The following is a 57,671-nucleotide window of genomic DNA, read 5'->3' on the forward strand; positions in this document are numbered from 1 at the left end:
ATCAAAAGAAGATTTAAATTTAATTTACCCACAGAATCCTAAAGACGCAATACTTTATGTTGTAATTACAAGTGATTTAGGATTAGCTGGTTCGTACAATAGTGATATTTATAAATTAGTAAAATCATTATTAAAACCGGATGATAAAGTTATCATTTTAGGTTCAAAAGGCATTAATCATTTTTCATATTTAAACGAGAAAATATTAGCTCATTATGCTAATTGACCAGATTTTGTTAGATATGAAAATATAGAGCCTACAATTGAAATAATTTTTGAACATTACTACAAAGGTGAATTTAAGCAAGTCAATGTAATTTATACAAAATTTGTCAATGTTGTAACTACTGAAAAAGTTAATTTACAACTGCTGCCAATTCTAGTTAATGATTTTAAAAATACAGCCGAAAGAGTTCAAATGAAAGCTGATATTGAATTTGAACCAAATCCAGAAACTATTTTTAAAAGCGCTATGCCTCTTTACATTGGTTCAAGATTATATGGACTAATTGCTGAATCTAAAGTTTCTGAAATGGCTAATAGAAGAGTAGCTATGGAAAATTCAACTAGAAATGCTGGTGAATTAATAGGCAATTTAAAAATCGAATTCAACCGCCGCCGCCAAGCAGCTATAACACAAGAAATAGCTGAAATAGTTGGTGGATCAGTAGAATCATAAGGAAAAGTATGGAAAAAAATATTGGAAAAATTGTTAAAATTGTTGGCCCGGTAGTCGATGTAATATTCCCAAGCGGTCAATTACCAGCTTTAAATAATAAATTAGAATTAGAAAAAGATGGTCAATGATTCTACTTTGAAGTAGCTCAACATATTGGTGATGACATTGTTAGAACAATTGCAATGGTTGAAACCAAAGGACTTTCAAGAGGGCTTAAAGTAACTGATACAGGTAAAGCAATTTTAGCTCCAGTTGGTAAACCAATTCTATCAAGAATGTTTAACGTTATGGGTGATCCTATTGATAATATGCCGCAAGTTGAACCTGAAGATTGAATATCAATTCATCAACCTGCACCTACATATGAAGATCAAAAAACTTCTAGTGAAATTTTAGAAACTGGAATTAAAGTTGTTGATTTACTAGTTCCATATGCAAAAGGTGGAAAAATTGGTCTTTTTGGTGGAGCAGGTGTAGGTAAAACTGTTTTAGTGCAAGAATTAATTAATAATATTGCTACTCAACATGGTGGATTATCTGTTTTTGCCGGAGTTGGTGAAAGAACTAGAGAAGGAAATGATCTTTACTATGAAATGAAAGAAGCGGGCGTTTTAGATAAAACAGTTTTAGTTTTTGGACAAATGAATGAACCTCCAGGTGCTAGAATGCGTGTAGCCTTAACAGCTTTAACAATGGCAGAATATTTTAGAGATAAATACAACCAAGATGTTTTGCTTTTTATCGATAATATTTTCAGATTTACACAAGCTGGTTCTGAAGTTTCTGCTCTTTTAGGACGAATGCCTTCAGCTGTTGGTTATCAACCAACTTTAGCAACAGAAATGGGTCAGTTACAAGAAAGAATTACTTCAACTAGAACCGGTTCTATTACGTCAGTTCAAGCAGTTTATGTGCCAGCTGATGATTTGACTGATCCTGCACCTGCTACAACTTTTACCCACTTAGATGCTAAAACTGTTTTAGATAGAAATATTGCTGCATTAGGAATTTATCCTGCCGTAGATCCACTTGGAAGTAGTTCAAGATTACTAGATCCTTTAGTTGTTGGTGAAGAACATTATAAAGTGGCAACAGGTGTTCAAAACATACTTCAACGTTTTAAAGAACTTCAAGATATTATTGCTATTTTAGGAGTTGGAGAACTTTCTGAAGAAGATAAAAAAGTTGTTTCAAGAGCTAGAAAAATTAGAAACTTCTTATCACAACCATTTTTTGTAGCAGAAAAATTTTCTGGTAAAAATGGAGTATATGTTAAAGCTAAAGATACAGTTAGAAGTTTTAAAGAAATACTTGAAGGTATACACGATGATTTGCCTGAAGATGCATTTTTATATGTTGGCACAATTGAAGAAGCAATTGAAAAATCTAAAGGTAATTAATGGCTAAAAATGTAAACTTAACTATTACAACACCACAAGGAATCTATTTTAATGACATGGTAGATATTGTAACAGTTAAAACTCCAGAAGGTTATGTTGGATTTATGGCTAATCATCAACCTACTCTATCAACAATTATGATCTCAACTCTTTATGTTAATAGTTCTTCATCAGGAAAACAAAGATTAGCAGCTATTGACACTGGCTTAATTTATGTTGATAAAGAGCAAATAACTATTGTTACGAGTGCATGTGAATTTGCTGAAGATATTGATGTAACTAGAGCAAGAAAAGCTAAAGAAAAAGCAGAAGAAGCAATTAAGCTAACAACAAATATAACTAAAATTACAGAAGAAGAAAGACGCCTTTCAAGATCATTAAACAGACTTAAAGTTGCCGATCAAAAGTAATTTGATAACGTTCCATTTATGAGAACGTTTTTTTATTTTCTTTGAATTGAAGATTGTAAAAAACATGTCCAAAAATTCAAGTATGTTCTACAAAAATAGTTTATATTTCTATATTATCAGCTCAACCATTTTTTTAATTTTAAAAAATAAATTCAATAATACAAAAAAATAATTTGCGTTTTTTCGTTTAAGGAGATTTTTTTACATTTAATAATGTGAAAAAGAATTTTAAGATAATTTTACTAATAATAGCAATAGCAATAAGCATTGTTTCATTTTCAATTTATCATTTTTATTCAATTCCAAAGCAACAAGTGCAACAAAAGCGAAACGAAATAAGAATTTTGGTTCAAGGATGAATTGAATTTCCAGGCTGACATATATATCCAGAAGGAACAAAATTTTCTCATGTTTTACAGGATCTAAAAGTTAAAACAGGAGCTGATTTAAAAAATATTGATATTGAAGAAATATTGATCAATGATAAAGAGTATTACATCCCAAAAATTAACTTAGACAAATTAACATGATCTAAATTAGAAATTACAGATTTAAAAGAAATTGGGATTAATCAAAATATTAGTCAGGAAATAATAAATTTAAAAAATAAGAAAATAAAACCAACATGAGAATTAATTGACAAAATATCTGGAATCGGACCAATAACTATTGAAAAATTAAAAAACAAATTAGACCTGAATCGATAATTAGTTTACATGCGATTTGTTTAATAATATTTTGCTTTTTATATAACAATAATAATTATTGAATAGTTCCTATATTAATGCTATTTACTATCAATTTTTATTGTTATACAATTCAAAAAGATAAATTAGGTATCTATATGCTTTGCTTTAGCATATTGTTTATTATTTTTTATGTCACAAATATTGAAATAAGAAATAAAGAATATACAAATGGTTCTAACTATATAATTTATTCTAAGAAAAATAATTATTATGTAGTTGAACAAAATTGACAATATTTTTCTCTTAACTATAATGGTAATTTAAATGTTGGAGATGTAATTGAAATTGAAAATATTCATGTTGAGAAATTGACAGATGAATATTCAAAATATTTAAATTCAAACGATGTATATTACAAAATAGATTTTCATGATGTGAGAGTAGTAGGCAAAAAATTTAACTTACATCAAATTGTAAAATCATATTTTCAAAATAGCCCGCAATATTATAAAAATTATATGACTTTATTTTATTTGGGAAATTTAGATTCTGAAACAGCGGATATAGCAAAAAAAATAAAATCTTTAGGAGTGTATCATTTAGCTGTTATTTCTGGATTTCATTTAAACTTTTTTACCATTTGCATTTCTAAAATTTTAACTAAATTGAAAATAAATAATTCATGACAAAATATAATGATAATTAATTTATTCATATTTATTTTTATAGTTTCAAATTATAGTATTCCAATATATAGAGTTGTTTCAGTTTTTATTATCAATATATTTATTAAAAAAATTTGAAAGTCAAAAATGTCTGTTACATCATTGCTCATGTCTTCTCTTTTATATTTAATTTTTAGACCTGGAGCAATTAATTCTATCTCTTTTCAATTAAGTTATTTGATATCGTTTTATATATTACTTTTTTCAAAAATTAAATTTAAATCAAAATTGTTAAAACTAATTTTGATCCCGGTAGTAGCGAATTCAGTTTCACTATTAGTTACAACACAAATTAATAATCTAATATATCCTTTTGCAATATTGAATAACTTACTGTACACACCTATATTTGGATTTATTTATTTAGTAAGTGTTTTGTTGTTTTATATCAAACCATATGTAGATTTTATTTTTAAAGTATTCGATATTCATTTTGGTTTTGTTAAATTATTGACGTTCAATATAGAAAATACAAATTTTTCAATAATGTGATTCATTGTAAATTTTCTAATTTTGAACATTTATCTGATTACAAAAAGTGATAAAAAATTATTTATGGAAACTCAGCAAATCAAATACAAAACAACATTATTTAAAATATTGAATTATTAACCGCCAGACATTATCGAAAGATATTTATTTTCAAATATGTATAATTATTTTATGGACTTAATAATCGGAAAAGATGAATATTTATCTGAAATTGAAATTGATAAACTATTAAATAATAATTATAAAAATTATCTACCTTCTAAATACAGTTATGATTTTAATATTAATATATTTTTAGATGACATATTACAAAGAGATTTATTCAATGATAAGAAAGTATTTATTGTAAAAGATTGAAATATTTTAGAATCTAGCGAAATGAAAAAAAGTGATTTTGATAATATTTCACTACATTTAAGACTTACAAATTATCCTATTATTTTTGTTGTTAATAAAAATATCAAAAAGCAAAATCAATTATTGAAATATATTTTTCAAAATTCTAATATCATCGAAATTCCAGAATTGCAAAATTATGAAATAGCAGATTTTATTAGAAAATATATTAGTGATAAAAATTATAACTTTGATTATAAAGCCGTAAGTCATCTATTAGATGTTTTACCTGATGATTTAAAAATAATTACACAAGAAATTGAAAAATTATCAATGCTAGCAAAAGAAATAACTATTGATGATATTGATGAATCAATTTCATTTTACGATAAAGAAATTGATTATCAATTACTCGATGCTATTGCAAGTAATAAACCATCTGTAATTTTAAAAGTATTTCACGAAACAATAGAATCAGGTGTTGATCCGATATTGATTATGGGTCAACTTGCATCTTTATTTATTCTTGCAAGTGAAGTACATAATCTCATGGAAATAGGTAATTCTGTTTTTACGATAAATGAAAAATTAGGTGTGCATCAATATAGAATAAAAAAAGCAAAAGAGATAGTTGATTTAATGGGAATTTCAAAAATCAGATTTTTAATTGATCGTTTAGAAAAAACGGATTATAGAATTAAGAAAAAATATTTAGATCCTATATTTTCTTTAGAAGTTTTTATACTCAATTTAGTTTCACAGGAGATTGATAATGAATAAGATTTGGTATGAACTAGATCAAAACTACTATTCAAATGATAATGATAAAAATTATTCATTTGAAGGTATTAAAAATGTAATTAAGTATTTTAAAAGTCTACAAATTGATTTTGTAATTATGCAGCAAATTCTAAATACATATGATGTTCCAAATGCTGAAATAATCAAAAACAACGAAAGTCAAATAGGATCTATAAGTAAGTTAAGAGATTTGCTAAAAGAACTTAAAGATAATGAAATTTTTCCTATAATGAAATTCGATTTAGAAAAACTTAAAATTGCAGTTAATAGTTACGAAAATTTAAATAAATATTTAAATAATCAATTAGTGGTATCAAGGCAAAATAGTTCTGTTGGATTTTTAAATAATAATTTAAATGATCATAAATATATTACTCAATCCTACTTTATTAAAACTAATTCAAATGATTTTGAAAAAGCGTGATCTGCAAATAATTCAATGGATGAATTAAAAATATTATTAAAATTTTATAAAAAAATTGGTTTTAAAGGAATAGTCTTTCACAATTTTGAATCGATTTATCCAATTGATTCAAAAACTAATAATGTTAATTCTAAAACAATTGCACAGTTAAAAACAATTTATCAAATGTGCAAAGAAATAGATAGAGAATTTTTAATTGTTTTAGAAACAAAAAATGAACTTAAAAATTCAATAGTTCCCCTGGACAAAGATCGTGAAAAATTTTATGATTTTATAATCAATAATTCATTAGCAGAAATTAATAAAACTACTAAATTTGATATTGGTCTACACGTTGATGTAAGCAAAAGAAACTTATCTAAAATGATTGAAAAAACACTTAATCAAAACAATAATATTTTTGCTTTACAATCAGTTAATAGTGGAAGAATAAATTCAAACTGAGGAGATGATTATATTTTTTGAGAAGAATCTGCAAAATCATTAATAATGTTGAATTTAGTTCACTTACATGATAAGAAAATTTTTAGCGGTCAAGAAGTAGGATTACTCAATTTAAATAAATCATTTTTTGACAAAATAAAAGATTTTGAAGTTAACGAACAAAAACATAAATTAGCTGATTCAGGAATTTCGGTAGATAGATTCAACTATTCATTTGTCACGCTAAATCCATTAAATTTAAAATACCCTTTTTTATGAAGTAAAGAACAGCAAACGGACTTTGATAAATATTTAGATTATAAATATGAAACAAATGTTAAAAGTCAATGAAATAATAATTATTCAGTTCTAAATTTTTACAAAAAAGTTAGTCATATTTATAAAAATGATAGTTTTGTTACCATGCTTAAAACAGCAAAGTACAAAATAAATCATCCCAAATTTAACAATACAATAATTGATTATTCTATTGTTTCTCCAAAATTCACAATTAGGATTTTTCTAAATTTATCATATGAATTTATAAAAGTAAGATTACCAAAAAAATATAAGGTAATTTTATCAAGTTATCAATCAAAAAAATATATTAAAAAAATAAGAGAATTAGATCCATATGAATCCATTATAATTTTAGAGAACCCTAAAAATGTGGAAGATGATTTTATTGTTTCCCTTTTTGAAATGTAAGGATATAAAATGAACAAGGAAAAAAACTTAGATAAAAATCACCCTTTATATTATTCAGCTAACTATTTTTTTAAAGCTGAAGAAATTATTAAAAAATTGAAACCAGATTCAATTATTACACTTCAGTTTTTTCAAAGAAAAGACAACATTATGCTCTCAGGAATGGAAGAAGTTTTAGAATTACTAGAAAAATACACTCCTGTTGACAAATACAAAATAAGTTATTTACCTGATGGTTCTTTAATTAATTCGAAAGAAGTAGTTTTAGAACTAGAAGGAAAGTATGAATATTTTGGAACATATGAAGGTATAATTGACGGAATTTTAAGTCGCTCATCATCAGTATCTACAAATGTACATAGGTGCATTCTTGCTGCAGGAAAAAAAGAAATCGTATTTATGAGTGATAGAAGTGATCATTATTCAAATCAAATACGCGATGGTAAAGCAGCTATTGTTGCAGGAATTAAAGCACACCCAACTACTGCTACAAGTCAAGGGCATCCAGAATTAGTATTTGGCTCGATTCCTCACGTTGCTTTGCAAGCTAATGAAGGGGATGTAGTCAAAGTAATGCAGACATATCAAGAGTTATTTCCTGAAGAAAATTATTTAGTTGCATTAGTAGATTTTAACAATGATGTTATTGCCGATTCACTTAAAGTAGCAAAAGCTTTAGGTAAAAATCTAAAAGGTGTTAGAGTTGATACATCCGTTTCTGTTAGAGATAAAATGTTTAAAGATAATGAAGATGAATGAGGAGTTACACCAAGGCAAATTAAAGCGCTTAGACAAGCATTAGATGATGCAGATGCTATGCATGTTAAAATTATTGTCTCAAGTGGATTTACACCTGAAAAAATATCTCGATTTGAAAAAGAAAATACCCCAGTTGATGCATACGGAGTCGGCGAATATATTTTAGATATTAAGGTTCACTATAGTGCTGATGCAGTAAAAATAGATGGCAAGAACTTTGCTAAAGTTGGAAGACAATATAACCACAATCCTAAACTAATCGCTTTTAGAAAGAAAAATTATGATATATAGTTCAAGCACTACAAATATTTTTTTGGAAGTTTCACAATTTAATTATGATTCAGCGCAAAAAACCATTGCCTTTATTTCATTTAATTTTTTAATAATAATTTTGGCATATTTATGAGGATCACTAAATACATCAATTTTAGTTTCAAAATTTATTTTCAAAAATGACATTAGGCAGTATGGATCAGGTAATGCTGGTTCAACAAATATTAAAAGAAAATTCGGAACTAAAGTAGCTGGTTTAATTTTTTTAACAGACATATTAAAAGTTTATTTAGTATCTGTCATTTTGTATTTTACAAATAATTATGCAGTTGGCTTTGAAGCAACTAATGGAATGAAATCAATATTTGTTGTAGTTCCTCAATTAGCTATAGCAGCTATTGTTGTAGGACATATTTATCCAATATTCTTTAAGTTTAAAGGTGGAAAAGGTGCTGCAACTTTAGTTGGTTTTTACTTAAGTGTTAACATAATCTTATTTCTTATTGGATTTGTTTTGTGAGTGACAATTTTATATACAAGCAAAATGGCATCAGTTGCAACAACTTTAGCTAATTTAATTGCTATTCCATTATTCTTTATTCCTTGGTTTGATACTTCCGTTTTAGGATTTTTAATTCCGGATTGACCTTCAATTGGTTCTTATCCACTTTCAACTTTACATTCTGGATTAATCTTTTTAGTTACATCAGCGCTTGTTATTTTCTCACATAGATCTAATTTAGCAAGAGTCTTTAAAGGTGAAGAAAGAAAAATCAAATCTAAAAAAGCTTAAATAATTGCTAGCAGATTAAAATCAGTCGTATATAGCCGATTGATTTTTTATATTTTTTATTTAATTCATTTAAAAAAATAAATTTTATGTGTAAAATAAAAAAACATTTTGATTTTTTTCGAATATTTTGGCAATAAAATTAACTTATTTTTGTATATTTTCACCCATTATGTTAGACACATTTATGCTCTAAAGCATAAAAAACTAACAAAACACAAATAAACGCCAAAATTGATAATATGAGAAAATATACATAGCTCAATAAAAATTGATAAGAAAAAATGGAGAAAGAGAGAATATGAATAGATTCTATTGTTTATACGTACCTAAATCAGCGCCTTACAAGTGAATGCTGAAAGAAGTTAAAAAATCTGCTATTGGTTATTTTCAAAATAGACTGGACGCAATTGACTATTTTATTGATAATTATGGTAAGACAGAAGCCATGATTTGGTTTCAAAATAAGTTTGAAATTTTTGAAGGTAATTTAAAAGTTGAAGTCGATGAAAACGGTCAGTTCGAAAAAAACAAATACATTTTAACAATTTCGAAATTCCAAAACGAAGCAAAAAATGATATTGATTTAAAAATCATTGATATTCATAATGAGTTATATATTGATATTAAAACTAAATATAGAACTCGTATTGATAAAAGAAATAAATGAAAAGGTACGCAAGAGTTTATTCTAGAAAAAACTACTGCAAAATCTAAAAAATCAGATGCTAAAATTGATCCAGCTATTGTAGATGAAAAAGCTGGTTTAGTTAATATGCCATTATTTTATGCAAATCAAACTCGTTCTCAAAATAATGATATCGACCAAGAAGCAATTGAAAAAGCTAATTTAGCAGATTTAGCAAGAAAACAGCAAGAAGCTAAAGAAGCTGAAGAAAATCTTAGAAATAAGCATGAATTTAATGATGTATTAGAAAAGCTGCGAGAAGAAGCTGCAAAATTATCAAGTGCAGCATCATTAGAAAGTGAAGATATTGAAAAACTTCTTTCTGAATATGATGAACTTGAAAAGCGTTTTAAAACAGAAGAAGATGAAATAGCTAAAGAACAATCTCAAAAACTTGATGATTTAGAAAAGCAACTTGATGATTTACGTAAACAAAACGAAGAATTATTAAATGAACAAGCAAATAGATTAGAACAATTAAGAGATTCTGGAACCATAGATGAACAAATTCAAGCTGAATTAGATGCATTAGAGCGTGAAAGTGAAGAAAGGCTTAATGCCAAAATTGCTGCTGCTCAAGCTGAATATGAACAAAAGCAAATGTATTATGAACAAGCAACTAATGAATACATGGATCAGCAAAGTGAAATTGAAAATCAGTTTCAAGAATTGCATGATTTTTATCAAAATGAAATGAATGAATCTCGGGCTTTTTATGAAGCACAACTAGCTGAACGTGAAGCAGAATTACAAGCTGAAAAAGATGCTGCAATTGCAGCTCATCAAGCTAAATTGTTCCAAGAATATGAAGCAAAAATTTCAGCTTTAAATAATGATGAAAAATCTAAAGCAGAAAAACATTTAGAAGTTGAACGTGCTAAATTAATGGTCGAGCAAAAAGAAACACTTGAAAGAATAACTAATAAACTTTTAAAAGAGCAAAGTGAAATAGTTGAAAAAATGACAAGTGAGCAGCGAGAAGAATATAAAAAATTACTCGAGCAACAACAAATTCAATATGATAAAGAAATTCAAGATCGTTTAGCAATACTAGGTGAAACGCAAAGAAAAGAATTCTTGGCTTTATTAGAAGAAAGCGATAAAACTTTTGAAGCAAGTCAAAATGAATTAAAAAAATCTGGTGAAGAATATACTAAATTATTAGCTAATCAAGCTGCCTTTTATGAAGCAAGAATTGAAGCGCTTGAAAATGCATATCATGCTCAATTATTAGAAGCAGTTGAAGAAGTTCGCTCTGAAAGTAATGAATTAATAAGTCAAAGTCAATTAGAAGCACAAAGATATCATCAGTATTCATTTGCTGAATATCAAAGACAAATTCAAGCTCAAATGATAGCCAATTATCAAGCATATCAAAATGAAATATATGCAATGCAAATGGCTTTAGACAATCAAAGACAACAATGAGAATATCAACTTTGAATTGAACGGCAAAATTGGTTAAGAGAGCAAGAACAAATGCGAGCTTATATGAGTGCTTATAATATCGAGGTTGAACAACAAAGATACTATAACGAAATGCAATTACAAGAATGACTAAATCAGCAACAATTAGCAAACAGGTTTGAAATGGAAATGCAAAGAAGACAAGCACTTGAACAAAGAAGAATTCAAGAACAAAACCGTCTTATCCTTGAAGCTAAAACTCAAGAATTGCAAAATCAGACTCAAATTCTTGAACAACGTGCCCGTACTATTGAGATGGAAAAACAATATGTTAATCATCAAAATAATTATGTAATGGCACAAGAAATTAACGAATTAAATGAAAATCAAAATTCAAATATGGTTCAAGATTTTACTAATCAAATTGATAATCAAAATCAAAATAAAGCAAATAATAAATTTACTAAAAAACAAGGCAAAGTTTATCAACAAAAAGGATCTAATTCAAAACAAAGCCAAAATAAACAAGAAAATAGTAAAAATGATAAAATAAAATATAATCTTAATTATAATAATTCAATTCAAGACACTTTAGGGAGAAATACACAATCAATGTATAATCAAAATCGAAACAATTTTTCACAGCCACGAAACACTCAAGAATTCCAAGCAAACCAACCTATGAATAATCCAGGCTATGATACAAGAGCATTTGACACAACTCAAATTCCTTTTACTACACAACAATTTAACCAAGTTAGACCGCCGATGCCAAGACAACAACGACCGTTAAATCCATATGTTACAAGTCAGTTCAGACCGCAACCAGCACAAAGACCTGTAAATCCATATGTTACACAACAATTACAAACTCAATTCAATACTCAAACTATTCCAAATAATGGAGTTGCCTTAAGAAATGAGTTTGATCAAACTCTTGAAATGTTAAGACATGACGAAGAACAATTAAAAGAAATGAAGCGTCAAGAAATTTTAGCTAGAGCAAGAAAATTAAGTGAACTTAAACAAACAGATCAAAAAGTATTCGAAGCTCGTCGCGCTAGAATTAAAGAACAAGAAAGAATTAACAGAGAACTTTACGAAAGAGAAAAAGAAATTTACGAAACTCGTAAATTACAAATTCGTGAACAAGAAAAACGTGTTCGTGATTTAGTTACTCAAGAATTAAATCAATACAATGGTAGAGTTGAAGAATTCGAAAAAGTTAAAGCAAGTTTAGATGCATCAATTCAAAGTAGAGAAGAAATACTAGAAAAAGACAGTTTAGACTGAGACATTAGTGCAGATAATTCTACAGCAGCAAGCGTTAGCGATATTCATGTAGAACCACAAAAAGTAAGTCCAGCATCTAAACCAGTTACTGAACCAGTTAACAAAGTAGTTGAAGCAAAACCAGTTGTTGTTAAAACAAATGTTGATGATAAATACACAATTAAATCAAAAACTTTAGTTGATTCAAATCCTGCTGAAGAAGACTTATTTATGCCAACTGATCTTGAAAGTGATGCAGAAGCACCTGAATGAGTTACTGTTGAATCTAAAGTTGCTAAAAAAGAAAAAAAACGACAAAAAATTTCACCACTTTTAATTTCAATTTTTGCAATAGTAGGTGTAGCAGCAATCGCAGTACTTATTGTTGTTGTGTTACTAGCAGTTAACGTAATCTAATAATTAAACAAAAGTCCCGACTGGGATTTTTTTGCTTTTAGTTTTAACTAAAACATAGATTCCTTTTTATTACGTTTTTTGGTAAAATATTTTTAAATAAAAATTATTATTTTTTTATAATAGCGCTCAGCTTACTGCCATGAGCGATTAAAGGTAAATAATTAAATTATTGCTTTGAAAGGAATAAAAGGAATATGAAAAAAGGAAAATTATTATTGGGAGTTAGTTTGCCACTAATTACTGGTTTTGCCGCTGTTGCAGCAATAGCTTGTGGACAGCCAGAACAATCTCAAGCCGATCAATCTTTAGCAAATATTGTAAAAGGTTTAGAAGGTCAAACAATTAATACTAAAAATGCACAAACAATTCACCAATTTAATGAAACTATTGAAAATTTAAACACAAAAACTGTCGACGAAAGAACAACAGGATTACGTAATTTATTGCAAGATTCATTTTCAAGTGCCTTAGGTACTTTAGCAAAAATTCAAGCTATCATCATCAATAGATCAGGCGATGTTGTTTCATTAAAATTAACTTTATCTTATCCAGATGCAACATCAAATAAAGAAGTTTCATTTACAGTAGGAAATATAAATACTAATCTAGAGCCAAGTGCAAATTTAGATGACATTTTTAATAATACCAATGGTAAAACATTTGCTGCAGCAGGAATTGCAAATCAACAATCTCCACAAGAATGAGAAGAATGAGCAAAATCAGTTAGTTCAGATAGAATTACTACTGAATTAATTTCAAGATTAGATGTTAATTTTAAAATTGCTTTAGGTGCTGCAACAGTAAGTAAAGTTTTAGTTGTTACACCGCAAGATAATGATGCAACTGCAGCAACTGTTACATTAACTTTAAGTAACGGAATAACTACCCGAACTACAGTAATTACTGTAAGTCCTTTATTAAGTCAAAATACTGTAAATACAAATACTCAAAAAGCACTTGTTACAGAATTTTATGCAAAATTAAATAAATCAGTGTTAGTTTTAGAATCTGAATTTACTAAAAATGCAATCGATGCAGCAGCTAATTTATCACCTTCTGAAGATACAAGACTTTTTGAATCAATAACTCCATTAACTAATTTACTTCCAAGTACTAATTCTATATATTCATTAAAAGCAAACGAAGCAGCTCCTTCTATACCTAATGGTTATGAATTAAGAGCAATTTTTAAAAAAAGTGAAGCATCTAATAAAAGTGGTTCATTTATAGTTAGATTTGTATTATTCCAAAGTGCTGCAAATCGTTATATCGATAATGATGGAACAACAAAACATACTGATTATGAATCAGCAGTAGGACAAGTTGCTAATTTCTGAGGATATAAATCAGACGATGTTGTTACATACTTTACTGGAGTAAATGCAACATATAATTTTACAAGTCAGCCTGCATCTGCACAAGATTTTGTAAGATTATTACCAAATTATAATTCTGAATTAAGAACTGCAACTTTAACTAGAGAAGAAATGATTGAAAATTTCCCTTCAATTACACTAGGACAAGTTCCGGCTACAATTTCTGGATTTGAAGAAAACCCATTTAAAGATGAATATTTAATCAAAGTTTATGAAGCAAATAACGCAAATAGAAATCTGACCTTATCTGCAAGAATGAAGCGTGATAATAGATTATATTCAACAACAGGAATAGTAGCAGGTGTTGATGACGAAGTTGGTAAAACAATAACAGTTAGTGGATTTGCAACAGTAGATGAAGAACAATCTAAAAAAGATGTTGAAACTTTAAAAGCTGCTTTATTACAATTACAAAATTTAACTACAACTCTAAATAAAGATTCATTTGCTACTCAAGTAAAATATCCAAATTTTGCTGCTTTTCTAAAAGATGTTGCTAAAACAGTTGACACACTTGGAGCTACTATAACACTAGGACAACCTACTGCAAATGATGGTAATGGTACACTGACTTTTTCAAATGTAACAATTACCAAAAACAATTCAACAGCTACTGGAATTTCTTTAACTATAAGTGGATTTAGACAAATCGATGAACAAGCTAAAGCTTGATATGAAAAATGAGCTAAGCGCACTGATTGACAAGTACAACAATTTGTTAATATTGAAAAAACAGGTTTTATTAGAACCAAATTAGCATTAAATTGAAATAATTCTGAAGGATTATCGGCTAAATTTAATAACATATTAGCAAACGATTTAGTTGCAGACGCAAATCCAACAACTTTAGATGGTTATAACGTTATATTTAATTTACAAGAAGTTAGTCCAGATCCAGATGCAACTACATTAGATGTAGAATACTACTTAACTAAAACAGTTGGAAATAATACAGTTTATATTAATTCAGACGGAAAAGAATTAACTGATATTAATCTTTTAACTAAATCAAAAATAACATTTACTGGAATAATTAGTGATAAAGCACAACTAGCTGCTTTAACTGAAAGTTTATTAAAAGCTACAGGTAATTCTGGTCTTTATAGAGTAATTAATTCATTCGATGCATTCCAAAAGAATTTTGAAAACGATGAAATTAAAACATTACGATTTATCGATGATAATATTGCTTGAGGTATGTCAAGATTAGTTGTAAGTACTAATATAGGTTGAAATGCAACACAATTGTATACAAATGTAACATTACTAGATAATACAAATTCTGCTGATTTAGTTAAAATAAAACAATTTATGGCTAGACCAGAAGTAAAAGCCAAATTATTAAGTGATTATAACGCTGTTAAACTAAGAGTTATTTCAATGAATTTTAAACTTAATGGAATTGAACATAGTGTTCAAGTTGGAGTTGTTTATACCGAAGGAAATGCAGGTGAAAGTTGAGCATTATCTCCAACAAGAACTGCTCAAATTGAAGCAGGAAAGGCCTACGAAGATTTAGTTGAATAACTATTTATAATAAATTTATATTAAAGCTCCATGTGGAGTTTTTTTTATAACTAAATAATTCAAAAACTTATCTATTTAATTTTAAACATTGTGGTATTATTGTAAATACAACGTGACTTTGAAGTGCAAGGTTGCTGATATATCAAACAGAGTTGTTCATTTATATCAGGTTTTTGCATGGAGTTGGTTCAATAAGAACATAAGGAGCAACTATGAGTAAATTAGCAGTTAAATTAAAAAGCTTTGACCACAAAATTGTAGACGAAGCTGCTAAAAAAATAACCGCGTTAGCAACTAAAGAAAAAATAAAATTTTCAGGGCCTATCCCTTTGCCAACAAAACGCGAAGTGTTTACAATATTGAGATCTGTGCATGTCAATAAAAGCAGTAGAGAACAATTTGAAAGAAAAACATACAAAAGATTCTTTCTATTTGAAAAAGCTGATAAGGCTTTTCAAGAAAAGCTTACAAGATTAGAAATGCCTGCTGGCGTTCAACTTGATTTTAAAATTAAAAATTAATAAACGAAAAGAGGATATATGAAAGGAATCTTAGGTCGAAAAGTTGGAATGACCCAAATTTTCAGTGATCACGGAAATGTAATTCCTGTTACAGTTATTGAAGTACAACCTAATGTTATTACTAAAGTACTTACAAATGACAAGCACGGATATGAAGCTGTTCAATTAGCTGCATTTGATAAACGTGAAAAATTAGCAAATAAGCCTGAATTAGGTAATTTCAAAAAAGCCAATACGGCATCTAAGCGCTTCGTTAAAGAAATACGAGGCATGAGCGGTTACCAATTAGGTGACACAGTCGATGCATCTATATTTACAGTAGGACAGCTAGTTGATGCTATTGGAATTAGTAAAGGTAAAGGTTTTGCCGGAACTATTAAAAGACACAATCAAAAAATTGGACCTAAATCACACGGTGGTGGTGGAGGATCTCAACCAGTTAGATTAACAGGATCACTTGGAGATATTAGTGGTAACAAAGTTGTTAAAGGTATGACTATGCCTGGACAATTAGGAAACAAACAAAGTACAGTACAAAACTTAGAAATTGTTTTCATTGATGTTAAAAATAATATTTTATTAGTTAAAGGTTCAATCCCTGGTCCTAAAAAATCATTTGTAATTATTAAAGATAATGCAAAACAAAAACCAAATAACCAACCAGTTGTTTTAGTTGATTTAGAAGTTCAATCACAAAAATCTGAACTATTAGAAAGAGCACGTAAATTCAATAACATTGAAGTTAACTTAGATATGTCAGTTGAAGAAATGCGAACAATAATTGAAGCTGCTGAAAAACAAGCTGAAGAAGCTAAAACTGAGAAAGATGGAGAATAATTATGGCTGAAGATAAAAAAGTAAAAGCTACTACTAAAACTGCAACCGAAAAACCATCTCTTAAAAAGACTCCAGCAACTAAAAGCGTTGTTAAAAAAGCGGCAGCAGAAAAACCAGTAGCTAAAAAATCTGTTGCTAAAGTTGATGTTAAAATGGCTAGTGCAAGTGAAACTAAAGTCAATGTAAAAGCAGTTAAGAATGTAAAAAGCAATAAAAAAGAAATGCCAGTTCTTAAAGCAAGTCCTAGTTCAAAACTTCAATCAACTATTTTTGAAGTAGAAAAAAAATATGATCAAGCTATTTTTGATGTAATTATTTCTGAAAGAGCTTCAAGAAGACAAGCAACACATAAAACTAAATCTAGAGCAGAAGTATCTGGTACTGGTAAAAAACCTTTTAGACAAAAAGGAACAGGTAATGCTAGAGCCGGAACACTTAGAGCACCTCACATGGTAGGTGGTGGAGTAGCTTTAGGACCTAAAACAAATCGTAATTACACAACTAAAGTTAATAAAGCTGTTAGACGTCATGCACTAAATAGTGCTTTAGCATATTTAAAAGATGCAAATGCAGTTATTGTTGATGATTTAAAAATGGAAAAAATTTCAACAAAAGCTTTAGTAACTAAATTAGCTTCATTTAATGCTGATAAATTAAGAAGAGTTTTAATTATTAGTGATGATTTAAATTTATTTATGTCAGCTAGAAATTTACCATTTGTTAAAGTAACTAAAGTTACATGAATATTAATTGAAGATCTAGTTCAATCAGATGCATTAATTATTAATGAAAACGCAATTAAATACTTAGAAGGATTGGTGGGATAATGAGAGTTTCAGAAGTAATAAAATCACCAATTTTAACTGAAAAAAGTTACAAAAACATGGAATTAGGAATTTACACTTTTAAAGTTGATGTTCGTACTAATAAAGTTGAAGTAGCTAAAGCTGTAGAATTTATTTTCCAAGTTAAAGTTGCAAAAGTTAACATTATTAAAGTTGAGAAAAAACCTAAAAAAGTTGGTAGATTCAGCGGATTTGTACCAAGTTACAAAAAAGCTATTGTTTATTTAGAAAAAGGTAACGTAATTAATATTTTCCCTGAAGAAGATGTTAAAGATTCAACTAGTTCAAAAGCAATTAAGAAAGATAAAGTTGTTTCAGAAGATAAAGCTAGTGAAGCAGCTGCAAAAGCAGCAGCTAAAATTGCAGCTAAAAAAGCTGCTAATTCAAAAATAGCTGAAGAAGCAAATAAACCAGTTAGAAAAGTAGCTCCTAAAAAAACTGAAGTTACTAAAAAAAGTGTAGTAACTAAATCTAAAACAAGTAAAAGTACTAAAACCGATAGTAAGTAATGCTTAGAAGACAAAATGCCAAATTATTTTTAAGCAGAAAGGAAAATCATGGCAATTCGTAAATTAAAACCTACGACAAATGGGCAGCGCCACATGACAGTTCTTGATTATAAAGAGAACTTAAGTGGACACCAGCCTGAAAAATCTTTAATGGTTTTATTAAAGAAAAATTCAGGACGTAATAATGGTGGTTCAATTACGGTAAGACATAAAGGTGGAAGAGTTAAAAGATTTTACCGTTTAGTCGATTTTAAACGTAATAAAGATAACATTCCAGCAACAGTTAAGTCAATTGAATATGACCCAAACCGTTCAGCTAACATTTCATTAGTTGTTTATGCAGATGGAGAAAAAAGATATATTCTAAGTCCAAAAGGATTGCAAGTTGGACAACAAATTATTTCAGGAAATGATGCAGATATTATTGTAGGTAACGCGCTTCCTTTAATTAAAATTCCTGAAGGAACTAACATTCACAATATTGAAATGCAACCTGGTGGTGGAGCAATTATTGCTCGTTCAGCTGGTTCATATGCACAAATTCTAGGGCGTGAAGAAGGTGAAAAATACACAATTTTACGTCTTAAATCTGGTGAAGTAAGAAAAATTCTTTCATCATGTCGAGCAACAATTGGTGTTGTTGGAAATGAAGAACACGGATTAGTTTCTATTGGTAAAGCTGGAAGAAACCGTAAAAAAGGAATTAGACCAACAGTTCGTGGTTCAGTTATGAACCCTGTTGATCACCCTCATGGTGGAGGAGAAGGTAAACAACCTATCGGTCGTAAAGCTCCTTTAACTCCGTGAGGTAAAAAAGCTCTCGGGGTAAAAACAAGAAGCAAAAAGAAAAATTCGAATAAATTAATTATTCGTCGTCGAAAGGATAGTAAATAATGGGTAGATCACTTAAAAAAGGTCCATTTGCTGATGATCATTTACTTAAAAAAGTTGATGCAGCAATTGAATCAAAAAGCAAAAAACCAATTAAGACATGAAGTCGACGTTCAACAATTTTTCCAAGTTTTGTAAACTTAACTTTCCAAGTTCACAATGGTAAAGACTTTGTTAATGTCTTTGTTACTGATGACATGGTTGGACACAAATTAGGAGAATTTGCACCTACAAGAACATATAGCGGCCACGGTGATGATAAAGGTAAGAAAAAATAATGGAAGCAGTAGCAATATTAAAAACCTACAGAATTAGTTCTCAAAAAGCTAATTTAGTAGCAAGATTATTTAGAAACAAAACCGTAGCACAAGCAATTGTTATTTTAGAAAATACAAATAAAAAAGCCGCACCTGTATTTTTAAAATTAATTAATTCAGCAGTTGCTAATGCAGTAACTAATCACGGACTTGACGCTTCAAAATTAGTTATTTCAAATGTAATGGTTAATGAAGGACCAACATTAAAAAGATTTCAACCTCACTCTCAAGGTAGAGCAACTAGAATTTTAAAAAGAACTTCACACCTAAGTGTGTATGTAAAGGAATTATAATTTATGGGACAAAAAGTTAATCCAAATGGGTTCCGTTACGGAATTACTAAAGAACGTAACTCAATTTGATACGCAGATAAAAAAGACTTTGGAAACCAATTAGTTGAAGATCAAAAAATTTACAATTTCTTTGAAAAATTAACTAGACAATTTCAAATTGCTAAAGTTGAAATCAAAAGACAATTAGACAAAATCACAGTTATTGTTCACTCAGCACGTAGAGGAGCTATTCTTGGTCAAGACGGAAAAAGCTTAGATGAGTTAAAAACAAAACTTGAAAAAACTGTTAAAAACAGAAAAGTAAAAATTGCAATCGATGTTAGAAATGTTGAAGATGTGAATTTATCAGCTAAATTAGTTGCTGAACAAATTGCAACAGATTTAGAAAATCGTCGTCCATTTAGAACAGCACAAAAATTTGCAATTAGAAATACTTTAAAAGCTGGAGCAAAAGGAATTAAAACAGCAGTTTCAGGAAGACTTAATGGAGTTGATATGGCTCGTAAAGAAGGTTATTCTGAAGGTGAAATGAAATTGCATACTTTAAGACAAAATGTAGATTATGCAACTGCAACAGCGCGAACAACATATGGAGCTATTGGAGTTAAAGTTTGAATTTCATTAGGCGACATAAGTGACGAGGTGAAACATGTTACAACCGAAAAGAACTAAACACCGTAAAGTATTTAGAATTAGACATGACAAGCGTGTAGCCCAAAGAGGAAACAAAGTAAGCTTTGGTGAATTTGGTTTACAAGCAGAAACAAGTGCATGAATTACTGCTAGACAAATTGAATCAGCCAGAATAGCTGCTACAAGAAGAATGGGTCGTGAAGGACAAGTTTTCATTAGAATTTTCCCTCACTTTTCAAAAACTTCTAAGCCTATTGGAGTTCGTATGGGTTCTGGTAAAGGTAATCCTGAAAAATGAATCGCAGTTGTTAAAGCACAAACAATGATGTTTGAAGTAAACGGAGTTAGTGAAGCAATAGCTCGTGATGCTTTAAGATTAGCTGGACACAAATTACCAGTTAAATGAAAAATTGTTGAAAAAACAAAAAGTAGTGAGGTAGCTTAATGAAATACAAAGACATAGTTGGCAAAAATGAAGTTGAACTAAACCAAATGTTAATTGATTTTAAAGCTGAATTATTTACTTTAAGATTTAAAAACTCAACTGGACAATTAGATCAAACACATAAAATTGCTTCAATTCGAAAAGACATTGCAAAAGTTCTTACAGCTTTAGCACAAATTAAAGGAGCACAATAATGGAAAGAAATAGTCGTAAAACATTAGAAGGTATTGTTACCCGTGCTTTTGATGCTGAAAAAAATCGTAAAACTGTAACTGTAACTGTTGATATTTACAAAAAACATGCACTTTATTCAAAAAGATATAAATCATCTAAAAAATTCCAAGTTCATGATGAAAAAAATGAAGCTCGTGAAGGTGATTTTGTAAGAATTATGGAATCAAGACCTTTAAGTGCAACTAAAAGATTTAGATTAATCAAAATCTTAGAAACTGCAAAGGCTGGTGAATAATGTTACAGGAATTAAGTAGAGCTCGTGTAGCAGATAATTCTGGAGCTAAAGAAGTAGGAATCATCAGAAATCTAGGTGGTTCAATTAAGAAAAAATCTTCAATTGGTGACATCGTAGTTGTTTCAGTTAAAAAAGCAGCACCTAATTCAGTTGTTAAAAAAGGACAAGTTCTTAAAGCTGTTATTGTTCGTACAAAATACGGAATCAGACGTGAAAGTGGTACACACATTAGATTTGATGATAATGCAGTAGTGTTAATCAAAGATGATAAAAGTCCACGTGGAACTCGTGTTTTTGGACCTGTAGCTAGAGAATTAAAAGATAAAGGTTATGCCAAAATTGTTTCATTGGCAACCGAGGTATTATAGGAGAGGTTATGGCATTTAAAACTAAGTTAAGAAAAAATGATGAAGTTATTGTTATAGCTGGATCTGAAAAAGGTAAAAGAGGTCAAATTTTACGTTTTGATTCTAAAAACAATCGTGTAGTTGTTAAAGGTGTTAATGTTGTAACTAAACACGTTAAACCAAATCAAGAAAATCAAAAAGGTGGTTTAGAAACTTTTGAAGCACCAATTAGTATTTCAAATGTTTCTTTAGCAACTACTAAAGGTAAAAACGCAACAAGCGAACACACAAGACTTGCTTACCAATTAAAAACAAGTAACGGTAAAACAGTTAAAACAAGAATTTCAACAAAAACAGGAAAGGCAGTTTAGAAAATGGCACAAAGTATGTTAAAAACAAAATACATTGAAACAGTTAAAGCTGCTTTAATGGAAGAATTTAAATTCAAAAGTGTAATGCAAATTCCTAAAATTGAAAAAATTGTTTTAAATATGACAGCAGGTAGAGAAGTTACTAACTCAAAAGCTATTGAAGAAGTTATGAAAGAAATGACTTTAATTGCTAACCAAAAACCAACTACTACTGTTGCTAAAAAATCTTTAGCTTCATGAAAATTACGTGAAGGAATGCCTATGGGTGCAAAAGTTACTTTACGTGGAGATAAAATGTGAGCTTTTTTAGATAAATTAGTAAACGTTGCTATTCCTAGAATTAGAGATTTTAGAGGATTAAATCCTAAATCATTTGATACATTCGGAAATTATTCATTAGGTATTGCTGAAGAAATCATTTTCCCAGAAATAGAATTTGATAAAATTAGAAAAATTAAAGGGCTAGACGTTATTATTGTTACTTCAACAAATGATAAAGTTGCTGCTTTAAGTATGTTAAAAGGCTTAGGTTTACCTTTTGCCAAAGGGGGTAATTAATGGCCAGAACAGCCTTAAAAGAAAAAGCGAAACTTCACCCTAAATTTTCAACTAGACAATACACAAGATGTCAATTATGTGGACGTCCTCATTCAGTTTTAAGAAAATTTAAAATTTGTAGAATATGTTTTAGAAATTTAGCTCATGAAGGTAAAATTCCTGGAGTTAAGAAAGCGAGTTGATAATTATGGCAATCATTATAGATCCTATTGCAGATATGTTAGTGCGTATTAAAAATGCATTTAAACGTAAACACAAAACTGTAGAAATTCCATTTTCATCAATTAAACAAAGAATTTTAGAAATCATGACTAAAGAAGGATTTATCAACGGTTATACAGTTGAAAATTCAGGTGTAGATAAAAAAGTTGTTGTTGATTTAAAATATAAAGGTTCAACTAGCGCAATCTTTGACTTAAAAAGAGTTTCAAAACCATCTTTAAGAGTTTATGTTAAAGCTGAAGAAGTTCCTACTGTATTAAACGGTTTTGGATTGGCAATTTTGTCAACTTCAAAAGGTATTTTGACCGATAAAGAAGCACGAAGGGAAAAAGTAGGTGGTGAAGTAATCGCCTACATCTGATAAGTATGTCAAGAGTCGGTAAGAGAATAATAACTATACCTCAAGGTGTTGAATTTAATTTAACTAAAGAAAATTTCTTAACTGTTAAAGGACCTTTAGGTCAATTACAATTCCAATTTTCAGATTTAATTGTTATTAAAAATGAAAATAATCAAGTTACAACTGAAAGAGTTAATGAACTAAAACATACCAAACAATTACACGGAACTACTAATGCTTTAATTGCTAACATGGTTCATGGTGTATCTAAAGGTTATGAAATCAAATTAATAATCGAAGGTGTTGGATATAAAGCTGCTTTAAAAGGTCAAGAACTAGAAGTAGCTGCTGGATATTCACATTTAGTTAATTTAACTATTCCACAAGGTTTAACTATTGAAGTACCAAAACCTGTTAACATTAGTGTTAAAGGAATTGATAAGCAAATTGTTGGTCAATTTGCTGCAAACATTCGAAAAATCAGACCTGCAAGTCCTTATTCAGGAAAAGGTATTAGATACGAAGGTGAAAAAGTACGAAGAAAAGAAGGGAAAAAAGCTTCTAAGTAAGCATAAATTATGGCAAATAAATCACGTAATCAAGCACGTCTTAAAAAACATTTGAAGCTACGCAGTCGCATCAGCGGAACTGCTGAACGCCCTCGTCTAAGTGTTTTTAGAAGTCACAAAAATTTTACAGCTCAAGTTATTGACGATACAATTGGTCACACTTTAGTTGGAGTTTCAACATCTAAAAAAGGTGATAATTCATATAATGGAAATATTGCTTCTGCCCAAAAAATCGCAAAAGAATTAGCGACAAAAATGAAAAAAGCAAAAATCAACAAAATTGTTTTTGATAGATCTGGATATTTATATCACGGTAGAGTTAAAGCTTTTGCAGAAGTACTTAGAGCGGAAGGAATTGAATTTTAATGAGCGAAACTAAAAAAGTAAACCAATCAGGTGTTGCTGGAGTAACTAAAAAAAGATCATACGAACCAAAAATGCGTGGTACAAATGATTTAAGTGAAAAACGCAAAAATATTAGAATTCAAAACGATAGTAAAGTTAATGCAAATGATGCTTCAACTGATACACAAGAATTTGAAATTAGTAAATCAAGAGCTAAAAGATCAAAAGGTCCAAGAAAATTCAATAAAAAACCTGCTAAACCAGTAAGTGAATTTGAAGAAAGACTTTTAGATATTGCTAGAGTTACAACTGTTGTTAAAGGTGGAAGAAGATTTAGTTTCTCTGCTTTTGTAATTGTTGGTAATAAAAAAGGAAAAGTTGGTTTTGGACACGGTAAAGCTAATGAAGTTCCTGAAGCAATTAAAAAAGCTGTTAGAGATGCACAAAATCATTTAATTACAGTTCCAATTATTAATCGTTCAACTGTTCCTCATGATAGTGACGGAAAATACTTATCTTCAAAAGTATTATTAAAACCTGCTCCAAAAGGAAAAGGAATTATTGCGTCTGGAACAATTAGAGCAGTTACAGAACTAGCTGGATACACAGACATTGTTTCAAAATCATACGGTTCAAGAAGCAAAATGAATACAGCTAAAGCAACATTCAGAGCATTAGAAAAAATGCGTACTGCTGAAGAAATTGCTGCCTTAAGAGACGTCAACGTTGAGGCATTAAATTCAAAAGTAGCTAAATAAGTAGGGAGATAAAATGATTAAATTACATGAATTAAAACCTACCCCTGGTTCACGCAAGGAAAAACACCGTAAAGGTCGTGGTCATGCTGCTGGAAAAGGGAAACAAGCCGGAAAAGGGCAATCTGGTCAAGCTAAAAGAAGCGGTACAAAAATCGGTTTCGAAGGGGGACAAAACCCTTGATACAGAAGATTACCTAAAAGAGGATTTAACAATGTTAATCATGTTGAATATCAAGTTGTAAATCTTGATGTTTTAAATGAAAGATTTGATGCAAATACAGTTGTTGATATTGAATTATTAGTTCAAGAACGTCTTGCAAATAAAACTTTACCTGTTAAAGTTCTTGCTAGAGGTAAAATTGAAAAACCATTAACTTTGAAAGTTCACAGTGCTTCTTCAAGTGCTATTAAAGCAATTGAAGCAGCCGGAGGTAAGGTAGAGGTTATCTAACATGAAAGGATTACGAAGAATCTTCGAATCCTTTTCATTATTTTTTGCAGAAAAGTTTTTTCATTTAAAAAAGTGATTTGTAAATTTTTGATCAGAAAAAATTATTACTAAAAAAGTAATTTTAACTTTGTTTTTAATTTCAATATTTGTTATTGCAGGAACTATTACAGCACCATTTGTAATTTTGAATCCTGCTAATAACTTAGATAATATTCCATTTTTTAGTGTGCTAAATTTAGTTGGAGGCGGTGGATTAAGACAATTCAGTATTATGTCACTAGGGATTCAACCTTTTATTACTGCATCTTTAGTAATGACAATATTACAATCAAGACTTTTCCCGCCTTTACATAGGCTTTCAAAAAGCGGTCCATTAGGCAGAAGAAAAATAAATATTATAACTAGAGCTTTATCAATTTTAGTAGCTTATCCACAATCATTAGTTTTAACTCAAACATTAACTAGAAATAATGGAATTGTTACTTTTGCTCCTGGTCAAGGAACAATTGTTAATATTTATGTTTTATTACCATTAATGTTAACGGGCGGAGCTATGTTTGCTGTGTTTTTAGGTGAAACAATTACTGATAAAGGTGTTGGTAATGGTACTAGTTTACTAATTTTTGCCGGAATCGCAAGTGGATTACCAACTCAATTTCAAAACGCTTACAATACCATATTAGGTATTGATCAAGGCTCAATATTTACTGGAGTCTTAAGTTTCATAATCTATTTAGTAGCTTATTTACTTTTACTTTTCATTATGACACTTGTAAATTTAGGCGAAAGAAAAATCCCAATTCAACAAGTAGGAGCTGGTTTAAGTAGAAATGAAGCTGAAATGGGTTCACTACCAATTAAAGTAAATCCGGCCGGAATCATGCCTGTTATTTTTGCAAACATTGTTCTATCATTTCCGCAATTAATTTCAGGATTGCTTGATCCTAATACTTCTGTAGTAAGAAATTGAATTGAAAATAATTTTACTTTTACTAGTCCAATTGGTTTAAGTGCATTAATAATAATTACATTTATATTCTCAATTTTTATGGGTCTGCAACAATCAAAAGTTGATCGTATCACAGAAGATTTTGGAAAAAATGGAACTTTTATTCCCGGCTTAAGACCTGGTGAAGAAACTGAAGATTATTTAATTGATGTTGTACTTAGACTTTCACTTTTTAGTGCATTTTATTTATCAATAATAGTTGGAATGCAATATGTAATGATAATTGCAGGTGTTCCGCCTCAAGTTGCTTTTGGTGGAACCGGAATGATGATTCTTGTATCTGTTTCATTAGAAACATTAGATCAAATTTCAGCAAGAAGAAAAACTACAAACTTAAGTAGAACAAGTAAAAAAACTCGTCAAGCTTCCGAAAATGAAGCTAATTTAAAAGATGGAGTATTATGATAAAAAAAATTATTATTTTTGGACCTCCCGGTGTTGGTAAAGGAACTTTAGCTAAAGAAATTGAAAAGCAATTTCATTATGAACATATTTCTACTGGAAACATTTTCCGTGAAGAAATAAAAAAAGAATCAGATCTAGGAATTAAACTAAAACAAATTGTTGAAAGCGGTGCTTATGTTCAAGATTCAATTACAAATGAAATTGTTAAAAATAAATTAACTGAACTAAACGAAAATAATTCTGCATTTATATTAGATGGCTATCCACGAACTTCTAGTCAAGTTGAATATTTATTTTCAATAGATAATCCTAAAGATTATCAAGTTTGAAATTTAAATGCAGCTGAAGAAGTTATTTTACAAAGACTAAGTGGTAGAAGAGATTGTTTATTATGTAAACGCCAATACCATGTTAGTTTTAAAAAACCAAAAGTAGCAGAAAAATGTGATTTTGATAATTCAACATTAAATCAAAGAGCAGATGATAAACCTGAAGCAATTAAAAAAAGACTAGATATCTATGCTAGGGAAACTGAATCATTGATAAAATTATTAAATCAAAAAACTACAGTAATTGATATTGATGCTAATTCAAATCCAGAAACAGTTTTTCAAGATACTATCAAAAAGGTAAATTTTGGCAACTAAATCGATTTGAATTAAAACTAGTCAAGAAATAAATATAATTACTGAAGCTGCTCAAATCCTGGCAGATGTTAAACAAATTGTTTATGACAACGTAAGGCCAGGTATTTCGATAAAAGATCTGGATACAATTGCTTTTAGCGAAATAATAAAAAGAAATGCCGAACCTAATTTTTTAGGTTATCAAGGCTTTAGTGCAAGCATTTGTGCTTCACTAAATGAAGAATTGATCCACGGAGTACCTAATGATAGAATCTTAAAAGAAGAAGATTTAATATCAATAGATATGGGACTTCGCTATAAAGGTTATAATGTTGATTCAGCATTTACAAAAAGTGTTGGTTCAAAACCAAATTTAGAAAATGAATTTTTAATAGAAGTTGCTCAAGAAAGTTTTAAAGCAGGTTTAAATGCAATTAAAAAAGGTGCAACAATTGGCGATATAGGTAAAGCAATAGGAGCTTATATAAAAAGCAGAAATTGTTTTACACCAAGTGAATTTTCAGGACATGGAATTGGTAAAGATTTACATGAACGACCTTTTATTATGAATTTTGATGATAAACATAATTTAGATAAAAATCTAAAGATTGCTAACAATATGGTTTTATGTATTGAACCAATGATTTTGCAAGATAATAATAAAATCAAAATTCTCGAAGATGGTTGAACAGTAGTAGCAGCTAGTGGCAAAAAAGCAAGCCATTATGAACATACTATTTTAATTAAAGATTACAAACCCATCATACTTACGAAAGGAATTTAATGGCTGAAAAAGCAATTAAACTAAAGGCAAAAGTCGAAAAAATTCATTCAACTGAATTATATGACATTCGTATTTTAGATAATGACATGGTTATTAAAGGTCACATTTCAGGAAAAATGAGAAATTTTAGAATCAGAATTTTGCCTGGAGATATTGTTGATGTCGAAATAAATCCTGTAGATCCAACAAGAGGACGAATTACATATCGTCACAAAATAGAAAAGAGACAAGATGAAAGTTAGAGCTTCAGTAAAAAGAATGTGTAAAGACTGTAAAGTCATTAAACGTAAAGGTATTATCAGAATAATCTGTATACAACCTAAACACAAGCAAAGACAAGGATAATTTATGGCACGGATATTAAATATTGAAATTCCTGAAGATAAACGCGTTATTATTTCGCTTACATACATTTACGGAATCGGAAATTCATTAGCTGTTGAAATCGCAACAAAAGCTAATGAATTATTAAAGAAAAACAAGTCTAAAGAATTTGACATCAACTTAGCAAGAGTTAAAGATTTAGATGAAGATCAATTACAAGCAATTCGTGAAGTTGCTAAAGAATATTTAACCGAAGGTGATTTAAGAAGAGAAACTCAATTAAACATTAAACGTTTAATGGAAATCAAATCATACCGAGGTATTAGACACAGAAGAGGATTACCAGTAAGAGGGCAAGTAACTAAGAAAAATGCTCGTACACGTAAAGGTCCTCGTAAAACTGTAGCTGGAAAGAAAGGTAAATAATGGCTGTTAAGAAAAAATCAACAACTACTAAAAAAATTAAAAGAAAAAATATTTCTTCTGGTATTGCTCACATCCATTCATCACACCAAAATACTTTAGTTACTTTTACAGATGAAAAAGGAAATGCAATTGCTTGATCTTCTTCAGGTGCAATTGGATATAAAGGGACAAAGAAAAAAACAGCATATGCTGCAGGTAAAGCAGCTGAAATGGCTTCAGAAAAAGCTAAAGAACACGGAATTAGTGAAGTAGTTGTTAAAATCAAAGGTATCGGTCAAGGAAGAGATGCTGCTCGTAAACAAATCGAAGTTAGCGGAATCAGTATTAAAGAAATCATTGATATAACACCAATTGCCCACAATGGAACTAGACCTCCTAAAAAAGTTCTTAAACGTGAGAAAGCGCGGAAATAAATGCGAAAAATGACAAAAATTAGTTACAACGAAAATAAAGCTAAACGCGAAAATGATTATGTAACAACATTAGAAATCAAACCTCTAGAAAGAGGATTTGCTTCAACAATAGGTACAGCTTTACGCCGTACAATGTTAAGTTCAATTACTTCTTTAGCAGCTTTTGCAATTAAAATTAAAGGATTAGAACACGAATTTAGCACAATCAAAGGTGTAGTTGAAGATGTACAATCAATCATTTTAAATATGAAAAATGTATATTACAATTACGATTCTTCTATGGTTGAAGAAGGAATTATCTACAAAGGGACTATTGATGCAAAAGGAACAAAAATATTAGCAGGTGATATTAAATTTGAATCTGATATTATCAAAGTTTTAAATGCCGATCAAATCATAGCTACAATTAGTGGTGAATCTAAATTTCAAATGGAAGTTTTTGTCAGAGCAGACCGTGGTTATGTAGATTTTGAAGCAAATAAAGCTTTTATTGATGCAAATATAAGTAACATCAATTCATCTTTTACAAAAGGTCAATTAATTGCTATAGATAGTGATTTTTCACCTGTTAAAAAAGTAGCAATTCACACTACTGAAATTAATACTTCAAGTGTGCATATTGAAGAAAAATTGGAAATTGAATTACAAACCAACGGTACAATAAGTGCTAAAGAAGTTATGGCACAAGCAAGCCAAATTCTAATTGGGCATTTCCAAATTATTGGTAATATTGAAAATCTAGATAGCATTAGTATTTTTGAAGAATATCAAGAAAAAGCTGATTCAAATTCAAATCATAATAAAGATATTAAAGATTTAGGTCTAACTGTTAGATCTACTAATGCTTTACAAAGACATGGACTTAATAAATTAAGCGATTTAGAACAATTAACTGAAGATGATTTATCAGCAGTTAAAAATTTAGGGAAAAAATCTGTTGAAGAAATTATTAGTGTTTTAGGTTCATTAGGAATTGAAATTAAAAAAGGAGAGGAACTATAATGGCAAATCCAACACAGTTATATAGACGTAACACTAAGTGAAGAACTGGTGTAATGCGAAGTCTAGCTACAGATGTTATTGTTCACGGTAAAATTCAAACAAATTTAGCTCGTGCTAAACAATTAAGAAAAATTGTTGACAAATTAATTACTCTTGCTAAGAAAAACACACTTGCTTCAAGAAGACAAGCAGCTGCTGTTTTAAGACGTGTTAAAACCAAAAATGATGTTGAAGCTCTTAAATATCTTTTTGACACAATTGGTCCAAAATACAAAGACCGCAACGGTGGTTATACAAGAATTATCAAAATGGCTTCACGTCAAGGTGATAATACTAAAATGGCAATTATTGCTTTAGTTTAATTAACGATTTTAAAAAACTGACTTTGAATGGTCAGTTTTTTTAATCTTCATAAATGTCTAAACTTAAGGATTGAATTGAAAAATATTTTTCTGGAGCTAATTTTTCTAAAAAAGTAATTTCAATTAATTCTACTTCTTCATTAATTAAAATCTTTTGATTTAAAAATGGTCCAATTGTATATAAATCATTTTTTCTAATATGAGCATAAAGTAAATGATCTTTACCTTTTAATTTAACACCAACTGTATAAAAAGCTTCCATTGCATCTTTATTGATATAACTTGAATCATTTTTAAAAACCAAATTTAAATTAGCAATTTTTAAACTATTATTTTTTGCTTTAATTGTAAATTTAACATCTCTATCTGTAACTTTAGCAGCTCAATAACTTAAAAAATTTTTATTAAATACATTTTCAGCTTCACGATTGATAAAAATATTTGAACAACTTTCACTAGCGCTTACATCAATTAATTTTTTTGTTTCAATATTACTTAATAAATTAACTGTAGCATTTTCACTTAGATTTACCATTTTAAGCATTTGACTTGATTTAGCCATAAATTTGGTTGTATCAATATTTTTTGTTAAATAACCTCTAATAATAAATTTTAATAATACTTCAACCATTTTTTTAGAAGTATCAAAACGATCATAAATCGGATTTTTACCACTATTTTGGTAATAAATATAAACTAGTAATTGATTTTTTTCATAGTTTTTAAATCTAATATTTTTATCCTGATTACCAAGCATTGAATTAGCCATATTTTCATTTACTAATAATAAATCATCAATTTTATTTCAATTTTTAACTTTAACAATTCCTTGTTTGGTACTTTTGGATATGTAATTTTTTATCATTGCATATAGACCAATATCTTCTTTTAATCAATAAGAAGATTTAATAGGAACGTTTTCAAACATTAATATTTGCATTAATGTGCTTATTCTAAACATATTTCTATATGAGGCTATTTTATAAAATTCGCGCTCTGGATACTTGTTTTTTGTTAAGGTATAATGAAATGCTAAATTTGAAAATATAACTCTAATAAAATTTTTTAATTCATCATTAAGTTTTAATAAATTTTTTCCTATCGGTAATTTAAACATAGAACTAACTCTTGTTTTTGAATTTAGATACTTACTAAACATTGAATAAAAAATACCATTAATAATATTATCTTTTTCAAAAAATGAATCTAGGAAATTATTAAAAATAACTAACTTACTAAAATCATTAAATAAGCTTTCAAAGATGTCTGCAATAATATTTATAGACCCTAATTTTAATTTCTTGTTTTCAAAAAATAAATTTTCTAAACCTTTTTTAAAGGACAATTTAAAATTAGTTTTATTTAGTTGATTAAAGTCTAAAGTTTCAATTACTTCCATTAAATAACTATGAATTAATTCTGAATTTGAAAAGTTAACTAAAAAAGCTTCTACTAACAATTTAGCATACCTTTGAAAATTAGTACCTAGAGCAAACTGTTTCATCCATATTGAAAACTCATTACTTAAACTTGAAATGAAATTTGGGCTTTCATGAATCATTTTAATAATTTTTGGAATAATTCTTTTCAAACTTTTACTAATTGCTTTTTTAGTAATTGCAATGAAGCCTTGTTCACCAAAAGGTACATCTTCGGATATTAAAACATTAAATATACTTTCAAATATGTTTGAAATTAATTCCTTATTTATAACAGAATGAAGTGAATCCGATATTCCTTGTCGATTTATTTTAGTATATTGGTGAATAGCATCAATAATATTTGATACTACATTAGAACGAATCATCAAGAATCCATAAGTTAAATCTGTTAGTATTTTAATAAACTTATCTAAGACCTCTTTGCTTTTCATAAAAGGACTTTTTGCTAAAGATTCAAAGACAAGTGATAGCCTTTCAATTGAACTAAGCGAATTAGCCATTTTGTTTGACAATTCAGAAAAATCAATAGTATAAGAAATATCTTTTTCAATATTTAAATCAATAATTCCTTGTAGATCAATAATAATTGCATTGAAATAGTTATTTTCAATCATTGCATTTACGAATTCACGCAAATGAGTACCTTGAAAAATAAATTCTTTTAGCTTATGTTCGTTGTCAAATGACATCATAAAATCACTTGCAAAAATACTGTTAACTAGTGAAGGTATGTAGGTCTTAAAAAAAATTTTAGATGATAAAGTTTTTGTTACAAAATTTCTTTTGTCAAATAAAGATTTATATTGATCAATTAAATAATCTTTACCAAATAAGTTAGTTTCATTTTCACCATATACAACTGATTTTCATAAGGCTTTATTATGTATAATTTTTATAACAGGTTCAAATCTACCTTGATCACTATTTTTATATTCTTTATTTCAATGTAATGAACTTATTTGTTCACCATCATTTGTTACAACTAACTTTGCTAATAATTCTTGAGCAATATGTTTGTATCCAAATTCATTAGGGTGTATATCAAAAGCAACTGAGGTCAATTGATTTTTATTTTCCAATCAGAATTTTTCATTATATATATTTATAAAATTAACTTTTGTAAACTGTTTTAATACATTTGCTAATGTATCGTTAATTCATGATAATAATTCGTTTGAAAATTGGTATTTTGCATTAGGGTGAACTTCTTTAAATCTTTTGTTAAGAGCATCACTTAATTGAATCATAGGCATTGGATAAGAAATAAAATTTAGTATTACAGTATTATTAATTTTTCTAATATTTTCAATTAACTTTTTTATTTCTGTTTCGATTCTTGATTTTGTTTTATTTTTAATAATTTCTAAATTTTGTAAAGCAAGTGTAGCTTCATATTTATGAAAAAATGAATAAAAATCATATTCAAATAATTCGGATAATAAATCATTTGCACCAAGTGAAATAGTAACTAAATTAGCCTCTTGCAATTTATCGAAAAATGAATATTTAATATTTTTAAATGCAAGATCTATTTCCCTATCTTCATCAATAATTTCATTATTAGCAAAAAAATTATTTCAGTCAATTAGTGTTGATGATGTAATACCAAAATTATTATAATCTTCTAACATTTCTGGACCGGATTGATTTAAATAATATGCCACGTATGATGGAAATGATAAACCTGTAACTTGCTTAAAGTTACCTTTTTGATCTCTTATCAATTTTCCTGGAAAGTCATTTGGCAATTTAGCATTAAAGCCAGCTGTAATTGAATCACCAAATGCAACGTATTTAATGCTTTTTTCTAATAATATTAAGTTTTTTAGCTCCGATTTTGTCATAAGATTATTTTAACATACCAATGTAGTGCAATCACTTTGTTTTGCCACAAAAATATTTTATTTGGGATAATTAAACTATAAATTTATTTAATAAATATTTCATTTTTGAGACTTATTCGAAGGGAAAAATATGGTAGCAGTTTTAGTTATTATGGTAATAATATCATTCATTTTAATAGTAATTTCAATGATAATGTCACCAGATGCAAACGGATTCTCTGGCGCTCTAGTTGGTTCAGGAGATTTAGAATTATTTAAATTTTCTAAAGAAAGAGGAGTTAAAAAAGCAATTAAATACACAATGTTTGTTTTAGGAATAATTTTTATAATTTTAGCAATTGTATTTAGAGCTGTAATGTAACATGAGAGATAACGAAATAAAAAGCAATATTCTTGATTTGCTTAAAAAAAATCAAGGTAATCTTTTTAGTTTTTTAGATATAGTAAAAAAACTAAAATTAGGTGCAAATCAAAATAAAATAACATCAGTAATTTTGAATGAATTGGTTTCAGAAAATGAAATTATTAGAAATTCTAATGACTATTATTTATTTATAAAAAAAATTAAAACAGTTGAAGGTATTTTTAAACAATCACAACGTAACTTTGGTTTTATTGAAGTAAGCGAAGGTGAAAGTTATTTTGTAGCAAGAGAAAATTTTAATAATGCTTTAGATGGTTTTACTGTAATTGCAAATATTTATAATGATGTAAAAGATAAAGATAAGACCTATGCAATAATTCAAAAAATTGTAACTAAAGAAAAATTAAAACTAATTGGTTCAATTCAGGTTTTTAACGGTATTAAATTTTTTAAACCAAGTAATCCAAAGTTTAGACCATATAGATTCTTTTTTGATGATGACAGCCGAAATAATCCTGAATTAATTCATGGAGCAATTATATCTGCACAAGTAATTTCAAATCGCAACGATAGAATCGATTTAAAATATTTAAAAACAATTAGCAATGTAGGAAAAACTCTAGCACCAGTGGACATTATTTTAGAAATAAACAATACCATTTTAGAATTTCCAGAAGATGTAATTGAAGCAGCTAAAAAAATACCTCAAGTAGTTGAAGAATCTGACATAAAAAATAGACGTGATTTAAGAAATGATTTAATAGTAACAATCGATGGTAATGACACCAAAGATTTTGACGATGCTATAACTGTTACTAAAGAAGGTAATTTATACAAATTAGGCGTTTTCATTGCTGATGTAAGTCACTATGTTAAAGAAAATAGTTCTATTGATAAACATGCTCTTAAAAGAGGTACTTCGATTTATTTACCTCATAAAGTTACACCTATGTTACCTGAGAGTTTATCAAATGGAATTTGTTCATTAAATCCAAATGTAGATAGATTAGTAATGGCAGCTGACATTTACATTGATAAATTAGGTAATTCAACAAAAGTTGAAATATACGAAGCTGTAATTAATTCAAAATATCGTTTAACTTATGATGAAGTAAATGAATTTTATGAAAATAAAATGCAAGATAATGCTCAAATAGCTGCTAGTAAAGAATTGCAAGATATGCTTAAACTTGCATTAGAACTTTCTGACATTATAAAAGCTAGAAAGGAAACTGAAGGTTACATCGATTTAGAAATTAATGAAGCTAAAGTTATTTTAGATGAAAATGATAAGACTGTAGATATCAAAGTAAGACAAAGATCATTTAGTGAAATACTTATTGAAAATTTCATGGTTAGAGCTAACGAATCAGTTGCTGAAGAATTTGTATCTAAAAAACTACCTTCAATTTTTAGAATTCATGAACCACCATTAGATGAATCATTTGATTTATTAGAGCAAACATTAAAATCATTAGGATTAGATATAGCAATTAAACATAGCCAAGATCCTGAAATGCTTGCTGAGTTAATTAATGAGATTAAATCAAAAACACATTTTGACGATTTTATAAAAATCATGATTTTAAGAACTATGCAAAAAGCTATTTATTCTAGTGATAATAAAGGTCATTACGGGTTAGCATCAAAAGCATATAGTCATTTTACAAGTCCAATAAGACGTTATCCAGATTTGATTTTGCACAGAATGATCAAAGAAATGATTTTTAAAGAAAAGGATTCTAAAATTATTTCTCATTTTAGTTCTATTCTTCCTGAAATTGCAGAAAAAAATTCTATTTCAGAACAAGGAGCCGTAACCGTTGAAAGAGCAGTTACCGATATTAAAAAAGCCGAATATTATGAAGATAAAATCGGTAAAGAATATGATGCGCAAATTGTTTCAATACTTAATTTTGGGCTATTTGTTGAATTAGATAACACAGTATCATCTCTTATTCATAATTCAAATTTACTTAGCGATGAATTCACTATAGCTGATGATAAAATGAGCTATATTTCAAAATCAAAGAAATTGAAAATTGGTGATAGAGTCAAAATAACCATTGTTAAAGTAGATTCAGAATTAGGTAAAGTTGATGCAGTTTTAAGCGAAGACTATCAAGCTTATTTAAAGCGAGAAGAAGAGTTTAAAAAGTTTAGAACGAATGATAGATCAAAAGGTGATAGACAAGAATCAAATTTTAGTTCTAGAAAATCTTTTGGAGATAGAAATTCAAAATTTAGTGACTCTAATAAAAATGACAAATTTTCCAGTAAAAGATTAATTGAAAGAAAATTTGAAGATATAAACAACAGAAATAATTTCTCTGACAAACGAAATAGTAATAGAAATTATGGTGATAGAAATTCACAAGGTAATTTTTCTAATAGACGCTCAATGGACAATAATTTCAATTCCAAAAGAGATGGTGATAGAAGATTTGGAAATAAAACAGTTGATGGCAGAAGTCAAAGAAATAGTTTTTCTAACGACAAGCCTGACGACAGATTTGCTAAAAAAAGTTCTTCAAATTGACAAGATTCTAAAAACTATAAAAATAATTTTAAAAATAAAGATTCAAATTTTAAATCTGAAAGATCTTTCAATGATAGAAAGAATTATTCGCAAAAAACAAAATATGATGAAAAAGATAATTTTAGTAAACGCAATAATTTTAAAAATGAAACTTCTAAAACAGAAAATAAACCTAGAAAATCAGGGAACACAAAAACATTTTTTGATATAGATAATATGAAATAGTTATGAAAATAATTGCAACAAATAAATACGTTAAAAGTCAATATGAAATTATACATAAATATGAAGCAGGCATTGTATTAAATGGTCCTGAAGTAAAATCAATTAGAGCAGCTAACGTTAATTTGCGAGGTTCATATGCAGTTTTTAAGCAAAATGAATTGTATCTAGTTAATATGCATGTAAGTCAGTATATGGCTGTGGAAATGGATGAAACTAGATCAAGAAAATTATTGCTTCGTAAAAACGAAATGCGTAGAATAAAACATGAAATTGATTCCAAACAATTAACATTGGTACCATTAAAAATTTATTTTACTCCAAGAAGTTTAATCAAAGTTGAAATAGCAATTGCTAAAGGTTTGAAAAAACACGATAAACGTGAGATTTTGAAAAAACGAGATGTAGAAAAACAAATAAATAAAAAACTAACATTTAGTTAGTTCAATGTTTTTCATCTCTAATTTCCATTAATTCATTATCGATAAAATTGTTATCTAGCTCTTTTGAGTTTTCAACAGCATCAGTATAATTGAATTTGAATATTCTTCCATAAACTTGATCACATGTTTTTCATGTGATTTTTTCATTTGGTAATAATATTTTTCTTTGTGTGTATATTATTTCGAAATATGATGATTTTGCTTTTAACTTCAATGGAGAAAAAATAATTATTTTAATCAAGGCAATTAAAACTGAAATTAAATTCCATATTAAAAGTATGTATATAAATCAATAATTACTTTGTAAGTTAGCTGTTGAAAATAGTAATATAATCACACTAACTACGGAAAAAAGGTTTTGTGTTATTAAGAAATAAAATAAAAAAATTTTGAAATTTAAAATATATTTAGGCATTTCCTTAACTTTTTTTCCTAATAAAAGTTGCTCATGTCTATTAAGTCTAACTAGGAATCTTTTTATTTCTGACATTGGAAGTTTTTGAAACTTTATATATATCAAGCCTAACATTACAATAAGTGAAATAGACGAAACACTAATAATTATAGATACAACTATTTTTGATTCAGGAAAATCTCGGTGAGTATTTATAAAGTAAAATGCTCCTCCAATATAAAATGAAATTAAGATTACATAAACAATAAGTATATAAATTACATAATTAATAAATGATGGTTTTTGAAATTTTTTCATTAATTCATTATAATGATTTTAGTGAACTATGTATAGATTTTTTGTAGATAAAATTGAAAATAACTTAGTTAAATTAAGTGATGAACAAGTTAAACATTTAAAAGTTATTAGAAAAATTAATTCAGAGTTTTTGGTGAATTATAATGGTAATTTTTATGTAGCTAAAATTGAAAATCCACCATATGCAAATGTAATTAAATCCGTTCAAATAAATCATGAATTTAAACATGATTTAACGGTTTTTATACCGCTGATAGATTGAAAAAGATTTGAAATTTTACTTGAAAAATGTGTTGAATTAGGTGCCAAAAAAATTATTCCTTTTGAGAGCAAATTTACAAATTTTGATAAATCTTTTTTTGATAAAAAAAGAGAAAGATTTTCAAAAATTATATTAGCTTCTGCACAGCAATCATTTAGAAATATAATTCCTGAATTATGTAACGTAATCAAGTTCAAGGAAATAGAAATAAAATCTAATGTTTCTTATTATTTAGCAGATTCGGAACAAAATAGTAATGAAGAAATTAATCTAAATAAAATCAATTCCAATTCAGCTTTAATTGTAGGACCGGAAGGCGGTTTTGATTTAAATGAAATTGAACTAGCTAAAAGCAAAAATATTAATATAGTTTCACTTGGAAAAACTATATTAAGGGCTGAAACGGCAATGATTAAAATGTTATCCTTAGTTAGTGATAACTAATTTTGCAATTGTTTCAAAATGTGATGTATTGCTAAACATATCGTAGGCTTTAAAAAAGACAATTTTATAGTCACCATCTTTAAGTAATAATTTTAAGTCTCTAACTTGAGTTTTAATATCACAACTTACGTAAATAATCTCTTTTGGTTTATTAATCAATATTGATTCAACTACTTTAAAATCTAATCCATTTCTTGATGGGTCTAAGATTACAACATCAATGTTTTGTGTTTTAAATACATCGTTAATTGCACTTTCAACTTTAGAATTTAATAATTCAATATTAGTTATATTGTCAGCATGAATATTTTCTCTAGCTGATTTATGTGAATAACTATTTGATTCAATTGAAATAATTTTGCTAGCTTTATTTTCTAATTTAATTGCAATAGTAGATATACCACTATATGCATCAATAATTTTTTGATTTGATTCAATCAATTTATAAATATCATCATAAATAATTTTCATCATGTAATTATTGATTTGATAAAAAGCTGGTGCCTCAACATATATTTTATAATTATCCATTTTCATAATAAATTTCTTTTTATTTTGATTAGAAAAAATGATATGTTTTTCTCTTAATTTAGAATATATTACTTTAGTAAATGTAATATCTATCAATTTATCTGAAATAGAAAATAAATGATTAATTATCTTTTGAGTTTGAAATTCAACAGAAGTAAAAATATTAATTTGAAATTCACTTTCATCGTTAATTCTAATCATTATTTTGTTAATGTATTTTAGATTAGTAAATTGGTGTAAATTCTCTTTAATAAATTTTTGAAATAAATTTAAAAAATCAATGATTTCGGTTTTATATAAAATTTTATTATGTAATGACAATGATATTTGATTAGTATGCATTTGATGAGATCCTATTACAAACTTATTATTTTCTCAAGCAATCATAAACGTAGCCTTATTCCTATAATGGATAGGTTCTTTATTTGTAACAAAATCTAAAGCATCAATTTTGAAATTAGGTAAATTTCTATTAACTAATTCAGAGATATATTTTTTCTTAAATTCAATTTGTGCTAAATATTCTAAATGATTCAGATTTGCCGAATCATCAAAATAATCAGATGTACGTAAATCTGATTTTTTAATAAAATTTATAACTTCATACAATTTGAATTTATGATTTTTGTAAATTAATTTACACTGAGCTGTTTCACCAGGCAATAAATTTTTAACAAATACCCTATTATTATCTAAGAATGCAATACCGAAGCCTTGATAATATAATTCTTGACATTCTAAAATAATTAATTCTTCTTTATTAATTTCCATATTTTATCAAATACATTAAATAACAATTTGCAAGTGAACTAAGTGATAGTTCCTCAACAATTATTTTTTCGATTTCTTTTTTATCAACTCATTTATTAAAAGCAACTTGTTCGAAAATACTTCCATCTGTTGTTGGGACACCTTGTTTTAAATTTGTTACATCTATTAAATAATTAAATACCATTTCATTCATCTGCGTACTACTTGCATTTATGTTGCTGCTTACAATATGATTTTTATTAATGATGAATCCACCTTCTTCTGCAACTTCTTTAATAACAGTTTCTTCAGCTGTATCTCCATCTTCAAATGAACCAGTAATTGTACATGGATATGGTTGATCTCATGATTTTTTAAACTCAACTTCAGGCATAGGTTGATAATGAATCATGAATTCTACTTCATTATTTTCATTTTTTCTAAATAAGAGAGCAGCTATTGAATTGATTCCTTTTCTTTGACAATAAAAAAAGTTTTTTTCGTTTTTATAAACACTTATTCATTGTGTTTTAAATAATAAAGTAGGTTTTATTTTCATTTATATATTATGACTTATAAATTATTAGGATTTTTAAAATTATATTAATATATAAAAAATCTCCAAAATTGGAGATCCTAATTAGTATTCAAATACCTGATAGTTATTATTATCGTCTTTATCTTTTTTCTCACGATTAACAAAATAAAGTGCAATCATTGAAATAACAAAGGAAATAATTCCTACAATTATAAATGTGTCGGCAAAGTTGAATGTACCACTGAAAAATGTATTAGAACTATTTTGAGTATATGGTGTAAATAAAAAGTCTCTAACTGCACCAAAAGCAAATCTATCAACTGTATTTCCTAATACTCCAGCTACTAAAATTCCTAAAGCAGCTACTCTAAAATAATCAGTTTTTTTAATACAAGGGTAAAAATAAATTGATATTAAAATGAATATAGTAGCTATTAAACTTAAGGCATGAATTCCATCAACATTAATTTCAGAACTGCCAGCTACAGTTACACCATAATTCATTATTGACCTAAATCCAAGAAAGTTACCCCAATAAATTACAAACTCATTACCGCTTCCACCTGTTACTCTACGAGCAAATTCTCAAGTACCTAAATATCTGCCATTAATTTGTTCATCTGCAAAATTAAAACCAACATGTTTTGTAACTAAATCGAATGTTAAAAATGCACCTAATGTTAGTAAGATAACTGCATAAGAAATTATTATTAACTTTGAATGTTCCTTTATGTGATTTAAATTTCATTTTTTAAAAATTTTTCAATATTTAATAACAAAAGATTTTATTGATCCGTTATCGTTATTTTCAATTTCTGGATTTTCATCTAAATTTTCATTTTCTAATTGCTCATTATCAATTTTTCCTTCTTCTTCGTTTGTAGAAGAATATTTAAAAATCAAAGTATTTTTAATACTTGATTTAAGCATGTTTTACCACACTTGAACAACGATTACATAATGAATCTTCATTTTGATCTTGATGGTGATTTCAACATCTAGGACATTTTATGGTTGATTCTAAAACTACTTCAAAATTATCACTAAATACTACTTTAGATACAATTAGCATTTGTGCTAATTCTGCTTCAGATAAATCTAAATCTAATTTTGGCATATAAATTGTAGCTTCATTAGCTCTTTTAATTTCTTTGGCAGCAATTTTTTCTTCAATTAATTTATAAACAGTTTCTTTAGCTTCAAAAAAAGATTTTCATGAACCTTCTAAATCTTCATTATTTTCTTCAGCATCCATTCACGATTGTAAATGTACTGATTCTGCTTTATTTGTTTTATTAAATACTTGAAATGCTTCTTCTGTAGTTGTTGGTAAAATTGGTGATAATGCCACTAGTAGATAATCAAGAATTAAATATATAACAGTTTGGATTTGCAATCTAGAATTTGACTTAAGTGAATCAGCATAAAGTATGTCTTTTGAATAAGATAAATAATATCCAGATAAATCAACTATAAAATTATTAATTAATTTAACAGCTAAATTAAAATTGTAATTTTCAAAAGCATTAGACACTTTAGCTTTTAATGATTCTAAACGCAAGAACATTAATTTATTAAGTTTTGTTAATTCTAATTTTGAATCGTATTCAAATTCAACAATATTACTTAACATAAAACGGATTGTATTTCTGATCTTACGATACATTTCAGCTACTTGTTTTAATATTTCATTACTAATTGAAACATCACTTGTATATTCAACACTAGCAACTCATAAACGTAAAACATCTGCACCTAATTCATTAATTACTTGACTAGGTAAAATTACATTTCCTTTTGATTTTGACATTTTTTCATTTTTACCATCAAGTACAAAACCGTGAGCTAGTAAAAATTTATATGGTGATTTTTTTCTAAAAACATATGAATTAATCATACTTGAATTAAATCATCCTCTGAACTGATCTGTTCCTTCTAAATACATATCAAAAGGAGTTTCATTTTCATCTTCTGGCTGACCTTGTATTTTTACACCTAAATTTGTTGAACCTGAATCAAATCAAACGTCCATAATTGATTTTTCTTGTTTGTAATTTTTGTTTCGATATTTTTCTGGTAATAACTGGTCAGTAGTTCATTCAAATCAAATATCTGTACCTTGTTTAGTAACTAAATCAATTACATAATCATAGATTTCTGCATTGTTTATTACTTCATCATTTTCATTGTAAAAAACAGGAATTGGTACACCTCAACTACGTTGTCTACTGATTGTTCAAGGTCCTCTTTTTGCAATCATTTCTGAAAGCCTTTTTATTACTCATTGTGGATAACTTTGAACTGTATCGATTGTTTTTAGCATTCCTTCTTTAATTTTTGCTATATCAACAAATCATTGCGGTGTACCTCTAAAAATAATTGGTTTATCAGTTCTTCAATCATGAGGATAACTATGTTTATATCATTTAAAAGCGATTAATTTACCTTCTTTTTCTAATTGATTAGATACTTCTTTATTTGCATCTTCATAATTCATTCCAACAAACTGAGCACCATGTTTATTAATTGTTCCATCATCATCAACGTGCATTATTTCTTCAAGATTATTTATTTTTCCAATTTGAAAATCATCTTCACCAAACATAGGAGCCATATGAACTAATCCTGTTCCAGAACTAACATCTACAAAATCTGCTGCTACGATTTTAGGGTGATTTTTAGTATTATTAAATGGTTGTTTGTAAGTAAGATTTAGCAAATCTTTACCTTTAAATTTATTAACAATTTCAAATGATTCAAAATTGAATATTTGCACTAAATTCTCAACTAAATCTTTAGCAATTACGTAAAATTGATTATTATGATTTAATTTTACATAATCAATATCTACACCAATTGCAACACCTGAATTAGCTATAACTGTTCAAGGTGTAGTTGTTCAAATTACTAAATTATCTTTTGGATTTATATAATCATTTTTAGAATTAAATTCATAAGCAACATAAATTGAAGGTGATTTTTTATCTTTATAAACTACTTCAGCTTCTGCTAAAGCTGATAATGATGAAGTAGATCAATAAACAGGTTTTAGACCTTTATAAACTAAACCATCTAATGCCATTTTTTTAAATAAACGTAATTGTTCTGCTTCAAATTTTGGATCAATCGTTCGATAGATTTCTTTAAAATCAGAAAACATTTGCAATTCTTGGAATTGAGCTTTTTGAATTAATAATTGTTCTTCAGCATATTTAGCTGCTTGTTTTCTAAGTTCAACTACATCTATTTCGGTATGCTTTTTATTTAATTGTTGCAACATTTTATGTTCGATAGGTAAACCATGCATATCTCAGCCAGGTACATATGGACTGTAAAAACCTTTAAGATTTTTATATCTAACGATTATGTCTTTTAAAATTTTATTTAAAGCATGTCCGATATGCAAATCGCCATTTGCATATGGAGGTCCATCATGAAGAATGAAGCTTTCATTGCCTTTATTTTGTTGTAATTTTTTATTATAAACTTCTTTATCTAATCAAAATTTTCTAAATACGGGCTCTTTATCTTTTAAATTGGCCCGCATTTCAAAATCTGTCGTGAACATATTAAGACTATCTTTATAGTTCATATTTATTCTCCTTTTTTTATTTCAACTATTTTCTTAATAAAGCTTTTAAATAGTGGATGTCCTTTTAATGGTCTATTTGTAAATTCTGGATGGAATTGTGTTCCTAAATAGAATGGATGATTTTTAACTTCAGCAATTTCTGCTAATCCTTTTTCTGGATAAATTCCGCTAAATTTAAAATTATCATCTTCTAATTTTTTTCTAAATTCTTCTGACACTTCATAGCGATGTCTATGTCTTTCAACAATTGAATCATGACCATAAATTTTTCGTGCTAAAGAATCTTTTTCAAGTTCAACTGGATAATCACCTAAACGTAATGTTCCGCCAAGATTTTTATCTTTTTGTTTTCCTTTTAGTATGTCTAAAACATAAATTTCATTTTCTTTAAATGTACCTGCAAATTCAGCACTTGTTGCAGTTGAAAAACCTTTTAATCTTGCTTGAGCTACTGTCATTGCTTGCATTCCTAAACATATTCCTAAAGTAGGAATTTTATTTTCTCTAGTATGAATAGCTGTTTTTACTTTACCTTCAAAACCTCTTTTTCCAAAGCCAGGCAAAATTACTACTCCATCGAAACGTTTAAATGAATTTGTAATATCTTCATCTACTATTTTTGCAGCATCTTTTCATTCTAAAATTAATTCAACGTTTTCATGATATGCAGCTACTTTGAATGCTTCAATAATTGATTTATACGCATCTAAAAATTCAATGTATTTTCCTACCATCAGTAATTTGACACTGTATTTTTTAGGTTTATAAATTAATTCAACGAATTTGTTTCAATGATAAAAATCACCTTTTCTAATTTCTAAATTAAAGTATTTTTCAATGATTTTAGCAGCATTTTCTTTTTCATAATATAAAGGTGCATAATAAATGTTTTCTAAATCAGGAACCGAAATAACTTCATCATTTTCTAAAGTTGCTTTAGCAGCAATTTTAGAAACAATTTCATGAGGTACTAAATTTTCATTTCTTAATAAAACTAAATCAGGTTTAATTCCAAAAGATCTTAATGTCGATAAGGAATTTTGAGTTGGTTTTGATTTAAATTCATTACTTGCTTTTAAATGAGGCACATATGTAACGTGAGCTAAAAAGATTTGTTCTGGATTTTTAATCTTCATTTTTGCAATTGCATAAATGAATGGATCGCTTTCAATATCTCCAACAGTACCACCTACTTCAACTATCATAAAATCAGGTTTATGATTTTGAGCTGTGCTTTGAATAATGTTGATAATTTCATTAGTTAAATGCGGAATTGTTTGAACAGTTTTACCGCCGTAAATACCATCTCTTTCTTTTGAAAAAAGTCGTTGATATATTCTGCCGCTGGTTCAGTTACTATCTTTTGATAAATTAACATCAATAAATCTTTCGTAATGACCTAAATCCAAATCAGTTTCTCCACCATCTTCAGTAACGTAAACTTCTCCATGTTCATAAGGAGACATTACTCCTGGGTCAATATTTAAATAGGGATCAAGTTTTAAGACAAATAATGAATATCCTCTTGCTCTTAAAATATTACCAATTGAAGCAGCTGATATACCTTTACCTAAACCAGATATAACTCCACCTGTTACGAAAATAAATTTAGTTTCCATTTTTTCCTCCAAAACAATTACGTTTATTATAACTTAACATTATTTAAAAAGATTCATAGAATATAAAACTAAATGGCTAATTAAACAATTTAAATATCTATTTTAATCTCAATCAATCAATTTTTTATTTTCAAAATTTAAAACTAAAAATCATAAATTTTAAAAATAAAAAAAATGGTGGAGATGCCGGGAGTCGAACCCGGGTCCAGCCACAATCATTATTAATAAATCTACAGTTTAGAATGATTTTTGATACTAAAATTGTTTTAAATACATTCTAAAAAAATCAATTTTAGATAGATTGAGTTTAATTAGTTATTAATCTACATCAAACTAACGAGGCTCGAACGACTTCTTTTCTAAATGAGCCTTTTAGAAAGAAGACTATGTGCTATATCTTAAGCAAACAATAGGTTTGGTTGGTTTTGAAGACTTTGTGCTACAAATAAATCATTGTAAGCAAATTCTTCTTCTTGTTTTTGGTTTCCATTTGTATGAAGCCTAGTAGTAATTATAGTCTACCACACTACTGCATTATTAATACAACCATGGATGTCGAAGCCATTACACCCCCGTATCCATTAATATTATAATAGTTAAGCAGTATTTTATTTAATGTTTAATAAACAAGATCTTTGTAATTTTAATTATAAATTTGAAGCAATTTATAATTAAGAGATTTTAGAAAAAATTAAGTTTATAGCACAAAAAAATATGTTTTTTTAGTTTTTTCAAAAAAATTTGAAAGATTTTAAAATACGTAGCAAAATGTTAATATTATAGTTATGCAAAATCAGATTAAAGAAAAAAATGATACGATTAAGATATCATTTAAAAATAAACTTTCCAAATTTAAAAATAAAATTATCAATTTTAAAAAATCAACTTCCAACGTTGTTTTAGTTAAAAAAATGGTTTTTAGCGCCTTAATGCTAACTTTAGTGTTGCTTTTTAGTTTTTTAGCTACCCTTAGTGGAGTATTTAACTTTTTAAATATAGATATTTCAATAATTTTTATTTTAATTACCATTGTAGTAGCAGGATATCCATTTGGATTTTTGTTATTAATATTAAAATTAGCAATTGGTCCATCTTTTAACGGGAGTTATCATGCCATTGGGATGATTGGACATCTATTAGTTTTTATAGCATTTTTAACTTTTATAACACTATTTTATTTAATTCTAAATGTTGCATTTTTAATTAAAAGTAAAAATAACAAGCTTAAAAAAACTAAATTTGTTGTAAACGACATGTTAAAAGAATTAAAATACTATGAAATTATTTTATATTTAGTTTTAGCAACAATAATTACTACCTTGTTTATGTCTACATTGAATACATTTATTTTTAATGCTATTTATTTTAATTTATTTAGAATGATTGAAGATGCATCTTTAAGTACAATAGTAAGAACTTATAATCAAAACGATGCATTAAGAGTATTTTTCTTTTATATACCAAATTATTATGCAGCTAGTTATAGTTTATACATAACTTTTAATTTAATTCAATTTGGTATTTCGACTGTTGTTGCCTTTTTATTTATATTAACTTATAAAAAAACAGGACAAAGATTTGACTTAGACAAAGGAATTTATTTATAAAAAAATTAGCACTTAAATTAGTAGAGTGCTAATTTTTTACCCTATAATAGTAATATTAATTGAAAATAGGAATATCGGAGGCAGATATGATAAAACCAATAATAGCTCTAAGAAACGAAACAACTTTATTATTTATACCGAACGAAATTAGTATTAGTCACAAAGATAGTCTTGAAGCAATTAAATTAGCTACAAGTGAATATTATAATATTGTTATTTTATCACACTATATTAATGAAGAGATAGATAGATTAAAATCAGTTGATAACATCGAAGAAATTGCTTATTTAGCATATATCAAAAAAATAACTGAAGGATCAAGTAAAAATGTTAAAAAAATTACATTTGTTCCTTTTAAAAGAATTAAGATCAAATCAATATTACCTACAGAAACTAATGCTGATTTAAATATCCTAGCAGAATATAAAAATTTTGGAATTAAAGTTAGTGATGACATGAAAGCATGAGCTTATCATAATACTTTAAGTAAATTTACTGAAGAAACTGATTTAGATATTGATCCTTTAACAATTCACAAGTGAAAGAATTTCAAAACAGAACTAAAAGAGAAACAACAAATACTTGAAAATTCAGTTTCTTCATGATTAGAACCAATTGGAGAAAAAAATATCGAAAAAGAATTAAGTGAATTTGATATTTACAATCACCCTTTATATTTAATTAATAACATTTTGAATATTCTTAGCGGTACTAATAAAAGAATGATAAAAGAAATTTCATCTCAACTTGATTACAACTTTATGGCTGAGCAAGTAATTGATCTTTGATCATTAAAGAATCAAGAAAAAACACTTGAAAAAGAAATTGAAACAAGATTGCGTCAAATGCTTAATCAACAGCAAAAAGAGTTTTTACTTCGTGAAAAAATGAAGCAAATTCAAAAAGAATTAGATGATGTTGAAGAAACTATAGGTATAAATTATTCAGATGATAAAAAGAAAGATGTAGATAACAAAGTCGAAAAACAAAGATTTCCAAAATCTGTAGCAAAACTTATAGCAAATGAAAAATCTAAAATAAAAAACATGATGCCTTCTTCACCAGATGCTAATATTGCAAGAAATTATGTTGATATACTAAATGAATTGCCTTGAAGAAAAATATCTAAAGATAGTTTAGATATAAAAGAAACCGAAAAAGTTCTTGATAAAGGGCATTACGGATTAAAAGAAGTTAAAGAAAGAGTGCTTGAATATATTGCGGTTATGGTTAATAATGAAAAACATAACGAAGATAAAAAGAATATTTTGCAATATGACAAAAAACATGATCTTGATTTAAATCTTTTCCATGAATCTGAAGATGAATATGAATTGAAAACAATTAAAAATGTTCCTATTCTTACATTAGTAGGTCCGCCAGGTACTGGTAAGACATCACTAGCTAAATCAATAGCAGATTCACTAAATAAAAAGTTTGTTAAAATTTCACTTGGTGGAGTTAAAGATGAAAGCGAAATTCGCGGTCATAGAAGAACATACGTGGGTGCTTTACCTGGAAAAATTATTGCCGGAATTAAACGCGCTGGTGTATCAAATCCTGTGATCTTATTAGATGAAATTGATAAAATGGCTTCATCATATAAAGGTGATCCTGCTTCTGCTATGCTTGAAGTTTTAGATCCAGAACAAAATCACAAATTCCAAGATCATTACTTAGAACATGAATATGATTTATCAAAAGTTCTTTTTATAGCTACAGCAAATTATTATGAAAATATTCCTGCTCCATTAATTGACAGGGTTGAAATAATTAATCTTTCTTCATATACACTTTTAGAAAAAGTTGAAATAGCTAGAAAACACTTGATTTCTAAAGTAATTAAAGATGTTTCATTAAATGAAAACAATTTCATAATTGATGATGAAGTTATTAAATACATCATTAATCATTACACTTTGGAAGCTGGTGTAAGAAATCTAAGAAGAGTTTTAGACAAACTTGCTCGTAAAATAGTAGTAAAAATCTTAAGCAATGAACTTAAAGAAGAAGATAAATTTGTTATTACCGAAGATATAGCATTTGATTTACTTGGTGTTCATAAATTTAGTGATGAACTAAATGATAAAGAACCACAAATTGGTTCAGTAAATGGTCTGGCCTATACTTCTTATGGTGGTAGCACATTAAAAATTGAAGTTAACTTATATAAAGGTAAAGGTAAAACAATTTTAACTGGGCAACTTAAAGATGTAATGCAAGAATCTGCTCAAGCTGCTATTTCTTATGTTAGAACAAACAGTAAAGAATTTGATATTCCGGAATCATTTAATTGAGATGAATTTGATATTCATATTCACGTTCCTGCAGGTGCTATACCCAAAGATGGCCCAAGTGCTGGTGTTACTTTCACAACTGCTTTAGTTTCGGCTTTAACAAAGCGTGCTGTAAACCAAAAAATTGGAATGACAGGTGAAATCACACTAAGAGGTAAAGTGTTACCAATTGGTGGATTAAAAGAAAAATCAATTGCATCTCATAAATTTGGAATTAAAACTGTTTTTATACCATTTGATAATGTCAAAGATTTAGTTGAAGTACCAGATGAAGTAAAAGCAGAAATTGAATATATTCCTGTAAAAGATTATTCAGAAATATACAATATTATTTTCAAAAACAAGATTTCAAAAAAATCTTAATAAGCTAAATAGACCGCTTTATAGCGGTTTTTTATCATCTTTTATGTATATTTTTTTATAATATAATTATAAACGCACAATGAATAATATTAATAGTTTTAGGTGTATTTGCAATAGTTGCATTATCTATTGAAATTTTTACCAATAATTTCGTAACACTTATAACTACATTAGCACTAATACCATCAATAATTATTAGTTTCATTATGGCTCTTTCTTATAGAACTAATGAAGTCGATACAGTTGTAATTGTGATGATAGTTATTGAAGTAATTCTCTTTTTTGCAATCTGGATAATTCTATACTTTACGTTATATAAATATATCAAGAATAAACAAGCAAAAGATAATGTTAAAATTGATTTTGATGATGCTATGATTGGTAAACAATTTAAATTATTAGAATCAACTAGTAACAATGACAAAGTACTTAAACACGGTAAAATAAGCAATAATGGAGTACTTTACCAAGTATTGCCAAATAATGAAAATATAAATATTGAACAAGGTTCAGTAGTAAAAGTTGAAGCAATAAGAGGTAGTACATTACTAGTTTCAGGAATTAAGGAGAAATAATGGATATAGGCGCAATAATAGGAATAGTAATTTTAGTATTAGTCCTTCTTTTAGAAATTATTTTAATAGCAATATCAGTTAAAGTTGTCCCACAAGCAAACTTTTATATTGTTGAAAGATTAGGAAAATATCTTAAAACATGAAAAGGTGGAATTCACTTTTTAGTTCCATTTGTAGATAAAATTGTACTTAGAGAAACATTAAGAGAAAAGGTTATTGATTTTCCAAGTCAAAATGTAATAACTAAAGATAACGTTACTATGAAAGTTAACACAGTTACATACATGCAAATTATGGATAGTCAAAAATACTTTTATGGAGTTGAAAGTGCTATTTTAGCTATTGAAAATTTAGTTGCTACAACTTTAAGAAATTTCCTAGGAAATGTAACAGTTGACGAAACTTTAACAAGTAGAAATAGAATTAATGGTGAGTTAACTCAAATCTTAGATGAAGCTAGTGATGCTTGAGGAGTTAAAGTAAATAGAGTTGAACTTAAAGAAATAACACCTCCACCAACAATTTTGCAATCAATGGAAAAACTATTACAAGCAGAAAGAGATAAACAAGCGATTATAACAGAAGCACAAGGTTATAAAACAGCTAAAATAGCACGTGCAGAAGGTGATAGTGAGGCTATGGTTAAAATAGCTAGTGCCAATAAAGAAAGAATAGTTCTTGAAGCTGAAGCTAATAAAGAAAAAATGATTCTTGAAGGACAAGCTAGAAAACAATATGTTGAACTACTTGCAAAAGCAGGTGTAGATGAAAAAGTCTTGCAGTGAATTGCTTTAGATAAAATTGATTCACTAGCTAATGGAAATGCAACAAAAATAATTATCCCGCCCGATTTAGCACAAGTTTCAAAAGTTATGGCAACTTTTGATGCTATTGCAAAAAAAGATAAGTAATTAAGCTCTCATTTTGAGAGTTTATTTTATTATTTAAATAGAAAAGGATAAAAAATGAAAAATATTAAAATGATTGTGAGCGATATCGATCGCACTATATTACCTACTGGTGATAAAACATTTCACCCTAAAGTTATTGAAGCCTTTAAAAAAACAAAAGAAAAAGGGTTAATTAACACTTTAGCAACTGGTCGTGAATTTATAACAAGTATTCATTTGATAAATCAAATCAAAAACATAGATTATTTAGTTGGAGGAAACGGTTCATTTATTTATGATGTATCAAAAAACGACTTTCTACAAATATCAAATTTAGATTTTGATTTAACCAATGAATTTATAAATTGAGTAAACGATAAACATCCTGGTACAGGTTTAAATGTTATTGATGATATGCACTTTTTTTTATCACCAGATGGACATTCTCTAGAAAGGGATTTTACAAAATCTAATCCTGAGTTAATTTTAGAAATAAAAGATTTTGTCAATAAGGTAAACAAGGAACGCATTTCTTTAATTGTTATTACCCATGGGAATAAATCATTTTTAGAAGATACTAAAAAATGACTTGAAAAAAATGGTAATAATAAATTAGCTATGAATACGATTTGAACGGATCAAGTTTGATTTATAACTAGACCTAATATAAATAAATTTGACTCACTTAAATGATTAGCCGATAAATTAAATATTTCTACAAAAGATATTATTTCATTTGGTGATGGCAAAAATGATGTAGAACTTTTAAGTAAATCAGGAATAGGTGTTGCAGTGGAAGATGCTTTTCCTGAAGCGTTAGCTGCAACAAATCATCGTACTCTGTCTTCAAGAAAGCAGGGAGTGCCGCACTATTTAGAAAAAAACAAGATAATTTAAATTTCTAAAATTATTACATTTGGTGTGATTTAAATATGTTTTCCTACTGAAAGGCTTTCGATGAAATTAAATGATTTTGAGATTCTAAAACAAAATATAAAAAATTTAATTGATAATGATAATTTTTCACTTAAAAATAAATATTCTGTTTACAGAAATATAGAAAATTTAATTTTGACTCATTACAAGGAACATAATGATTTTTTAGAAACATTAGAAAATTTTATAAATCTAAGAGAAGAATTAAAAGCAGGGTTGAAGATTCTAATAAATAATTTACAAATCTTAGGAATAGATTGCAAAAGATCAAATATAGGAATAGTTTTAGAACTTAAAACTTACATCGATGAAATTAAAAGCGAACAATTGATATTTTTTGATATTTATATTAATAAGGGACATACAGTCAATAAAGATATATCAAATTTAGGAATTGAAATAAGTGAACTTGAAGAAAATATTATTTTTAAAAAAGATGAAAATTTTAAGGGCGGTTTTAGAATTCCAAGTATGTCGTTATTAAAAGATGGACAAATTCTATTTAATTGTGATCGTAGGTTTTTAAATAATCTAGATGCACCTTATACAAACATAGATCAGGTATATAAATTAAAAAATAACAATGGCAAAATATCAGATTTAAAAACTTTTATTAAGATAAATAGTTACTCAGATGATAAACCACAAAGTATTATTGACTTATCTTTAACAAATGAAGTTGATGGCTACATATATTTTATGGCGGACTTTTTCCCAGGAGGTGCCGGCATTTTTTCTAAGACATTAAATTACTTTGTTACTAGTGAAAATCAAAATTTTGGCTTTTACAAAGAGTATTTAATAGTTGAAGATTTAGAAAATGAAAACTACATTTTTATGAAAATGGTAAGTTCACAAAAAGGACACTTCACATATCAAGGATTTACTGATAAAAATAAAAAAATAAATTTTCAAAATTTGAATTCTGAAAAACTTAATTTAATAAAAATAAATTTGTTTTTAATTTTTCAATTTGACAATATTGAATCAAAGTTTAAAGGAAATTTTTATATTAAAAATGATAGTAATGAATTTATTGACTTGAACATTAGTTTCTTTTCTGGTGCTAATTTTAGTAAAAATGATTCAGGCTTAAGATATCGTGCTTTATCAACAAATTATTTATCTTTTTTTAAATTTAATATTCAAACATCACAAATTGAATTTATATGCTTTATTAATCCATGATTAGAAAATTATAAAAATATAGGAGCAAATCTAGTATTAAACGGTCCTGGAAAAGCTCTAAAACTCAAATATCAAAATGGGAATTCTAAAAATAGGTTAATTTTTAAGGCATACTTTACGAATGATGCTTCAAGTCTTGGTGCAATTACTATTTATAGCGATGATTACGGCAATACTTGACAAACTAGCGAATTCATTGGCGGGCCAAAATCAAGAATTACTGAATTTGATGTTACAGAATTACAAAACGGTGTATTAGTAGCAATTTTAAGAAGAATGGGTTCAAATACATTAAGCTTATCTAAATCGATTGATGGTGGCAAAACCTGAAATTCAATTTCAGGCAATACAGACGAGGTCGGAATTTCTTCAATAATATTAAATGAATATAATTCATCAGTATTACAAGGCATAGCTAATTTTACATATTTAAATTCTCACTACTTATTAATTACATCAGGCTCTAACGGTCGAAATGAAGGCAAAATATGAATGATAAAAGATTTTGAATTAAATAGCATCACCGAAATATATTCTTTAAATAGTCAAACATTCGGATATAGTTTAATAGATGTCATAAAAATAGAACAAAATTTATTTATGATTAATGTTGTTTATGAACAAAATTTTTCCAATGGTGAGTTAATCTATAAGAAAATTAGATTAAAGTTCAAGTAAACAAAAAATACATTAAATTTAGATTGACAGAAATATTAAACAGGCAAATTTAAGTATTATGCAACTTATAATTTGTTATTACATTTTAAGTGATAAAATTGGTCTATTTTGTCACGTATACATAAATTGATTAATTTATATATACGCAGATAAAACAATATTTCTAGCCAAAATATATTCAATTGACATAAATTAATAGTTAATTTAAAATTACCGTATTTATAAATTATGAAATTTCTTTAGAATATTGACATCTTTTTGCATTTCTTTCAACGAAGAGACGTCATTTTCTAAATTGTTCACCCTAATTTTTATTTCGGAAATATCTTTTTTGATATCAGTTAAAGCTGCTAAAACGGTATCTTCGAAATTCATTTTTTTCATATTAATATGATTATAACTAAATAAATTATTGACTTTAACAATATAACGGTCCAAAATTTTCGAAATTATTTTTTATCGTGTCAAGAATAAAATTCAACTAGCTTTAGTCTTAAATGAAAAAACGCATATTTATTTTTATTAATAATTGTAATAATAGGAAATTTAGTTGTTTAGCTATAAAGTTTGCAATCAAAAGGATTCTTTATAGTCTTATATTAGTAGTCAATTCTACAATTACTGTATTTATAAATTATGAAATTTCTTAAAGATATTTACATCTTTTTGCATTTCTTTCAATGAAGAAACGTCATTTTCTAAATTGTTCACCCTAATTTTTAACTCCGAAATGTCTATTTTCATATCGGAAATATCGGCTTTCATTTCAGAAATATCTTTTTTAATATCACTTAAAGCTGCTAAAATGGTGTCTTCGAAATTCATTTTTTTCATATCAATATGATTATAACTAAATAAATTAGCGACTTTGACAATATAATTCTTCATGATTTCCAAAATTATTGTTTTATCGTGTCAAGAATAAAATTCAATTCACTTTTGTCTTGAATTAATCTCTACCTTTTCTCCGATATTGTGATTTTTGATAAATTCATCGAATTTAGTTGCTTCTTTTAGTTTTGTTTTTCCAATTTGGTCCTCCTAATATTTAATGCAAAAAATTAGTCTTAAATGAAAAAACGCAGATTTATTTTTATTAATCGTTTGTTTGTACATTCAATAGTGTAAAAAAACACTCCTAAAATGAGTGTTTTTGAGTTGATAAGATTTATAAGTGATTATTCAATAATTTGCTGAGAAACTTTGTAATTCAAAATATCAATTTCTTTTGAAAGTTTATCAATTCTTTCTTTATTATTAGAGATATTTTTCTTACTTGAAGCTAGTTTTGAATATTCTTTTTCAAGTAAAATAATTTTTTTGAATTCACTTGTTGTATTTCAAATATTTAAATTAATTTTATTATTATTTTTAACATAAATTGATTGTGGTATGAATTTTTCCATGATCAGAGAAATTGAATATCCTACTAAAGTTGTTGCAACAAAAGGAATTCAAGTCCATATTTCTGGAGCAAGTAGTAACCTTGAATTAATTGGGATAAAGTTTTGTGTTGGCACTCAAAATGCAATAGATATTGCAAATCCTGTTAACAATCCAGTTAAACCACCAATTCAGTTTGTCCGTTTTGTAAACATACCAAGTACAAATACTCCAGCTGTTGGTGTTGCAATTAATCCTACTATTCCTAAGAAGTATCTTACAAAATCACCTTGACCAGTATAAGCAAATAGCATTGCAATTGCTATACCAATAATTCCGGTAATGGCGACAATAATTTGTGAAAAAATTAAAACTTTTTTATCTTTTTTAGCATCAGTCAAACTTGTTGTTGATCATGAAGGGAAAATAAGCTGTACAAAATCAACTAATACTGCATTAGATAGAGCTGATAATGAAGATGAAATCGTCGATTGGCTCGCGGCTAATACACCCGCTATTAATAAACCAGATAAACCAGCCGGAAGCACCGAAAGTATAAAGTATGGCATTAGTAAATTAGATCCAGGTTTAAGTGTTGTATCATTACCATGAATTACTTCAGCAACAGTTGGATTAGCTCCAAGTGAAGTGTAATATGCAAATAGTGCTGAACCTGCACCGTAGAAAAATAGAATTGTAATAAAAGCTAAACCTAGATTAATTCATAAACTTTTATTAATTTTCCCTGTTTCTTTATTAGATTTATATCTTTGTACTACATCTTGTGAACTTAGATATTGATTAATTGTACTTATGTAATTAGATATAAAAATAAAGAAGATACCGCCTGATAATGCAAATGACACACTAAATGATTGTTCATCAATAAAGCGCGGGCTTTGTGCATTACTTCAATTAGTATTAACCATTGCTACAATAACAACTACTACTATTCCGCTTAGTAATACTATTCCTTGAATAGCATCAGATCATAAAACAGCTTTCATTCCACCTATTACAGTAGATAAAACTACGAGTATTCCTACTATAGCAATTAATAAGTAAATATCAAAATCGATAAAATTAGCAATAGCTACTACCGGAATATATAAAACGATTCCCATTCTAAATAAGTGAAAAACAATAAATGCAGCACTAGTTATCATTCTAATAGATTTATGAAAACGTGCACCAATATAAGCATAGGCTGTATTTTGTTTCATTCTTCGATAAAAAGGCACTATTCATTTAATAACTATAGGTGTAAAAAATAAAATAGTTAATTGCGCAGCTGCTCACATTCAACCAGTACCAAAAGCTAAACCTGGTGTAGCAAAATACGTTAGTGAACTAAGCGTGGTAGCTCAAACTGAAAAACCTATTACCCAACCAGGGGTTTTACCACCACCTGTAAAAAAGCTTTTTGAATCAGATTGTTTTTTTCTTTTATTTCAAAAATAAGCAAATATTCCAATTCCAAATACTACAGCTAAATATAAAGCAATAACGACTCAGTCTGCAACAAAAAATTCTGCCTTCTGAGGTGTATACATATTTCCTCCTTTAATATGATTGGCCATTATTAATCAATAAAGGCCATAAAATTATATATTTGTCCTATTTAGCGGTATTTATTTGCATTTATTTTGAAAAAATGTGGATAAAAAGAATATAGAACGTAATAAAAGTGGAAAATAATTTTCAAATTTAATAATTCGAATTATGATATGTTTTATTTCTAAAGAAGGATAATCATTTGATTTTGCAAATTATTTACCAAAATG

The 57,671-nt window shown here is 27.6% G+C and carries 60 protein-coding genes, 1 other RNA gene and 1 pseudogene (1 of these 62 cut by a window edge); 50 read left to right on the forward strand and 12 right to left on the reverse strand.

Going from position 1 to position 57,671, the window contains the following annotated elements:
• From atpG to rplQ, 40 genes and pseudogenes are all read left to right on the forward strand, one after another.
• Positions 1–679, forward strand: partial view of an ATP synthase F1 subunit gamma gene (atpG, locus tag CG473_RS00615; protein ID WP_094254373.1) — the 3' portion only. 179 nt of this gene lie to the left of the window's left edge; 679 of the gene's 858 nt are visible here — the last part of the coding sequence; its start codon lies off the left edge, out of view; the stop codon is at positions 677–679.
• Between the two features lie 8 nt (positions 680–687).
• A complete protein-coding gene (gene atpD, locus CG473_RS00620) occupies positions 688–2,079 on the forward strand; it encodes a F0F1 ATP synthase subunit beta (RefSeq protein WP_094254374.1) in 1,392 nt (463 codons plus the stop codon).
• Positions 2,079–2,489: an ATP synthase F1 subunit epsilon gene (gene atpC, locus CG473_RS00625; protein ID WP_094254375.1), complete on the forward strand. Its 411-nt coding sequence runs from the start codon at positions 2,079–2,081 to the stop codon at positions 2,487–2,489. The genes atpD and atpC overlap by 1 nt, the downstream gene beginning before the upstream one ends.
• A 215-nt stretch (positions 2,490–2,704) precedes the next feature.
• The gene (locus CG473_RS00630) at positions 2,705–3,196 is read left to right on the forward strand and encodes an MAG0490 family ComEA-like DNA-binding protein (RefSeq protein ID WP_094254376.1); all 492 of its coding nucleotides are present in this window, start codon (positions 2,705–2,707) and stop codon (positions 3,194–3,196) included.
• 137 nt (positions 3,197–3,333) lie between these two features.
• Positions 3,334–4,515: a ComEC/Rec2 family competence protein gene (locus CG473_RS00635; RefSeq protein ID WP_166623165.1), complete on the forward strand. Its 1,182-nt coding sequence runs from the start codon at positions 3,334–3,336 to the stop codon at positions 4,513–4,515.
• 51 nt (positions 4,516–4,566) lie between these two features.
• The gene (gene holA, locus CG473_RS00640; RefSeq protein WP_166623164.1) at positions 4,567–5,511 is read left to right on the forward strand and encodes a DNA polymerase III subunit delta; all 945 of its coding nucleotides are present in this window, start codon (positions 4,567–4,569) and stop codon (positions 5,509–5,511) included.
• Positions 5,504–7,087: an alpha-amylase family glycosyl hydrolase gene (locus CG473_RS00645; protein ID WP_094254379.1), complete on the forward strand. Its 1,584-nt coding sequence runs from the start codon at positions 5,504–5,506 to the stop codon at positions 7,085–7,087. Before holA ends, CG473_RS00645 begins: the two co-directional genes overlap by 8 nt.
• Positions 7,088–7,096: 9 nt before the next feature.
• Entirely contained in the window at positions 7,097–8,137 is a 1,041-nt protein-coding gene (locus tag CG473_RS00650; protein WP_094254380.1) for a nicotinate phosphoribosyltransferase, read from the forward strand.
• Positions 8,127–8,912, forward strand: coding sequence for a glycerol-3-phosphate acyltransferase (locus CG473_RS00655; protein ID WP_094254381.1), 786 nt, complete (start codon positions 8,127–8,129; stop codon positions 8,910–8,912). Before CG473_RS00650 ends, CG473_RS00655 begins: the two co-directional genes overlap by 11 nt.
• Before the next feature lie 298 nt (positions 8,913–9,210).
• Positions 9,211–12,693 (forward strand): coiled-coil domain-containing protein, encoded by a 3,483-nt coding sequence (locus CG473_RS00660; RefSeq protein WP_094254382.1) that lies wholly within the window; start codon positions 9,211–9,213, stop codon positions 12,691–12,693.
• Positions 12,694–12,887: 194 nt separating this feature from the next.
• Positions 12,888–15,596 (forward strand): hypothetical protein, encoded by a 2,709-nt coding sequence (locus CG473_RS00665; protein WP_094254383.1) that lies wholly within the window; start codon positions 12,888–12,890, stop codon positions 15,594–15,596.
• Positions 15,597–15,808: 212 nt separating this feature from the next.
• Positions 15,809–16,117, forward strand: a complete 309-nt coding sequence (rpsJ, locus tag CG473_RS00670; protein ID WP_094254384.1) for a 30S ribosomal protein S10 — start codon at positions 15,809–15,811, stop codon at positions 16,115–16,117.
• Positions 16,118–16,135: 18 nt separating this feature from the next.
• A pseudogene (rplC, locus tag CG473_RS00675) lies at positions 16,136–16,795 on the forward strand (50S ribosomal protein L3); the annotation flags it as partial.
• 161 nt (positions 16,796–16,956) lie between these two features.
• Complete coding sequence (rplD, locus tag CG473_RS00680; RefSeq protein WP_094254386.1) at positions 16,957–17,781, forward strand: 50S ribosomal protein L4; 825 nt, start codon at positions 16,957–16,959, stop codon at positions 17,779–17,781.
• Positions 17,781–18,308 carry a 50S ribosomal protein L23 gene (rplW, locus tag CG473_RS00685; protein WP_094254387.1) on the forward strand — a complete coding sequence of 176 codons (528 nt, stop codon included), beginning with the start codon at positions 17,781–17,783 and terminating at the stop codon, positions 18,306–18,308. Before rplD ends, rplW begins: the two co-directional genes overlap by 1 nt.
• Positions 18,309–18,356: 48 nt before the next feature.
• Entirely contained in the window at positions 18,357–19,202 is an 846-nt protein-coding gene (gene rplB / locus CG473_RS00690) for a 50S ribosomal protein L2 (RefSeq protein ID WP_094254388.1), read from the forward strand.
• A complete protein-coding gene (gene rpsS / locus CG473_RS00695) occupies positions 19,202–19,477 on the forward strand; it encodes a 30S ribosomal protein S19 (protein WP_094254389.1) in 276 nt (91 codons plus the stop codon). Before rplB ends, rpsS begins: the two co-directional genes overlap by 1 nt.
• Positions 19,477–19,809 carry a 50S ribosomal protein L22 gene (gene rplV / locus CG473_RS00700; protein ID WP_094254390.1) on the forward strand — a complete coding sequence of 111 codons (333 nt, stop codon included), beginning with the start codon at positions 19,477–19,479 and terminating at the stop codon, positions 19,807–19,809. Before rpsS ends, rplV begins: the two co-directional genes overlap by 1 nt.
• A 3-nt stretch (positions 19,810–19,812) precedes the next feature.
• The gene (gene rpsC, locus CG473_RS00705) at positions 19,813–20,481 is read left to right on the forward strand and encodes a 30S ribosomal protein S3 (protein ID WP_094254391.1); all 669 of its coding nucleotides are present in this window, start codon (positions 19,813–19,815) and stop codon (positions 20,479–20,481) included.
• Positions 20,459–20,887, forward strand: coding sequence for a 50S ribosomal protein L16 (gene rplP / locus CG473_RS00710; protein WP_094254392.1), 429 nt, complete (start codon positions 20,459–20,461; stop codon positions 20,885–20,887). The genes rpsC and rplP overlap by 23 nt, the downstream gene beginning before the upstream one ends.
• A complete protein-coding gene (rpmC, locus tag CG473_RS00715; protein WP_094254393.1) occupies positions 20,887–21,081 on the forward strand; it encodes a 50S ribosomal protein L29 in 195 nt (64 codons plus the stop codon). The genes rplP and rpmC overlap by 1 nt, the downstream gene beginning before the upstream one ends.
• Positions 21,081–21,356, forward strand: coding sequence for a 30S ribosomal protein S17 (gene rpsQ, locus CG473_RS00720; RefSeq protein WP_094254394.1), 276 nt, complete (start codon positions 21,081–21,083; stop codon positions 21,354–21,356). The genes rpmC and rpsQ overlap by 1 nt, the downstream gene beginning before the upstream one ends.
• Positions 21,356–21,724, forward strand: coding sequence for a 50S ribosomal protein L14 (rplN, locus tag CG473_RS00725; protein ID WP_094254395.1), 369 nt, complete (start codon positions 21,356–21,358; stop codon positions 21,722–21,724). The genes rpsQ and rplN overlap by 1 nt, the downstream gene beginning before the upstream one ends.
• An 8-nt stretch (positions 21,725–21,732) precedes the next feature.
• Entirely contained in the window at positions 21,733–22,074 is a 342-nt protein-coding gene (gene rplX, locus CG473_RS00730; RefSeq protein ID WP_094254396.1) for a 50S ribosomal protein L24, read from the forward strand.
• A gap of 3 nt (positions 22,075–22,077) precedes the next feature.
• Positions 22,078–22,632, forward strand: a complete 555-nt coding sequence (gene rplE / locus CG473_RS00735) for a 50S ribosomal protein L5 (protein WP_208107017.1) — start codon at positions 22,078–22,080, stop codon at positions 22,630–22,632.
• Positions 22,632–22,817, forward strand: a complete 186-nt coding sequence (locus CG473_RS00740; RefSeq protein ID WP_094254397.1) for a type Z 30S ribosomal protein S14 — start codon at positions 22,632–22,634, stop codon at positions 22,815–22,817. Before rplE ends, CG473_RS00740 begins: the two co-directional genes overlap by 1 nt.
• Positions 22,818–22,819: 2 nt before the next feature.
• Positions 22,820–23,218, forward strand: a complete 399-nt coding sequence (rpsH, locus tag CG473_RS00745) for a 30S ribosomal protein S8 (RefSeq protein WP_094254398.1) — start codon at positions 22,820–22,822, stop codon at positions 23,216–23,218.
• 2 nt (positions 23,219–23,220) lie between these two features.
• Positions 23,221–23,763, forward strand: a complete 543-nt coding sequence (gene rplF / locus CG473_RS00750) for a 50S ribosomal protein L6 (protein ID WP_094254399.1) — start codon at positions 23,221–23,223, stop codon at positions 23,761–23,763.
• 9 nt (positions 23,764–23,772) lie between these two features.
• Entirely contained in the window at positions 23,773–24,129 is a 357-nt protein-coding gene (gene rplR, locus CG473_RS00755; protein ID WP_094254400.1) for a 50S ribosomal protein L18, read from the forward strand.
• Entirely contained in the window at positions 24,129–24,866 is a 738-nt protein-coding gene (gene rpsE, locus CG473_RS00760) for a 30S ribosomal protein S5 (RefSeq protein ID WP_425320034.1), read from the forward strand. The genes rplR and rpsE overlap by 1 nt, the downstream gene beginning before the upstream one ends.
• A gap of 13 nt (positions 24,867–24,879) precedes the next feature.
• Positions 24,880–25,317 carry a 50S ribosomal protein L15 gene (rplO, locus tag CG473_RS00765; RefSeq protein ID WP_425320035.1) on the forward strand — a complete coding sequence of 146 codons (438 nt, stop codon included), beginning with the start codon at positions 24,880–24,882 and terminating at the stop codon, positions 25,315–25,317.
• Between the two features lies 1 nt (position 25,318).
• A complete protein-coding gene (gene secY / locus CG473_RS00770) occupies positions 25,319–26,734 on the forward strand; it encodes a preprotein translocase subunit SecY (RefSeq protein WP_094254401.1) in 1,416 nt (471 codons plus the stop codon).
• A complete protein-coding gene (locus CG473_RS00775; RefSeq protein ID WP_094254402.1) occupies positions 26,728–27,378 on the forward strand; it encodes an adenylate kinase family protein in 651 nt (216 codons plus the stop codon). Before secY ends, CG473_RS00775 begins: the two co-directional genes overlap by 7 nt.
• Positions 27,368–28,141 (forward strand): type I methionyl aminopeptidase, encoded by a 774-nt coding sequence (gene map, locus CG473_RS00780; RefSeq protein WP_208107016.1) that lies wholly within the window; start codon positions 27,368–27,370, stop codon positions 28,139–28,141. Before CG473_RS00775 ends, map begins: the two co-directional genes overlap by 11 nt.
• Complete coding sequence (gene infA / locus CG473_RS00785; RefSeq protein WP_094254403.1) at positions 28,141–28,383, forward strand: translation initiation factor IF-1; 243 nt, start codon at positions 28,141–28,143, stop codon at positions 28,381–28,383. Before map ends, infA begins: the two co-directional genes overlap by 1 nt.
• A 16-nt stretch (positions 28,384–28,399) precedes the next feature.
• The gene (gene rpmJ / locus CG473_RS00790) at positions 28,400–28,486 is read left to right on the forward strand and encodes a 50S ribosomal protein L36 (RefSeq protein ID WP_425320036.1); all 87 of its coding nucleotides are present in this window, start codon (positions 28,400–28,402) and stop codon (positions 28,484–28,486) included.
• A 3-nt stretch (positions 28,487–28,489) separates the two neighbouring features.
• On the forward strand, positions 28,490–28,891 hold the full coding sequence (gene rpsM / locus CG473_RS00795) for a 30S ribosomal protein S13 (protein ID WP_094254405.1): 402 nt from the start codon (positions 28,490–28,492) through the stop codon (positions 28,889–28,891).
• The gene (gene rpsK / locus CG473_RS00800) at positions 28,891–29,304 is read left to right on the forward strand and encodes a 30S ribosomal protein S11 (protein ID WP_094254406.1); all 414 of its coding nucleotides are present in this window, start codon (positions 28,891–28,893) and stop codon (positions 29,302–29,304) included. Before rpsM ends, rpsK begins: the two co-directional genes overlap by 1 nt.
• Positions 29,305–30,306: a DNA-directed RNA polymerase subunit alpha gene (locus CG473_RS00805; protein WP_094254407.1), complete on the forward strand. Its 1,002-nt coding sequence runs from the start codon at positions 29,305–29,307 to the stop codon at positions 30,304–30,306.
• Positions 30,306–30,668: a 50S ribosomal protein L17 gene (gene rplQ / locus CG473_RS00810; RefSeq protein WP_094254408.1), complete on the forward strand. Its 363-nt coding sequence runs from the start codon at positions 30,306–30,308 to the stop codon at positions 30,666–30,668. Before CG473_RS00805 ends, rplQ begins: the two co-directional genes overlap by 1 nt.
• Positions 30,669–30,708: 40 nt before the next feature.
• On the opposite strand, the gene CG473_RS00815 is transcribed toward rplQ, so the two are convergent.
• Positions 30,709–33,954 (reverse strand): SGNH/GDSL hydrolase family protein, encoded by a 3,246-nt coding sequence (locus CG473_RS00815; RefSeq protein WP_094254409.1) that lies wholly within the window; start codon positions 33,952–33,954, stop codon positions 30,709–30,711.
• Positions 33,955–34,084: 130 nt separating this feature from the next.
• On the opposite strand from CG473_RS00815, the gene secG reads away from it, so the two are divergent.
• Genes secG through smpB form a run of 3 tightly spaced genes read left to right on the forward strand, consistent with a single transcriptional unit; the run spans position 34,085 to position 37,522 of the window.
• Positions 34,085–34,315 (forward strand): preprotein translocase subunit SecG, encoded by a 231-nt coding sequence (gene secG, locus CG473_RS00820; RefSeq protein WP_094254410.1) that lies wholly within the window; start codon positions 34,085–34,087, stop codon positions 34,313–34,315.
• Between the two features lies 1 nt (position 34,316).
• Complete coding sequence (rnr, locus tag CG473_RS00825) at positions 34,317–37,082, forward strand: ribonuclease R (protein ID WP_094254411.1); 2,766 nt, start codon at positions 34,317–34,319, stop codon at positions 37,080–37,082.
• 2 nt (positions 37,083–37,084) lie between these two features.
• Positions 37,085–37,522: an SsrA-binding protein gene (gene smpB / locus CG473_RS00830; protein ID WP_094254412.1), complete on the forward strand. Its 438-nt coding sequence runs from the start codon at positions 37,085–37,087 to the stop codon at positions 37,520–37,522.
• Here smpB and CG473_RS00835 read toward each other — a convergent pair.
• Positions 37,515–38,234, reverse strand: coding sequence for a hypothetical protein (locus CG473_RS00835; RefSeq protein WP_094254413.1), 720 nt, complete (start codon positions 38,232–38,234; stop codon positions 37,515–37,517). The two genes, smpB and CG473_RS00835, sit on opposite strands and share 8 nt — an antisense overlap.
• Before the next feature lie 28 nt (positions 38,235–38,262).
• Between CG473_RS00835 and CG473_RS00840 the strand changes: the two genes are divergently transcribed.
• The gene (locus CG473_RS00840) at positions 38,263–38,940 is read left to right on the forward strand and encodes a 16S rRNA (uracil(1498)-N(3))-methyltransferase (RefSeq protein ID WP_094254414.1); all 678 of its coding nucleotides are present in this window, start codon (positions 38,263–38,265) and stop codon (positions 38,938–38,940) included.
• On the opposite strand, the gene CG473_RS00845 is transcribed toward CG473_RS00840, so the two are convergent.
• The 6 genes from CG473_RS00845 to ssrA form a co-directional block, all read right to left on the reverse strand.
• Complete coding sequence (locus CG473_RS00845; RefSeq protein WP_094254415.1) at positions 38,923–40,242, reverse strand: class I SAM-dependent RNA methyltransferase; 1,320 nt, start codon at positions 40,240–40,242, stop codon at positions 38,923–38,925. The genes CG473_RS00840 and CG473_RS00845 overlap by 18 nt on opposite strands.
• Entirely contained in the window at positions 40,232–40,780 is a 549-nt protein-coding gene (locus tag CG473_RS00850) for an NUDIX hydrolase (RefSeq protein ID WP_094254416.1), read from the reverse strand. The genes CG473_RS00845 and CG473_RS00850 overlap by 11 nt, the downstream gene beginning before the upstream one ends.
• 81 nt (positions 40,781–40,861) lie before the next feature.
• Complete coding sequence (locus CG473_RS00855; protein WP_094254417.1) at positions 40,862–41,689, reverse strand: signal peptidase II; 828 nt, start codon at positions 41,687–41,689, stop codon at positions 40,862–40,864.
• Positions 41,682–44,351 (reverse strand): isoleucine--tRNA ligase, encoded by a 2,670-nt coding sequence (gene ileS, locus CG473_RS00860; protein ID WP_094254418.1) that lies wholly within the window; start codon positions 44,349–44,351, stop codon positions 41,682–41,684. Before ileS ends, CG473_RS00855 begins: the two co-directional genes overlap by 8 nt.
• Before the next feature lie 2 nt (positions 44,352–44,353).
• On the reverse strand, positions 44,354–45,970 hold the full coding sequence (locus tag CG473_RS00865) for a CTP synthase (protein ID WP_094254419.1): 1,617 nt from the start codon (positions 45,968–45,970) through the stop codon (positions 44,354–44,356).
• Between the two features lie 175 nt (positions 45,971–46,145).
• Positions 46,146–46,544, reverse strand: a transfer-messenger RNA (tmRNA) gene (gene ssrA / locus CG473_RS00870).
• Positions 46,545–46,755: 211 nt separating this feature from the next.
• Here ssrA and CG473_RS00875 point away from each other — a divergent pair.
• Complete coding sequence (locus tag CG473_RS00875; RefSeq protein WP_094254420.1) at positions 46,756–47,577, forward strand: MPN527 family putative ECF transporter permease subunit; 822 nt, start codon at positions 46,756–46,758, stop codon at positions 47,575–47,577.
• An 86-nt stretch (positions 47,578–47,663) separates the two neighbouring features.
• Entirely contained in the window at positions 47,664–50,237 is a 2,574-nt protein-coding gene (gene lon / locus CG473_RS00880; protein ID WP_094254421.1) for an endopeptidase La, read from the forward strand.
• A gap of 55 nt (positions 50,238–50,292) precedes the next feature.
• Here the strand turns inward: lon and CG473_RS04225 are convergent, their stop codons facing one another.
• Positions 50,293–50,442, reverse strand: a complete 150-nt coding sequence (locus tag CG473_RS04225; protein ID WP_166623163.1) for a hypothetical protein — start codon at positions 50,440–50,442, stop codon at positions 50,293–50,295.
• Between the two features lies 1 nt (position 50,443).
• On the opposite strand from CG473_RS04225, the gene CG473_RS00885 reads away from it, so the two are divergent.
• From CG473_RS00885 to CG473_RS00900, 4 genes are read left to right on the forward strand one after another with little or no spacing between them, the layout of a single operon-like run.
• Complete coding sequence (locus CG473_RS00885; RefSeq protein WP_166623162.1) at positions 50,444–50,812, forward strand: NfeD family protein; 369 nt, start codon at positions 50,444–50,446, stop codon at positions 50,810–50,812.
• Positions 50,812–51,723, forward strand: a complete 912-nt coding sequence (locus CG473_RS00890; protein ID WP_094254423.1) for an SPFH domain-containing protein — start codon at positions 50,812–50,814, stop codon at positions 51,721–51,723. Before CG473_RS00885 ends, CG473_RS00890 begins: the two co-directional genes overlap by 1 nt.
• Positions 51,724–51,777: 54 nt before the next feature.
• Positions 51,778–52,599: an HAD-IIB family hydrolase gene (locus CG473_RS00895; protein ID WP_094254424.1), complete on the forward strand. Its 822-nt coding sequence runs from the start codon at positions 51,778–51,780 to the stop codon at positions 52,597–52,599.
• Positions 52,600–52,659: 60 nt separating this feature from the next.
• On the forward strand, positions 52,660–54,504 hold the full coding sequence (locus CG473_RS00900) for a sialidase family protein (RefSeq protein ID WP_094254425.1): 1,845 nt from the start codon (positions 52,660–52,662) through the stop codon (positions 54,502–54,504).
• Between the two features lie 219 nt (positions 54,505–54,723).
• On the opposite strand, the gene CG473_RS04230 is transcribed toward CG473_RS00900, so the two are convergent.
• From CG473_RS04230 to CG473_RS00910, 3 genes are all read right to left on the reverse strand, one after another.
• The gene (locus CG473_RS04230; RefSeq protein WP_166623161.1) at positions 54,724–54,888 is read right to left on the reverse strand and encodes a hypothetical protein; all 165 of its coding nucleotides are present in this window, start codon (positions 54,886–54,888) and stop codon (positions 54,724–54,726) included.
• A gap of 243 nt (positions 54,889–55,131) precedes the next feature.
• On the reverse strand, positions 55,132–55,392 hold the full coding sequence (locus CG473_RS00905; RefSeq protein WP_094254426.1) for a hypothetical protein: 261 nt from the start codon (positions 55,390–55,392) through the stop codon (positions 55,132–55,134).
• 290 nt (positions 55,393–55,682) lie between these two features.
• Entirely contained in the window at positions 55,683–57,440 is a 1,758-nt protein-coding gene (locus tag CG473_RS00910; RefSeq protein WP_094254427.1) for a sodium:solute symporter family transporter, read from the reverse strand.
• Positions 57,441–57,671: the final 231 nt, after the last annotated feature.

Source organism: Mycoplasma testudineum (assembly GCF_002245785.1).
Lineage (GTDB): Bacteria > Bacillota_I > Bacilli_A > Mycoplasmatales > Metamycoplasmataceae > Mycoplasmopsis_B > Mycoplasmopsis_B testudinea.